64 protein-coding genes and 2 tRNA genes (1 of these 66 running past the window's edge) are annotated in these 54,047 nt (G+C 61.1%); 40 read left to right on the forward strand and 26 right to left on the reverse strand.

Translation table 11 applies throughout. The features are described 5' to 3' along the window. The 8 genes from VLJ37_10775 to VLJ37_10810 all read left to right on the forward strand — a co-directional run. Positions 1-774 (forward strand): alpha/beta fold hydrolase (locus VLJ37_10775; protein HSA60155.1); only part of this gene is annotated, 774 nt, incomplete at its 5' end. An 83-nt stretch (positions 775-857) separates the two neighbouring features. Beyond that, positions 858-1,595, forward strand: a complete 738-nt coding sequence (locus VLJ37_10780) for a hypothetical protein (GenBank protein ID HSA60156.1) — start codon at positions 858-860, stop codon at positions 1,593-1,595. Between the two features lie 13 nt (positions 1,596-1,608). Continuing rightward, positions 1,609-2,745 (forward strand): DUF4382 domain-containing protein, encoded by a 1,137-nt coding sequence (locus VLJ37_10785; protein HSA60157.1) that lies wholly within the window; start codon positions 1,609-1,611, stop codon positions 2,743-2,745. Between the two features lie 24 nt (positions 2,746-2,769). Then, complete coding sequence (locus VLJ37_10790) at positions 2,770-3,009, forward strand: hypothetical protein (protein HSA60158.1); 240 nt, start codon at positions 2,770-2,772, stop codon at positions 3,007-3,009. 52 nt (positions 3,010-3,061) lie between these two features. Beyond that, entirely contained in the window at positions 3,062-3,508 is a 447-nt protein-coding gene (locus VLJ37_10795; GenBank protein HSA60159.1) for a hypothetical protein, read from the forward strand. A gap of 111 nt (positions 3,509-3,619) precedes the next feature. Further along, complete coding sequence (locus VLJ37_10800; GenBank protein HSA60160.1) at positions 3,620-3,790, forward strand: DUF1328 family protein; 171 nt, start codon at positions 3,620-3,622, stop codon at positions 3,788-3,790. Between the two features lie 51 nt (positions 3,791-3,841). Further along, positions 3,842-4,036, forward strand: a complete 195-nt coding sequence (locus tag VLJ37_10805; protein HSA60161.1) for a hypothetical protein — start codon at positions 3,842-3,844, stop codon at positions 4,034-4,036. Between the two features lie 88 nt (positions 4,037-4,124). Then, complete coding sequence (locus tag VLJ37_10810; GenBank protein ID HSA60162.1) at positions 4,125-4,661, forward strand: hypothetical protein; 537 nt, start codon at positions 4,125-4,127, stop codon at positions 4,659-4,661. Positions 4,662-4,752: 91 nt separating this feature from the next. Here the strand turns inward: VLJ37_10810 and VLJ37_10815 are convergent, their stop codons facing one another. After that, positions 4,753-4,911: a CsbD family protein gene (locus VLJ37_10815; protein ID HSA60163.1), complete on the reverse strand. Its 159-nt coding sequence runs from the start codon at positions 4,909-4,911 to the stop codon at positions 4,753-4,755. Positions 4,912-5,081: 170 nt separating this feature from the next. On the opposite strand from VLJ37_10815, the gene VLJ37_10820 reads away from it, so the two are divergent. The 7 genes from VLJ37_10820 (at position 5,082) to VLJ37_10850 (ending at position 8,696) form a co-directional block, all read left to right on the forward strand. Next, complete coding sequence (locus VLJ37_10820) at positions 5,082-6,254, forward strand: hypothetical protein (GenBank protein HSA60164.1); 1,173 nt, start codon at positions 5,082-5,084, stop codon at positions 6,252-6,254. A gap of 133 nt (positions 6,255-6,387) precedes the next feature. Continuing rightward, positions 6,388-6,546 carry a CsbD family protein gene (locus VLJ37_10825; GenBank protein ID HSA60165.1) on the forward strand — a complete coding sequence of 53 codons (159 nt, stop codon included), beginning with the start codon at positions 6,388-6,390 and terminating at the stop codon, positions 6,544-6,546. A gap of 219 nt (positions 6,547-6,765) precedes the next feature. Then, the gene (locus VLJ37_10830; protein ID HSA60166.1) at positions 6,766-7,170 is read left to right on the forward strand and encodes a BON domain-containing protein; all 405 of its coding nucleotides are present in this window, start codon (positions 6,766-6,768) and stop codon (positions 7,168-7,170) included. 48 nt (positions 7,171-7,218) lie between these two features. Then, a complete protein-coding gene (locus tag VLJ37_10835; protein ID HSA60167.1) occupies positions 7,219-7,380 on the forward strand; it encodes a DUF3309 domain-containing protein in 162 nt (53 codons plus the stop codon). A gap of 37 nt (positions 7,381-7,417) precedes the next feature. After that, entirely contained in the window at positions 7,418-7,588 is a 171-nt protein-coding gene (locus VLJ37_10840) for a DUF1328 family protein (GenBank protein ID HSA60168.1), read from the forward strand. Positions 7,589-7,707: 119 nt separating this feature from the next. Continuing rightward, complete coding sequence (locus tag VLJ37_10845) at positions 7,708-7,854, forward strand: hypothetical protein (GenBank protein ID HSA60169.1); 147 nt, start codon at positions 7,708-7,710, stop codon at positions 7,852-7,854. A gap of 119 nt (positions 7,855-7,973) precedes the next feature. After that, positions 7,974-8,696, forward strand: coding sequence for an OmpA family protein (locus tag VLJ37_10850; protein ID HSA60170.1), 723 nt, complete (start codon positions 7,974-7,976; stop codon positions 8,694-8,696). A 93-nt stretch (positions 8,697-8,789) separates the two neighbouring features. Here VLJ37_10850 and VLJ37_10855 read toward each other — a convergent pair whose 3' ends face one another. Continuing rightward, positions 8,790-9,254 (reverse strand): hypothetical protein, encoded by a 465-nt coding sequence (locus VLJ37_10855; protein ID HSA60171.1) that lies wholly within the window; start codon positions 9,252-9,254, stop codon positions 8,790-8,792. 155 nt (positions 9,255-9,409) lie between these two features. Between VLJ37_10855 and VLJ37_10860 the strand changes: the two genes are divergently transcribed. The 5 genes from VLJ37_10860 to msrB all read left to right on the forward strand — a co-directional run bounded on the left by VLJ37_10860 (position 9,410) and on the right by msrB (position 11,438). Further along, positions 9,410-9,754, forward strand: a complete 345-nt coding sequence (locus VLJ37_10860) for a metalloregulator ArsR/SmtB family transcription factor (GenBank protein ID HSA60172.1) — start codon at positions 9,410-9,412, stop codon at positions 9,752-9,754. 25 nt (positions 9,755-9,779) lie between these two features. Further along, complete coding sequence (locus tag VLJ37_10865; protein HSA60173.1) at positions 9,780-9,977, forward strand: hypothetical protein; 198 nt, start codon at positions 9,780-9,782, stop codon at positions 9,975-9,977. Positions 9,978-10,146: 169 nt separating this feature from the next. Next, positions 10,147-10,219, forward strand: a tRNA-Lys gene (locus VLJ37_10870). Position 10,220: 1 nt separating this feature from the next. Continuing rightward, positions 10,221-10,293 (forward strand) — tRNA-Glu (locus tag VLJ37_10875). Between the two features lie 143 nt (positions 10,294-10,436). Continuing rightward, positions 10,437-11,438 (forward strand): peptide-methionine (R)-S-oxide reductase MsrB, encoded by a 1,002-nt coding sequence (gene msrB, locus VLJ37_10880; GenBank protein HSA60174.1) that lies wholly within the window; start codon positions 10,437-10,439, stop codon positions 11,436-11,438. A 6-nt stretch (positions 11,439-11,444) separates the two neighbouring features. Here the strand turns inward: msrB and VLJ37_10885 are convergent, their stop codons facing one another. Next, complete coding sequence (locus VLJ37_10885) at positions 11,445-11,711, reverse strand: GlsB/YeaQ/YmgE family stress response membrane protein (GenBank protein ID HSA60175.1); 267 nt, start codon at positions 11,709-11,711, stop codon at positions 11,445-11,447. A gap of 95 nt (positions 11,712-11,806) precedes the next feature. On the opposite strand from VLJ37_10885, the gene VLJ37_10890 reads away from it, so the two are divergent. From VLJ37_10890 to can, 3 genes are all read left to right on the forward strand, one after another. Continuing rightward, positions 11,807-12,499: a hypothetical protein gene (locus VLJ37_10890; protein HSA60176.1), complete on the forward strand. Its 693-nt coding sequence runs from the start codon at positions 11,807-11,809 to the stop codon at positions 12,497-12,499. 68 nt (positions 12,500-12,567) lie between these two features. Next, a complete protein-coding gene (locus VLJ37_10895) occupies positions 12,568-12,999 on the forward strand; it encodes a VOC family protein (GenBank protein HSA60177.1) in 432 nt (143 codons plus the stop codon). Continuing rightward, positions 12,996-13,625, forward strand: a complete 630-nt coding sequence (can, locus tag VLJ37_10900; protein ID HSA60178.1) for a carbonate dehydratase — start codon at positions 12,996-12,998, stop codon at positions 13,623-13,625. The genes VLJ37_10895 and can overlap by 4 nt, the downstream gene beginning before the upstream one ends. A 3-nt stretch (positions 13,626-13,628) precedes the next feature. Here can and VLJ37_10905 read toward each other — a convergent pair whose 3' ends face one another. Then, positions 13,629-15,005, reverse strand: a complete 1,377-nt coding sequence (locus VLJ37_10905) for a class I SAM-dependent methyltransferase (GenBank protein ID HSA60179.1) — start codon at positions 15,003-15,005, stop codon at positions 13,629-13,631. Positions 15,006-15,151: 146 nt separating this feature from the next. Here VLJ37_10905 and VLJ37_10910 point away from each other — a divergent pair, with 146 nt between their 5' ends. Next, positions 15,152-15,787: a hypothetical protein gene (locus VLJ37_10910; GenBank protein HSA60180.1), complete on the forward strand. Its 636-nt coding sequence runs from the start codon at positions 15,152-15,154 to the stop codon at positions 15,785-15,787. A gap of 119 nt (positions 15,788-15,906) precedes the next feature. Further along, complete coding sequence (locus VLJ37_10915) at positions 15,907-17,859, forward strand: hypothetical protein (GenBank protein HSA60181.1); 1,953 nt, start codon at positions 15,907-15,909, stop codon at positions 17,857-17,859. Positions 17,860-17,886: 27 nt separating this feature from the next. Here the strand turns inward: VLJ37_10915 and VLJ37_10920 are convergent, their stop codons facing one another. Next, on the reverse strand, positions 17,887-18,681 hold the full coding sequence (locus tag VLJ37_10920) for a M48 family metalloprotease (GenBank protein HSA60182.1): 795 nt from the start codon (positions 18,679-18,681) through the stop codon (positions 17,887-17,889). 52 nt (positions 18,682-18,733) lie between these two features. Then, complete coding sequence (locus VLJ37_10925; GenBank protein HSA60183.1) at positions 18,734-19,426, reverse strand: 4'-phosphopantetheinyl transferase superfamily protein; 693 nt, start codon at positions 19,424-19,426, stop codon at positions 18,734-18,736. Between the two features lie 74 nt (positions 19,427-19,500). Here VLJ37_10925 and VLJ37_10930 point away from each other — a divergent pair, with 74 nt between their 5' ends. Further along, complete coding sequence (locus VLJ37_10930; protein HSA60184.1) at positions 19,501-20,664, forward strand: diacylglycerol kinase family protein; 1,164 nt, start codon at positions 19,501-19,503, stop codon at positions 20,662-20,664. Between the two features lie 46 nt (positions 20,665-20,710). Beyond that, a complete protein-coding gene (locus VLJ37_10935; protein HSA60185.1) occupies positions 20,711-21,517 on the forward strand; it encodes a DUF6454 family protein in 807 nt (268 codons plus the stop codon). 6 nt (positions 21,518-21,523) lie between these two features. Here VLJ37_10935 and VLJ37_10940 read toward each other — a convergent pair whose 3' ends face one another. The 3 genes from VLJ37_10940 to VLJ37_10950 are packed head-to-tail and all read right to left on the reverse strand — an operon-like array spanning position 21,524 to position 25,409. Beyond that, positions 21,524-22,000 carry a DUF4442 domain-containing protein gene (locus tag VLJ37_10940; protein ID HSA60186.1) on the reverse strand — a complete coding sequence of 159 codons (477 nt, stop codon included), beginning with the start codon at positions 21,998-22,000 and terminating at the stop codon, positions 21,524-21,526. Beyond that, a complete protein-coding gene (locus VLJ37_10945) occupies positions 21,997-23,346 on the reverse strand; it encodes an FAD-binding oxidoreductase (protein HSA60187.1) in 1,350 nt (449 codons plus the stop codon). Before VLJ37_10945 ends, VLJ37_10940 begins: the two co-directional genes overlap by 4 nt. A 50-nt stretch (positions 23,347-23,396) precedes the next feature. Beyond that, the gene (locus tag VLJ37_10950) at positions 23,397-25,409 is read right to left on the reverse strand and encodes a sensor histidine kinase (GenBank protein HSA60188.1); all 2,013 of its coding nucleotides are present in this window, start codon (positions 25,407-25,409) and stop codon (positions 23,397-23,399) included. Between the two features lie 102 nt (positions 25,410-25,511). On the opposite strand from VLJ37_10950, the gene VLJ37_10955 reads away from it, so the two are divergent. Both VLJ37_10955 and VLJ37_10960 read left to right on the forward strand, forming a co-directional pair. Next, complete coding sequence (locus VLJ37_10955) at positions 25,512-26,342, forward strand: prohibitin family protein (GenBank protein ID HSA60189.1); 831 nt, start codon at positions 25,512-25,514, stop codon at positions 26,340-26,342. Continuing rightward, a complete protein-coding gene (locus tag VLJ37_10960) occupies positions 26,329-27,666 on the forward strand; it encodes an acetyl-CoA hydrolase/transferase C-terminal domain-containing protein (GenBank protein ID HSA60190.1) in 1,338 nt (445 codons plus the stop codon). The genes VLJ37_10955 and VLJ37_10960 overlap by 14 nt, the downstream gene beginning before the upstream one ends. On the opposite strand, the gene VLJ37_10965 is transcribed toward VLJ37_10960, so the two are convergent. Next, positions 27,663-28,733 (reverse strand): tRNA-dihydrouridine synthase, encoded by a 1,071-nt coding sequence (locus tag VLJ37_10965; GenBank protein HSA60191.1) that lies wholly within the window; start codon positions 28,731-28,733, stop codon positions 27,663-27,665. The genes VLJ37_10960 and VLJ37_10965 overlap by 4 nt on opposite strands. A gap of 74 nt (positions 28,734-28,807) precedes the next feature. Here VLJ37_10965 and VLJ37_10970 point away from each other — a divergent pair, with 74 nt between their 5' ends. Genes VLJ37_10970 through VLJ37_10980 form a run of 3 tightly spaced genes read left to right on the forward strand, consistent with a single transcriptional unit; the run spans position 28,808 to position 31,513 of the window. After that, positions 28,808-29,860 (forward strand): endonuclease/exonuclease/phosphatase family protein, encoded by a 1,053-nt coding sequence (locus VLJ37_10970; protein ID HSA60192.1) that lies wholly within the window; start codon positions 28,808-28,810, stop codon positions 29,858-29,860. 32 nt (positions 29,861-29,892) lie between these two features. Next, positions 29,893-30,924: a hypothetical protein gene (locus tag VLJ37_10975; GenBank protein ID HSA60193.1), complete on the forward strand. Its 1,032-nt coding sequence runs from the start codon at positions 29,893-29,895 to the stop codon at positions 30,922-30,924. Between the two features lies 1 nt (position 30,925). Then, positions 30,926-31,513: a Maf family protein gene (locus VLJ37_10980; GenBank protein HSA60194.1), complete on the forward strand. Its 588-nt coding sequence runs from the start codon at positions 30,926-30,928 to the stop codon at positions 31,511-31,513. Here VLJ37_10980 and VLJ37_10985 read toward each other — a convergent pair. The 6 genes from VLJ37_10985 to VLJ37_11010 all read right to left on the reverse strand — a co-directional run bounded on the left by VLJ37_10985 (position 31,510) and on the right by VLJ37_11010 (position 37,698). Beyond that, positions 31,510-32,358: a hypothetical protein gene (locus tag VLJ37_10985; protein ID HSA60195.1), complete on the reverse strand. Its 849-nt coding sequence runs from the start codon at positions 32,356-32,358 to the stop codon at positions 31,510-31,512. The two genes, VLJ37_10980 and VLJ37_10985, sit on opposite strands and share 4 nt — an antisense overlap. Before the next feature lie 61 nt (positions 32,359-32,419). Further along, the gene (locus VLJ37_10990; GenBank protein ID HSA60196.1) at positions 32,420-32,926 is read right to left on the reverse strand and encodes a M15 family metallopeptidase; all 507 of its coding nucleotides are present in this window, start codon (positions 32,924-32,926) and stop codon (positions 32,420-32,422) included. Positions 32,927-33,041: 115 nt separating this feature from the next. Next, positions 33,042-34,847, reverse strand: a complete 1,806-nt coding sequence (typA, locus tag VLJ37_10995) for a translational GTPase TypA (protein HSA60197.1) — start codon at positions 34,845-34,847, stop codon at positions 33,042-33,044. Between the two features lie 68 nt (positions 34,848-34,915). Continuing rightward, positions 34,916-36,727, reverse strand: a complete 1,812-nt coding sequence (locus VLJ37_11000; protein HSA60198.1) for an ABC-F family ATP-binding cassette domain-containing protein — start codon at positions 36,725-36,727, stop codon at positions 34,916-34,918. Positions 36,728-36,742: 15 nt separating this feature from the next. Then, positions 36,743-37,222 (reverse strand): transcription elongation factor GreB, encoded by a 480-nt coding sequence (greB, locus tag VLJ37_11005; protein HSA60199.1) that lies wholly within the window; start codon positions 37,220-37,222, stop codon positions 36,743-36,745. Next, positions 37,219-37,698, reverse strand: coding sequence for a hypothetical protein (locus VLJ37_11010; GenBank protein HSA60200.1), 480 nt, complete (start codon positions 37,696-37,698; stop codon positions 37,219-37,221). Before VLJ37_11010 ends, greB begins: the two co-directional genes overlap by 4 nt. A 67-nt stretch (positions 37,699-37,765) precedes the next feature. On the opposite strand from VLJ37_11010, the gene VLJ37_11015 reads away from it, so the two are divergent. Together VLJ37_11015 and VLJ37_11020 are read left to right on the forward strand one after the other, a co-directional pair. Then, positions 37,766-38,518 (forward strand): lysophospholipid acyltransferase family protein, encoded by a 753-nt coding sequence (locus VLJ37_11015; GenBank protein HSA60201.1) that lies wholly within the window; start codon positions 37,766-37,768, stop codon positions 38,516-38,518. Between the two features lie 51 nt (positions 38,519-38,569). After that, positions 38,570-38,980, forward strand: a complete 411-nt coding sequence (locus VLJ37_11020; GenBank protein HSA60202.1) for a peptide chain release factor-like protein — start codon at positions 38,570-38,572, stop codon at positions 38,978-38,980. On the opposite strand, the gene VLJ37_11025 is transcribed toward VLJ37_11020, so the two are convergent. Both VLJ37_11025 and VLJ37_11030 read right to left on the reverse strand, forming a co-directional pair. After that, entirely contained in the window at positions 38,970-39,899 is a 930-nt protein-coding gene (locus VLJ37_11025) for a stomatin-like protein (GenBank protein ID HSA60203.1), read from the reverse strand. The two genes, VLJ37_11020 and VLJ37_11025, sit on opposite strands and share 11 nt — an antisense overlap. Positions 39,900-39,920: 21 nt before the next feature. After that, positions 39,921-40,361: an NfeD family protein gene (locus VLJ37_11030; GenBank protein ID HSA60204.1), complete on the reverse strand. Its 441-nt coding sequence runs from the start codon at positions 40,359-40,361 to the stop codon at positions 39,921-39,923. Between the two features lie 185 nt (positions 40,362-40,546). On the opposite strand from VLJ37_11030, the gene VLJ37_11035 reads away from it, so the two are divergent. Then, positions 40,547-41,392 (forward strand): TIGR02147 family protein, encoded by an 846-nt coding sequence (locus VLJ37_11035; protein ID HSA60205.1) that lies wholly within the window; start codon positions 40,547-40,549, stop codon positions 41,390-41,392. 7 nt (positions 41,393-41,399) lie between these two features. Continuing rightward, a complete protein-coding gene (locus VLJ37_11040; GenBank protein HSA60206.1) occupies positions 41,400-42,443 on the forward strand; it encodes an Ig-like domain-containing protein in 1,044 nt (347 codons plus the stop codon). A 15-nt stretch (positions 42,444-42,458) separates the two neighbouring features. Here the strand turns inward: VLJ37_11040 and VLJ37_11045 are convergent, their stop codons facing one another. From VLJ37_11045 to VLJ37_11055, 3 genes are read right to left on the reverse strand one after another with little or no spacing between them, the layout of a single operon-like run. Beyond that, entirely contained in the window at positions 42,459-43,130 is a 672-nt protein-coding gene (locus VLJ37_11045) for a hypothetical protein (GenBank protein ID HSA60207.1), read from the reverse strand. 14 nt (positions 43,131-43,144) lie between these two features. Then, positions 43,145-45,127 carry a HAMP domain-containing sensor histidine kinase gene (locus VLJ37_11050; GenBank protein HSA60208.1) on the reverse strand — a complete coding sequence of 661 codons (1,983 nt, stop codon included), beginning with the start codon at positions 45,125-45,127 and terminating at the stop codon, positions 43,145-43,147. After that, positions 45,124-45,816: a response regulator transcription factor gene (locus tag VLJ37_11055; protein ID HSA60209.1), complete on the reverse strand. Its 693-nt coding sequence runs from the start codon at positions 45,814-45,816 to the stop codon at positions 45,124-45,126. The genes VLJ37_11050 and VLJ37_11055 overlap by 4 nt, the downstream gene beginning before the upstream one ends. Positions 45,817-45,949: 133 nt before the next feature. Here VLJ37_11055 and VLJ37_11060 point away from each other — a divergent pair, with 133 nt between their 5' ends. Together VLJ37_11060 and VLJ37_11065 are read left to right on the forward strand one after the other, a co-directional pair. After that, positions 45,950-47,431 carry a VWA domain-containing protein gene (locus tag VLJ37_11060; GenBank protein HSA60210.1) on the forward strand — a complete coding sequence of 494 codons (1,482 nt, stop codon included), beginning with the start codon at positions 45,950-45,952 and terminating at the stop codon, positions 47,429-47,431. Between the two features lie 9 nt (positions 47,432-47,440). Further along, on the forward strand, positions 47,441-48,061 hold the full coding sequence (locus VLJ37_11065; protein HSA60211.1) for a PspA/IM30 family protein: 621 nt from the start codon (positions 47,441-47,443) through the stop codon (positions 48,059-48,061). Between the two features lie 197 nt (positions 48,062-48,258). On the opposite strand, the gene VLJ37_11070 is transcribed toward VLJ37_11065, so the two are convergent. Next, positions 48,259-48,732 carry a hypothetical protein gene (locus VLJ37_11070; GenBank protein ID HSA60212.1) on the reverse strand — a complete coding sequence of 158 codons (474 nt, stop codon included), beginning with the start codon at positions 48,730-48,732 and terminating at the stop codon, positions 48,259-48,261. 51 nt (positions 48,733-48,783) lie between these two features. Continuing rightward, on the reverse strand, positions 48,784-49,992 hold the full coding sequence (locus VLJ37_11075) for a diadenylate cyclase (protein ID HSA60213.1): 1,209 nt from the start codon (positions 49,990-49,992) through the stop codon (positions 48,784-48,786). Between the two features lie 78 nt (positions 49,993-50,070). On the opposite strand from VLJ37_11075, the gene VLJ37_11080 reads away from it, so the two are divergent. Both VLJ37_11080 and VLJ37_11085 read left to right on the forward strand, forming a co-directional pair. Next, positions 50,071-50,673 carry a hypothetical protein gene (locus VLJ37_11080; GenBank protein HSA60214.1) on the forward strand — a complete coding sequence of 201 codons (603 nt, stop codon included), beginning with the start codon at positions 50,071-50,073 and terminating at the stop codon, positions 50,671-50,673. A gap of 40 nt (positions 50,674-50,713) precedes the next feature. Then, on the forward strand, positions 50,714-51,859 hold the full coding sequence (locus VLJ37_11085) for a C45 family peptidase (GenBank protein HSA60215.1): 1,146 nt from the start codon (positions 50,714-50,716) through the stop codon (positions 51,857-51,859). Positions 51,860-51,884: 25 nt separating this feature from the next. Here VLJ37_11085 and VLJ37_11090 read toward each other — a convergent pair whose 3' ends face one another. The 3 genes in view from VLJ37_11090 to VLJ37_11100 are tightly spaced (at most 56 nt apart) and all read right to left on the reverse strand, a layout consistent with a single transcriptional unit that may run on beyond the window. Beyond that, a complete protein-coding gene (locus VLJ37_11090) occupies positions 51,885-53,057 on the reverse strand; it encodes a L,D-transpeptidase family protein (GenBank protein HSA60216.1) in 1,173 nt (390 codons plus the stop codon). Between the two features lie 56 nt (positions 53,058-53,113). After that, positions 53,114-53,959, reverse strand: coding sequence for a 50S ribosomal protein L11 methyltransferase (locus VLJ37_11095; protein ID HSA60217.1), 846 nt, complete (start codon positions 53,957-53,959; stop codon positions 53,114-53,116). A 2-nt stretch (positions 53,960-53,961) separates the two neighbouring features. Continuing rightward, positions 53,962-54,047, reverse strand: partial view of a peptidylprolyl isomerase gene (locus VLJ37_11100; GenBank protein ID HSA60218.1) — the 3' portion only. 334 nt of this gene lie beyond the right edge of the window; the window shows 86 of its 420 coding nt (coding positions 335-420); its start codon lies off the right edge, out of view; the stop codon is at positions 53,962-53,964.

Here is a 54,047-nt window from a genome sequence, read left to right on the forward strand (position 1 = left end):
GCCATTCACTACGAGGATCACGGCCCCAGGGAGGCGGGGCCCCTTGTCCTCATCCACGCCTTTCCCCTCAACCTCACCATGTGGAACGCTCAAATTCAGGCCCTTTCCGCGGAACGCCGTGTGATTGCCTACGACCTCCGAGGGCATGGGGAAAGCGATGTCGGCGATGGGCAGTACACGATCGAGCTCTTTGTGGACGACCTGATCGCCTTGCTGGATCATCTGCGGATCGACACGACGGCGGTCTGCGGCCTCTCCCTCGGGGGCTACATCGCCCTGCGCGCCCTTGAGAGGCATCCGGAGCGTTTTAACGCCCTTGTTCTGTGCGACACGCGAAGCGAGGCGGATTCCGACGAAGCGAAGATCAAGCGCTCGGCGGGCCTAAGACTTCTCAAAGAGAAAGGGGTTCCGTCGTTTGCGGAGGAATTCGTCAAACCGGCCTTTGCGCCGGAGACGTTCAAGACAAATCCCGAGATCGTCCACACGACCAAGGGGATGATCCTGAAGAATTCGCCCCTGGGAATCGGGGGCGCCCTGCTGGCCTTGGCTTCCCGGACCGATACGACGGAATCGTTGAAACGAATCAACATTCCGACCCTCGTCCTGGTCGGCGAGAAGGATCAGATCACCCCGCCCTCAGCGGCTCTCTCCCTGAAAGAGAAAATACCGAACGCGCAGATGCACGTCATTCCGACCGCGGGGCATTTAAGCAATTTGGAAAATCCAGCGGAATTTAATCAAAGGCTCGCCGCATTCTGTAGGGAAATCCCCTAGTCGAAAATCCAGTTTCCCCCGATTGTAGGCCCTTTCCATCTCCTGTAGCCTCATTTTTGAATCACAAATGAGGGAGGCGCATTATGCTTTTGTCTAAACCCATCATGTCCCTTTTTCTGTTCGCCTTGATCCTGTCCCTCTCAGCGGGGATGGCCCATGCGCAAAAGAAAAAAGAAAACATGAAATACCGGGGCATGGATCGGAATAACGACGGCGTGATCACGCGCGAGGAATGGCGAGGGGACAGCGACAAGTCTTTTGACAACCAGGATTGGAATGGTGACGGTGTCCTCTCGGGTGATGAGGTGAGGCCGGGTGCGCGTCGCCCTGAGAAGGCAGATCCATTTCGCGCCTTGGATCGCAACAACAATGGCGTGATTTCCGCCAACGAATGGACGGGTTCGACGCAGGACTTTGACCGTCTGGATCGGGATCATAATGGCAACTTAAGCGTTGAGGAGTTCCATCAACGCTCGGGGATGGATCAATTTGGCGAGCTCGATCACAATAACAACGGGGTCATATCACGGGATGAATGGCATAACACCAGCCGGTCATTTGATGGACTGGATCTCAACCGCGACGGACAATTAAGCCGTGACGAATTTAATAATCGGGAGCAGCGCCCCGTTTCCGTCTTTGGGGAACTCGATCAAAACAACGACGGGAGGATCTCACGCAGCGAATGGCGCAGCACGACCGTGGGCTTTGACCGTCTGGACACCAATGGGGACGACTTCTTGAGCAAGAATGAATTTAACGGCCGTCAAACCAGTAACCTTGTTGAGCAAATCTTTCAGGAGATCTTCAGACCGCGATAAAGAGGTGACGTCTATGAAATGGAACAAACTTGTCAAATCTCTCGTTGTGACGCCGCTCGCGGCGTTCTTTCTATGGGGCTGTGGTAGCAGCGGAGGCAACGGAACCCTGTCCGTCGGCCTGACGGACGCATCGACGGACCAGTATCAGGCCGTCTACGTCACCGTCAAAGCCGTCGAGGTCCACATGTCCGGAGATGCAGAGGACAGCTGGGAGACGGTCGGGACTCCGAACAAGACCTACGACCTCTTGCAACTCGTCAACGGCGTGCGCGAGACGCTGGGGATCGCGGATCTGAAAGCCGGCCATTACACCCAGATGAGACTGATCTTGGGAGACACACCGGAAGGCTCCATCAACATCTTAAGCCTCGCCCATCCGTTCGCTAATTACGTGATCGACCTGGATGGGAATGCCCATGAGCTGAAAGTCCCCAGCGGCATGCAGACGGGAATCAAGATCGTCCATGGCTTTGACATCAACGAAAACTCGACGACGGAGCTTGTCCTCGACTTTAACGCCGGCGCCTCGGTCGTGATCGCGGGCAACAGCGGCAAGTACCTGCTCAAGCCCACGATCAAGGTGTTGGATACCCGGAAAGCCTCGATCATCAGCGGAGAGGTCACACAGTCCCCGGATGACAGCGGGCTGGCTGGCACGACGGTCTCGGCCCAGATCTTCGACGGCGCAGCGGCCGATGCGAAAGACCGAGTGACCGTGCAAGCCGCCACGATATCGGACGATGACGGCCGCTTTTCGCTCTTCCTGTCGCCCGGCACCTATAATCTGGTCTTTTACAAGCAGGGCTTCCAGGCCTTCGTGACCAAGATCACGGTCGCGGCCGGCGAGACCGCCACTCAGGACGCTGCACTCGGTACCGCCGCGACCGGAACGCTCTCGGGAACCACAAGCTTCAGCGGCGGCGATCCAGATGCATTCATCACCTTGAGCTTCCGCCAGGACCAGACGATCGAAGGCAATGCGGAACAAATCGAGATCACATCGCTCAACGTCGCGAATGGAGGTAGCTATTCGGCCACGCTGCCTGAAGGCGCTGTGACTATTGTCGGATCGTCTTTCGGCCAGGAGACAGACACAGAGATCTCGGCGGTCATCGCGGGCTCGAACACGACCATGGATATGAGCCTGTAATCGAATGAAAAGGGAGGGTGTCAAATGAAGAAAATTCTTTTTCTGGCCGTTCTTTTTGCGGCCATACCGTTCCTGGGCCTATCGGAGGAATCGGGAATAAAAGTTCAGACCCCGGAAGGGAGTATTGAGGTCAAGACGGGCACCCCCGCGCCCCCTCCCGACCCTCAGGTGATCGTCGTCCGTCCCTCCAAGACGACCGTCAATCAGCCGCAGGGTTCCGGCGGATGCGGTTGTAGCCTGGATTCCGGGGCAGCTTGCAAATAGCCTGGCATCCGGGCGCCCGCGTCGTGGGCAGGTGATTTCGAAGGAAAGGGCCATGAAAAGGTTCAAGTCATTTCAGTTGTTGGGATTCGCGGCCCTGGCGCTCGGCTTGATCGTTTGGTCCGCCGCCGATGCGCGCAACGGGCGCTCGAAGAACGCGTTGAACTCGGCTTCCGCTAACTTCATCAGTGCGCGCCTTGTCGACAAGACAAAGAACGCGGCCAACAGGACTGCGACCGTTGAGGTGACGGTCCGGGGCGTCCGCCTCGTGGATCCCGCGTTCGCATCCCAGGTTCCGGGCTCGATCCAAGGGCATCTCCTCTTCCAGTTGGACGGGGGGCCGATCATCGCCACCCCGACCTCCAGACTGAGCTTCCGAGAGCTGGCTCCGGGGGAGCACACGATTTCGGTCAACCTGGCCGACGACCATCACATGCCGATGGGGCTGCCGGTTCTGCTAACGGTGAGTGTTCCGGCCCCCAAGACTGTATTAGCGTACTGAGCTCCGTCCGTAGGGAAATCCCCCAGTCAAAAATCCTGTTTGCCCCGATTGTTCTTCCCTTGCTCCTCCCATAATCTCATCGCATCAATCAAACAAAGGGAGGAGGGGGTTATGCTTTACTGGGCGTTAGTGTTTTTCCTATTCGCGGTGGTCGCCGCGGTATTGGGATTCACCGGAATTGCGGCCAGCGCCGCCTACATAGCGAAGATTCTTTTCGTCGTCTTCGTCGTGTTGTTCATTGTCTCGCTTGTATTTCCGAGATTCAGACGGCCAGCGGCCTGAGGCGAATTGGTGAAGTAAGAACGATCACGAATAAACCAAGGAGAAACGAACATGGACCAACAAAAACAACCCACGCCCCCCGGCACCAAGACCGGGGCGGAAGTGAAGCCCTCGCAACCACAACAGCAAAAGGGCAACAGCCCGCAAGAGCAAGGAATCAAGCAGGCAAGCCCCACGAGCGGCAATCAGCCGCCTCTTCCAAAAGAGGCGACGGCACCGACAGGCGCAGCTCCGAAGGCGCTCTAGGTTTTCAACACCCCGCGAGTGCGTCCTGAACAATTATGTTCGGGTCGCTCTCCGCGGGGCACCTGCTCAATGATAAGGAGAGATTCCTATGGGTAGAAAAAGATGGACAGGGATGCTGGTCTTGGCTGGAGTTGCTCTGCTTTTGTCGAACGGCACCCTCCTTGCCGACAATCCGTTGGTGATGAAGGGAAACGCATGGACTTATAATAATGAGATCATGGGAGAGAAGCCGAGCGAGCAGTGGGACACGCAGCAAACCAATGAGATGGCAAGGCCGGTCAAGTGGGTTCTTCACAAGTCGGGCGGCAATCCAGTCATCTGGTTGATCTACGATGATGCCGTTTCCAAGTGGACAACGGCCAGCATCGCCTCGGATCTTCAGAAGGCCTACAAGTCACGGGGAATCAACCCCGATGCCGTGCAGCAGATGACGATCAACAACAATGACGTCTACATCATCGGCGGCACCGATCCGGTCAAGAATGTCCGTTACAACACGGCGGTGTTCTGGAGAGTGGGAACCAAGCGGGCTTATAACATCGAACTGTCGGTTCCGACGAATGAATTCAGCTCTTATGAGCCTGCCTACAAGGGGATGATACAGACGGTCAAATTGTTACCGTAGACTTCTACGGTTCCCCCGCCTCTCTCCCCACCGGGAGAGAGGCGGGTTTTATTTTGAAAGGTTGCGGACGCCCGGCTTCGGGACCATCTTCTTACTTGCCTTGCAGAGCCTTCCTGACCTTTTCGATGCCGGATTTTATCTTCCCAGCCGCCTTGTCGATCCGGCCTTCGTTTGCCAGCTTCTTGTTTCCGGTCAACTCGCCGACCGCCTTTTTGATGCTCCCTTTGGCTTTATCAATCTCGCCCGCCATAGTGGTTCTCCTTTTGATTTTCTTTCAAGCGGTGAGGGAGATTCCCCTTTACCGCAAGAAATATTTTTAGAACGGAATCGACGGGACGCACAATCGGGGGAAACAGGATTATTGACTGGGGGATTCCCCTAGTCGCCCGGAGTCAAAAGTTTCCATCTTCCCTTGTTAAGATGCTCAAGACTGATATTCTCGCCAAGGTGCTCCACCACATTTATTTCGTCCCGGGGCTCTTCGGCTTTGCGCGCCTCGCCTCGTATGACTACTTCGCGCACGTCAGGAGCGCGCTGCAGGCGCGGTTTCGGGACGCCGGCCAGCAAATCGAGACTCACGCCGTGGACGTATTGCCCACGGCCTCGGTGCGCCGGCGGGCGGCGAAGCTCGCGGCGCTGATTGACCGGACATCCGGAGGCAAAGGGCCGATTCACCTCGTGGGGCACTCGACGGGCGGGCTGGACGCCCGCCTGGCGGCATCGCCGAGCACGACGCTCCCGATACCGGCGCGAGTGATGCGCTGGCTCCCGCGGCTGCGAAGCGTTACGACGATGAATACCCCGCACTACGGCACACCGCTGGCAAGCTTCCTGGTGACCTCGAACGGCCAGCGCTTGCTCTCCGCGCTGTCGGCGTTCACGTTGGGCGGGCTCTCCCTTGGTGCGCACCCCCTCGGCGCCGCGGGCGCACTCATCGGGCTCATCGGGCGCGGCGACGACGCGCTCGGGATCAAGCTTCGGATCCTGGACAAATCGGTCGGCCTGCTGCTGGGACTGGTCAAAGACGCTCGACGCCCGGATGTGCTCGCCTACATCAACGCCGTCAAGGAGGATCAGGGTTCGATGCTTCAGATCAGCCCGGAGGCCATGGACCTCACGGTGGCCGGCTTCCGGGACCGTCCGGGCGTCGCCTACCAGTCGACCGCCTCGATGGCGCCGACACCTTCGCCCGGGAAGTGGGTCCGGACGCTTGGGCATCCGTGGCGGGCGGCTTCCTTGGCGCTGTTCACCGCGCTCCACGGCATTACGTCGCGTCATGACGATCGCTACCCATGCGCCGCCGCGCGGGCCGGCCGGCGGACGGAGGTGATGCTCGCGCGGGCGCTCGGCTTCGTGCCCGATCGGAGCGCCAACGACGGCGTCGTCCCCATTCGCTCGCAGCTCTGGGGGACTCTGGTGTGGGCGGGGCTCGGAGATCACCTGGATGTCCTGGGGCATTATCGCGATGACCGGAAGGGGAGGCTCGCGACGTTGCGCCACCGCGATTGGCTGACCAGCGGCTCGTCGTTCGACAGCACGAACTTTGGCGCGCTGATGGACGCGGTTACGAACGGGATGCTGAAGTCCGTCTAAACTAGGGAAATCCCCCAGTCAATAATCCTGTTTCCCCTGATTGTTCCACCTTTCTTTCTCTTGTAGATTCCACTCCAGAGATACAGAGATATTCTGTAAAGTTCGGGGCAGACAAACAAAAGGGAGAACCATCATGGCGGGCGAAATAGACAAAGCCAAAGGCAACATCAAGCAGGTGGTCGGCGAGTTGACCGGAAACAAAAAGCTGAAAAACGAAGGCACGATCGACAAGGCGGCTGGGAAGATAAAATCCGGCGTCGATAAGGTTAAGAAGGCGTTGCAGGGCAAGTAAGAAGGGATCCCGCCGGGCAAAAGCGTCAGCGGCTTCGTGCAATTCCGGAAGGCGGGTGAACTGAGCCCCCTCAGGTTTTTTTTCAAGGTCGCAAAGAGTGCCTTCCGGTTCGAATTTCAATAGGAAAATCCCCCAATCAAAAACCCTGTTTTCCCCGATTGTTCGTCCTTTATTACTCTTGTAATCTCATGACGTCATTCAATGAAGTCAGGACCCATTATGAGCGATGGTGTCGGAATTCTGAAGCTTTTAAGAATAGCCGGTTGCCTTGGAATTTTGGCGGCAATAGCCTGGTTCGTCTCGGACAACCAGGCTTATGCCGGTTCACGAAGAGTTTATGCCCAGATCATTCCCCAGGATGTCTCCCAGAGCACCGAGATTCCCAAGGGGGACGTGTGGCAAACCGAATCCGACAGGATGGTGACGGCTAAAATCCGTGAGGCCTTGGAGGAGGATGTCTCGTTGTTCGAGAAGGTCAGGAACATAAGGATCATCACCATCAATGGAGAGGTAACGCTTCGCGGCCAGGTGAATACCGGCAGCGAACGCCAACGCATCGAAGAAAAAGCCCGCAAACCGATCGGGGTCGGGCGGGTTATCAACCAAATCGATGTTTCGCCTTAGTTCCGATTTTAACAGCAGGGTCGCCCCTGCGAACGGAATGGAGACAATATGTGGACGATAATCCTGGTTGTCGTGTTGGTGCTGGCTCTCGGCGGCGGTGGAGGTTATTACGGTTCTCGCCGCTGGGGTTTCGGAGGCGGTGCAGGCATCGGGTTGGGGACCATATTGGTGATTCTGCTCATCGCCTACCTGTTGGGCGTGTTTCGCTGACGGTAGCGAAGACCGGCGAGCAAAGAGAGAAAGAGTCATGCTTCACTGGGTGTTAATACTTTTCCTATCCGCGGTCCTCTCCGCGGTGTTGGGATTAACCGGAATCGCGGCCGGCGCCGCATACGTGGCGAAGATCCTTTTCGTCGTCTTCTCCCTGTTGTTCCTCATCTCGCTGCTGTTTCCGGCATTCAGACGGCCGGCGGGTTGAGGCGCCGGTCTCCTATTTTTCCCCATCGGTTCCTGGGAAAATCCTCCAGCCGAAAATCCTGTTTCCCCCGATTGTCCGCCCGAGCCCGCTCCTGTACGCTGGTCCATGGAGGGTTTCTTATGATCGACGGCGTCATGCAGCTAAGGCAAGTGCTTCTCCATCCCTGGGGCGTCGTTTGGTCCTATGGGCTTTTGAAGTTCTGCGAAATCCTGGTGAAGGGCGTCTCCAAGCGGCACTACCAGTTTCTTCAGATCGTCTTTTCCTAGGCCGCTTGCCGCTAGGGAAATCCCCCAGTCAACAACCGTGTTTCCCCCGATTGTCCGCCCCCTCCGGTTCTTCTAGACTTGTTGTGTCGGTCAAAAAAGGAAAGAAGGAGGATGTCTCTATGTCAAAGAATAACCGTCTCACCATATGGGGGATCGCCGTTTTGGGGGCGTTTTTAGCCTCAAGCGCGCTCCTCGCGGAAAAAACGGGGCCTCTGGTGGCTCCGACGAATCCCGATTCGCCTGCCTGCGTAACCAACGATCAGGCCGGAACGAAGTGTCCGAACTGGAACGCGATTCCCGAAAAGTTCCATCCGGATGCCTGCATCTCCGACGCCAAGCAGGCCGGCAAAGTGAAGTGCGCCCGTTGGTATTCCTACGGAACACCCACGGAAGTGGTCATCCGGACCAACCTGATCCACTTCGAATTCGACAAGTCGCGCATTTTGGCATCTTCGTATCCGGTCCTGAATCAGATCGTCGCGACGATCCAAGGCGCGAACGTTCAGCATGTCACGATCGAGGGGCATACGGATAGCAAGGGATCGGACGCCTACAACATGTCGCTTTCCGATCGGCGCGCCGCGTCGGTGAGGGAGTATCTCAGCGACCACGGGATTCAGTCGAGCGAGATGAACTCCGTCGGAAAGGGTGAGAGTCAACCGGTCGCCGCCAACGAAATCAACGGCCGGGATAACCCTGCAGGCCGTGACTTGAACCGCCGTGTGGAATTCCGTCTTCAGCTCGCATCGGGTTCCAAGGCGAAGATGACGAAGGGCGACTCGGGCCCGACCTTCCCGGATTCCAAGAGGCAGGCCGGGTCGGGAGAAGTCTCCAGTCGATGAGGAACAGTGGCGGCCGCGAACAGGTCGCAGCAAAAATGGACGAAGCCCAGGCTCCTCTGGCGAGGAACCTGGGCTTCATGCGCCCCACTGGTGTTACTTGACAGGCGTCTTGAAGGTCAGGTCGACCGCCCACTTCTCCCCGAACGTGTCGATCTCCCCGCCCGTCGTGACCTTGGCGGAGATCACGCCCTGGTCGAGCTTGTAGTTCTCGGTCTTGATCCGCCCGAGCGAGCTGAATCCCTGCTTTTGATGGGCGGAATGGACGACCTGGCAGCCGATGATGTCGCCCGCGCTATCGATCTTGAGGATGAGGGCGCTGCCGAAGTCCCCGAACATGGCCTTGAAGGGATTGCCGCCCGTGTCTTTCTCGGTCAACGTGACCTCGACGGTCTCCTTGCCGCCGAAGGGATCGCTCTTTTTGGCGATGGCGAAGGCCAGCTTTCCGTCCTTGCCGTTGCCCATGAAGGTGCCGCTGACGGCCGGATCGGCCGCGCACGCAACGGACGCGGCGATGAGGAAGGCGGCGAGCGCGAGGGTGCGGGACAGGGTCTTTCTCATGATTTTCTCCTTGATGAAAAGGGGATGTTAGATGCCTGAGCCGCGAATGAAAAGTGTTTTCAGAGTGAACACGAATTTCCGCCCTTGATCCTGCCAACGTAAAAGGGTTATATGAATATAAAGTCATATAGAGAACATGAGCCGGAGGGTTCCTCATGAAAACGCTCACCAACGAGACGCTCGTCCAGGTCGCGAAGTTCCTCAAGGCGATGGGCGAGCCGACCCGGCTCAAGATTCTGCGCACGCTGCACGACGGAGAGTTGACGGTGACGGACATCATCGCGGAGACGGCTGCGACCCAGTCGAACGTCTCCAAACACTTGGCCGTCCTGACCGTGGAGGGGATCGTCGCGGCGCGGAAGGATGGGACCTCCACGTATTACTCGATCGCCGATCCGAACATCACGGCCATCTGCGACACGGTCTGCCGGAGCATCGCCGACCGGATCCGCCACGCGCGGACCACGCTGAAGAATATCGAGAAGGGGGTGGCCCTGTGATCGCGCTCAAAAAAGAGGAGGAATCGTGTTGCACGCACTCATGACAGGCCTGTTGCCCGAAATAAGCGAACATCTTCGGGCCCGCTTTAAGCGGCGCTCGCAGGATGTTCTCCGTGTTCTCGGCATTCCCACCAAACGGGACTTTGTTCGCTTCGAGGAGAGGGTCCTGCAGGTGGAGCGGGTGCTCGATTCGCTCGGACGGCGGAAACCGCTCAAGCAATAAACGTCCCTCGCCTGTCTCCTGGCCGCTCAAGGCATCGCCCTCCTTGGCCAGGGCACAGACGAGCTTTCCATTCATCCCGTTGTCCATCAAGGTGCCGGCGACCGCCGCTGCGGCGTGACAACAGCTTGCGCTTGAGGGGGGCCTTTGCTAGTGTCCGCAAACTTTTTCGGAGCCCTTAGCTCAGTCGGTAGAGCACATCCCTTTTAAGGATGGTGTCCCGGGTTCGAATCCCGGAGGGCTCACGTCCCCATCGTCTAGAGGCCTAGGACACCACCCTTTCACGGTGGTGACGCGGGTTCGAATCCCGCTGGGGACGCATTCTCCGAGACTTTTGTCTTCGGCACGCATCTCATCCGGCATATGGGAAAGAAACTGAACATCCTTGGAAGCTTGGCCCTGGCGGCCGTTCTTGGGGCCTGCCTGGGGCTGGAGGGCCGGGACAAGGGAGGGAAAACAACAATGAACGACCAAACCCGTCTGGAAAAGGCGACCTTCGCGGGGGGCTGCTTCTGGTGCATGGAGCCGCCCTTCGAAAAGATGGCCGGAGTCGTCGAGGTCGTCTCCGGTTACACGGGGGGCCGGAAGGAAAACCCGACCTATGAAGAGGTCTCGTCGGGGCGCACGGGCCACGTCGAGGCGATCCAGATCCTCTTTGATCCGGCCAAGACGGGCTACGCCGAGCTCCTCGAGGAGTTTTGGAAAAACATCGACCCGACCGACGCCGGCGGCCAGTTCGTCGACCGGGGTTCGCAATACGCCACGGGCATCTTCTACCACAATGAGGAGCAGAAACGGCTGGCGGAGGAGTCCAAGAATCAACTGCAGGCCTCGGGGCGTTTCAAGAAACCGATCGTGACGGAGATCCGGCCCTATGAAAAGTTCTACGCAGCCGATGACTACCACCAGGACTTTTACAAGAAGAGCCCGGCTCGTTACCAGTCCTACAAGATGTTTTCGGGCCGCGAACAGTTCATCGAATCGGCCTGGAAGGATCAGGAGACGGACGCCTTGAAAACAACTCAGTACAACAAGCCTTCCGACGAGGAACTCAAGAAGAGACTCACGCCCCTGCAGTACCGGGTGACCCGGCAGGAGGGGACGGAGCCGGCGTTCCAGAACGAATACTGGGACAATCACCGCGAAGGGATCTACGTCGACGTCACGACCGGCGAGCCCCTCTTCAGCTCCAAGGACAAGTTCGACTCGGGCACGGGCTGGCCGAGCTTCACCAAGCCCATCGACGACGGGATGGTGAAGGAGAAGACGGACACGAACTTTGGAATGACCCGCGTCGAGGTCCGCAGCAAGACGGGCGACGCCCACCTGGGCCACGTCTTCCCGGACGGTCCCGGACCGGAAGGCATGCGCTACTGCATCAACTCGGCCTCGCTCCGGTTCATCCCCAAAGAAGACCTGGAAAAGGAAGGTTACGGGCAATTCAAAAAGCTTTTTGCGAAATAGGGCGGGTCAGCGAAGCAGATTCAGGATCTTGAGGATGGCGATCAGGAGGATCGCCCCGAGGACTCCCCACAGGATTCCATAGAGGCTGAGGCCTCCGGCCGTGTGGGCGCCGCCGATATGGAGAATGCCGCCAAAGAGCCACCGTCCGAGCCAGGCCCCGGCGATGCCGATGATAACGTTTAACAGCGCGCCTTGCTGGGCGTTCGTCTTCATGACCAGGCTGGCGAGCCAGCCAATCACACCGCCGACGAGGATTGTGATCAGGATACCCATAAGGAACCTCCTTGCCCCTGCGTAACCCAAGAGCGGAAAAAAGACGACAAAAAGCAACAGGCAACCTTCTGGAAGCAGGGGACGATAGGCAGACCGTGTCGGGACTTCACATTGCACCCCTGACGACCATCCCGGCGGCCCTCATTCAGGCCCTTGCGGACTCGCCCGCCTATCGGAGCGCGGGGAGCTTGCTCCTGGGGGACGTCTGCGCATTCGACGCCCATCTGGGCCATGCCGGCATCGCCAGGCCCGCCGAGGGTCGGACGGACTATTTTCTGGACTGCCGTCAAATGGATCTACCCGCGGTCAGGGAGATTTTCCTGGCCATCCGCGCCCGGAAGGACGAGATCGAGGCCGGATCGCCCCTCCTCGCCCCCGTCGCAAGCCTCGTCGACTATTTTTGCCACATGACCGCCAACGTCCTCCCCCTGACCGACCGGGAACCGCGCCTCTTCGCCTCAGTCGCCGAGGGGGACGCGGAGATCACCTTCCCATGGGAGTCAAATGAAACGAGGGCCTTCGAGTGGTCCGTCGCCGTCTACCTCGGTCTCTCGCCGCTTCCCGTGTTCGGCTACGGCCTTCAGTATTCCGACCCCAGGGTCATCCGTTCTCTGTCCACCTTCGGTTTGGGCGTCTTCAGCTATCTCCATTACGCGATCGTTCCGGCCTTGGCGGCGCACCAGGGCATGATCCCCCACGATATCGCCGTCACCGTGGCCAACCGTCCGATCGCCCCCGCCCTGATCCAGCGCCAGGGCGACGGCTCCTACGTCCTGACCCCTCCATGAGCCCGGTGGTCACGGCTCCGGTCCGCGTAACGGTGGACTTCCGGAGAACCTTGCGTAGAATGCCGCGCGTGCCCAAGATCCTTTTTCATCTCGCATTTCCCGTCCGCGACCTGAAGGCTGCGAAACGCTTCTACGTGGACGGCTTGGGTTGCCGGGAGGGACGGGCCTCCGAACATTCGCTCATCCTCAATCTCAAGGGCCACCAGATCGTCGCCCAACGGACGGAGGCCCCCTGGCCCGCCCAGAAGGGGATCTACCCACGGCATTTTGGACTGGTCTTTGAGGACCTCAAGGAGTGGAAGGCCCTGGTCCGACGGGCAGTAAAGAAAAACTTGAAGTTTTATCAACAACCACGCGTCCGGTATCAAGGAACACCCCTCGAACACCACACGACGTTTCTCCAGGACCCGTCCGGAAATCTCCTGGAGTTCAAGCATTACGCGAAGGTTTCGGCCATATTCGGCCAGAAATCGTACCGGAAGGTCGGTGACCGCCCATGAACGCGCTGAAACATCTCTTTCGAAACAACCGGTCTTGGGCGGAGCGGCGCGAGGAGAAGGAGCCTGGCTATTTTCGCCGCCTCGCCAGAATCCAACGCCCGGATTACCTCTGGATCGGCTGTTCGGACAGCCGCGTGCCCGCCAACGAGATCGTCGGGCTCGACCCCGGCGAGTTGTTCGTGCACCGGAACGTGGCCAACGTCGTCGTCCATACGGACTTGAACTGCCTTTCCGTCATCGAGTTCGCCGTGCGCCAGCTGAAGGTGAGGCACATCATCGTCTGCGGTCATTACGGCTGCGGGGGGGTCCAGGCGGCGATGGAGAGCCGATCGCACGGGGTGATCGACAACTGGCTCCGCCACGTCAAGGACGTCTACAGCGACAACGCCCGTGAGCTCGACCGGCTGCGGAACAAGCGGGAGAGGTCCAATCGTCTCTGCCGGCTGAATGTCCGTGCCCAGATGATCAACGTTTGCGCGACGAGCACGGTGCAGGACGCTTGGAAGAGGGGGCAGAAGCTCTCCGTGCACGGATGGATCTACGACATTCATGACGGCCTTCTGGACGACTTGTGCCGCCCGATTGAATCGAAACTCCAGATCGACCGGATCTTCCGCCGGCGCTAGGTTTCAGAACTCCCTCTCGAAGACCGTTCCCTTCGCCATGTAGGCGTATTGCCACGGGGCCTTTCGCTTCAGGCCGGCGCCGCCGAAAAGGGCGTCCAGGTTCTCGCGCGCGTAGCCGGGGATATAAGGCTCGTGAAAGACGCCGGCGCGTTCCGCCTTTCCGTGCCCGCTCTCGCCGAAGGCGCGGAGGAGGCTGTCCATGCCGTCGCCCGCCTGGACGGAGTCGAAAAATACGAACCTCCCGCCGGGCCGGAGGGCGCGGGAGATCTCCCGGGCCGCCTCCCGACGCACGTCCGGAGGCAGTTCGTGGAAAAGGTTGACGGCGACGATGACGTCAACGTTCGCGTCCTTGTAAGGCAATGCCTCCGCGGCGGCCCGGTCATGCTCCCAATCAAAGTACTTGACGCGATCGCCCCAGCGCTCGAGACGGTCCCGGGCAAGCTTCATGTTGGAGGGACTCATTTCGACGAACCCGTACTCCACACCCTCCAGCCTCCCGAGCCAGCGCGCCGTCTCCAGGAAATAGTTCGCATAGGTCCCTGTGCCCGCCCCGATCTCGACCACGCGGACCGGCCCCCGCTTCGGGTTCGAACGTCTTTGGTTGTCCGCCCTGAGAAAACCTTCCAGGGCGCCTTGCAGGGCGTCGCGCTGCATGGCGCCGTAAAGTCCCGCGAAGAGCAGCTCCGTCTTTGAATCCCAGCTGAAGGCCGATTCGTCGTCGAACCAATCCCGCCAATGGTAGCGGTGAAGGAAGTAATCCGGCCACAGCGAGGCGTCGTACCCCCGGCGCTCCCGGACGTAGCCGACGCGCGAACGGATGGCCTCCATCATCTGGCGGCGTGTCCGGTAAGTGGACTGGAGGACCCGCTCCCCGTCCAAGTCCCCGAAGGCGACGTTCAGGATGTGCCGGGGATACAGCCGCCCCGCGTTCCGGGCGTCGCGTTCGACCAACTCGAAATACCTCTCTCTCATCACCGCCAGGTCCCTGCGGGTGAAACGGACGCCCGCGGGGTTCGCGCCGTAGAGGAAGCCTCCCAAGAGCGGGGCGATCATGGCGGACAGGGCCAGGTGCCGCGCCACGTACTCGCGCCTCTGCCAGGTGGAAAGAGGCCGGCGCGAGAGATCGGCCGGAAACCCGGCCCAGCCGCTCAGCCGGGAGACCATCCGGCCGGGAATCGACGTGATCAGGCGATCGGGATGCGTGCGCTGGGCGAGGCCGTAGAAAACCTGGCCGACGCGGGGCTCCACGCGGGGATCGGCGACAAGGCGGTCGACGACCGTCATCATGCCGGAGACCGCCCCGTTAACATAGGCGGCCGTGCGTTCCGCGGCGGCCTGGGCTTGGGCCTGATACGGAGCGATGAGAGCGGACCAGATCATGGATGTCCTCCCGGGCGTGGTCCCCCGTCCATTTCATTAGACAGTCTTGACGTGTCCGGCGGCGAATTTAGGAAACGATTCTCCGTCGGGCCCCGATAACCGAAACGCGCGGCCGACCGATGGCCGCCAGGAGAAAGGAATCCGCCATGACCAAGGCCATTGTCAACCGGGACCTCTTCCGGAGAGTCTCCGTCGCCGACTACAACGCCCGCCAGGGGGAACGGGGTTCGCCGACCCGGGTCAGGGACGTCAACGGCAACCGCATCGTCGATCATGAGGACATTTTTTCGCCCCGGAACGACGTTTACGGAAACCTGAGAAACCCGTCCTACCTCCTGCATGAGATGTGCATGGAGAGGCGTCCCGTCGGCTCCGCGTGGAGTCTGAGCGAAAAGGCGATCGCCTTGATCCAGCGTTTTCACCGTACCATGCTTTGGACCGTTGACCCGGATCGCGGGAACCGGTACCGGGGCCTGCCAACGGGTTCCTACGAGGTCGTTTCGGGAGAGGACATCGGGGCCCTGGTCATCTTGGGTCGAGGCTACGATGTGAGCGGCCTCCTCACAGGCGAGGCGGACTTGGTCCTGGGCCCGGACGGGGCCTTATCCGTCTACGGCTCCTACGACCCGGAACTCCAAGGCTGCAATTACAACCGGACCCTCGAGGTCCATCCGGGTCGCGGCCTCCGCCGTGACTCGCTGCGATTGGACTTTGAGAACGCCACAGGCCGCCACGTCGCCTTTTGGGACCTCCGCGACCGGACGATTGACGTCCGGCGCTGAAGTCACCCGAAAACATTGATAAAGTTTAGCAACTCGCGCATCTGCGCTCCGAAGAAAGCCGCACACCGAGGCCCTCCGGCTTCGGTGCGATCGGATTTCAAGTTTGCTAAGGAGCTCATGTGTTTCGCATCCCCCCCGCGGCCGCCTCGGCCGGCTTTCAGGTCTTAGGCCTCGCCGCGGCGACGGCCGATGGCGTTTCCGCCCGGATTGACGCCTTCACCGGCGGAACGTCGATACGCGGTCTCTTGGAAAATGCGGCCCCGCAACTCGCGATGGGCGTTGAGAGGGTCTTGGGAGGTCTCTCCGGGCTCCAGCGGCAGATCCAGACCAGCCGTCCGTATCTCTCCGCGTATTTTTCGCAGTTTCCAGAGCTTTTCAAAACCCCGTCCGGCGAACGCCTTCTTGAACTCGCCTTAAGGCCCGCCACGCAAGGGCCGGACGGGTTTCCCCTCATCGAAGAATCGGTCTTTCGTTCCTTTGTCGACGGCGTCCCGCATCTCTTCTCGCGGGGGGGAGAGGTCCTGCGGTGGGTCGAGGTCCTCAGGCGATCGGTCGAGAAGCCGCGCGGACTTTCCTCCGCGACCGTGACCTCGATCCGGCGGGCCGCGGAGGCGTTTCACACCCTGGCCAACACGGCCGCCGTGACGGCCCCTCCCGACCTCTGGCTCATGCGCCAGATCCTCGCCACGCACGCGCGGTCGGGGCTCTTGGATCTCCTCGATCAGAGACGCGAGGTGATCACCCGCGAGGACGCCGAACTCTTGGACCTGGAACCCGAACAGCTCTCGTTCGACCTTCAGTTTCTCTGGACCCGCGGCGTCTTGGAGCGCTTCGCCGACGGCTATGCCAAGTCGCCGACGCTCCCGTACCGCTTGGACAGGCGCCTGGACCTGCCCGACGAGTTTCGGACCGACATGGCCGGCGAGCTCAGCGTTTGGCTCGGGGGACAAAGAGGCCCGGAGCGCGAGTCGCTCCTCCGCCGGTGGCTGACGCTGCCCGCCGAATCCCAACGGACGGCCGACTGGACGGCGAGCCGCCGTGACCTGGAGATCGGCTACCGGCTCCTGCCGGCGGTCCTCGCCCTCAAGGCTTCGGGTCTCTTGCAAGGATTGCGCGCCGGCGACGAGTTTCCGGACGACCGCGTCCTCCCGGGCCTTCGCAACCTCCTCGTCGCGGCGGGTCTGGTCGCAGGAAGCCGCGTCACGACTCTCGGGGCCCGCGTCTTCGAAAGGGGACCTGGGGTCTACGGCATCATCGGGGCCTACCATCCGTATTTGAACCGCCACGCCGATCTGCTCAGCGCCTCGGGCGCTCGCCCGTCGGTGGAGCGAGGGAGGAACATCGCCGCCAGCCGGGACGCCAACCGCAAGAGCTTCAAGGACGCCGTCCAGATCCTGTGGGATTACGCGCGGGCGACGGACACCCGCTACTGCATCGTGATCGAGCACGCCATGGGGCTTTGCGTGGGCGTCCAGGAGTTTAGGCGAAAATTCGGAGACGAAGGGGTGCGCTACTTTGGAGCGGACTTCGAGGACGCGGCGATCGAAGGGGCCAAGCGCGAGCTGGAGGCAAGGCGCCTGCCGCCGGGCATGAAATTTCTTCAGGCCGACATCGCCAAGCCGGCGCCCCTCGTGGAATTCCTCCGCGCAAACGACGCCCTGGGCGACTCTTCCGGCGGCAGCACCGTCATGATCGTCGGCAACGGGTTCCACGAGGCCCGCGGAAAATCCGACGACGAGATGATCTCGGTCCTCCGGCAATACCGGGAGGCGGGGATTACGATCGCCTTTTCCGAAGAATCGGGCCTCACCGACCGCCAGATCCGGGACTCCGGGTGGAATTCCTACCACGCGGGTTTCCGGTGGACCCACCAGGTCTCCGGCCAAAGGCTCCGCACCCCTTGGCCGATGGACCCGCCGACCGAACGGCTTTCGTGGACCGAGGTCTTCGAACGCGCGGGCTATCGCGTCCCGCGCGAATTCCGCCGCGGCACACGTCCGGTCTTTCCCTGCGATCTGCCGGGAGAGAGAAACCCGCCGATTAGCGTGACCTTTCTCTGCCTTCCCTCGTAGGGACGGGGCAACCCCGCCCCTGCAGAATCACGGCAGCATATCCTTGAATGCCTGATAGTCGCGCCCCGAAGGCGTCGTATCGCAGCCCAGGTTGGCGGCCTTGTCGTGGATCGCCTCGACGCGATTGTCCGGGTTGGGGTGGGTGCTTAAGAATTCCGGTGGGCTTCCGGCGTCGCCCTCGGCGATTAGTTTTTCGAAGAAACCGGCCGCGCCGTCGCAGGCATAGCGGGTCTTGGCGAGATATTCCACCGAGTGTGCGTCGGCGTCGGCTTCGTTGTCGCGGCTGAAGGCGAGAGCGCTCAATCCGCTTGCGATGTCCTGAACAATTCCCAAGTCATCTCCCAGAGCCGCACTCAGGAGCAGATCCACCCCGTAAACCTCCGTCAGCGCCTCCGTCGAGTGGCGCTCGGCCGCATGCGTGATCTCGTGGCCCATGACGCCCGCAAAATGATCTTCGCTGTCGAGATACTTGATGAGGCCCGTGTAGAAATAGAGGTATCCGCCGGGCGTCGCAAAGGCGTTCAAGACCGAGTCGTCATGAATGATATTCACCTCCCAAACAAAATCGTCCCGGTGGGCGACCTCTCCCGAGTCAAGAATTTCATCACGGATGTCTCTCAAATAGGCGTATGCCGCGGGATAGTCGCTTTCGTCCAAGAGAGGGTAGTCCGACGGGCTCGATTTGATCTCGTCGTCGACCTGCGCCCCCAAGTCCTTGTCGTCCTGGACGCTGAAGAGATTGATGCCGCTGCACGAAGAGGCGCCCCAAAGCAGGGTGAGACCCATCAAGGCTCCGGCGAAAAGGGCGAGGGATCGTTTCATAACTCTCCTTGTATCGGATTGGACACCCGACAGGGTATTGCGTTGACCGTCTTCATAACAACTTAATTTCCTTAACGAAAGCAGGACCCCCCGCATAGGCGAGGGTCCCGATGCAATCCTCGGCCGGCCAGAAGCGGTGGAATGACCACCGGGCCGGCTCCCGGTCGTCCCATCCGACCCAGGTGAGCCGGGGCGGATTCTCCCAGGGGTCCGAGAAAGAATGGCTCTTGAGCCCGCGCGACAGGCCGTCGCCGCGCGCCTTGAGATAGGCCTCCTTCGCGGTCCAAAAGTGGAAGAAGGCGAGCCCCTGTTTTTCCGGCAGGGTGGCGCGGTAGAGGATGGCCTCCGGGGCGGAAAAATATCGCTCGACCAGGGCGTCGTTTTCGGGGCGGATCCTTTCCAGGTCGATGCCGACATCGCGGTCTTTGGCGACGGCGATCGCCACCCTGTCCGCCGAATGCGCGAGGTTGAAGCTCAGGTTCTTCCCCTCCAACCTGGGCTTCCCCTTCGGGCCGTATGAAAACCTCAGGGAGGCGGGATCTTCGCCCAAAATCCCGCCCAACGCCCGGCGAAGGAGGCCTCGCGCGAGAAGGAAGCGCTCCTCGGCCCCCCGTGCCTTGAAGCGGTCCGCACGTTCGCGCTCGTCGGGGCTCAAGAGGGCGGCGGCCTCGCCGCGAAAGGCGCCAAAATCCTTCAAATTCATCAGAATGAGCTGGATTTCGTCGTCTGGAAGGGGGCTTGCCATGGAAGGTTCCGGGAGAAATACCAGGTCGTAAACAACCCGCAACCCATTTTTCCAAGGGGCGATGAGGCCTTATCATGACCGCACCCTGGTCTCATTTGGGCGTTCTCCGGCCCGCTCTGATCACCCCCATCCAGCCCAACACGCAGTGGATCGCCGTCGTGAATCCACAGGCCGGGAACTTCGAGGCGGTGGACATCGCGTCCGCGGTCCAGCACGAGGTCGGTTCCCGAATGACCATCTACGAAACCGATCCGGACCCGGACCAACGGCTCCGGGAGATCACGGCCCTCGTCGCGGAAAAGGAGCCTTCGCTCCGCAATCCCCTGGGCGTCATCGCCCTGGGAGGGGACAGGACCGGAAGCGACGCCGTTATGGGCGTCCTGCGGTACGCCTTTCCCCGGCTCCACGATCTCTGGGAGGGCGCTCCCGAGCTCGTCTACGAGCGGATGCTGCAAAGCGGCATTCAGGTGGGGATCCTGCCCCTGGGTGGGGCCAACGACAACGGCAGCATCTATGGCGCGCCGAAAATCCGGGCCTCCGACAAGTCGGCCGCCAAGAAGGCGCTCAAGTTCATGGACGAGGCCCTGGTCACCACCCTGAATCTCGGCGTCGCCTTTCTCGGGGAGGAACGGATCCCTCAGGTCTTTTGCCACAGCTTGAGCGCCGGAGAGACCATCGCGCCGGTCTACGAGAGCACGGTGGAGGAACGGGGAAGAAAGGCCAAGCGTCACCGCGAACGGCTTTTTCTCGGAAACGCGTGGGCGCAACGCTCTTTTCACGCCCTCTGGAACGCGCCCGGCGGCGCGGGAACGTCACAGGAGATTCTTGAGGTCCTCTTCCATTCCGTCGTCCGCGCCGACGAAAAGATGGGACTTCCCGGAACGCCGCGACCCGGCCTAGGCGTCAAGATATTCCCAGCCAAGGGACGCTGGAACACCGTGAAGATGTTCCAGGAAGTGCTCTGGGCGGGGATCAAGTCACGCAACGGGAATCCGGCCGGCCTCGGGCCGGAAGACCGTCTGAAATCGTTTTCGGAAACGAACCAGCCCCGTCTCCAGGTGGGGGAGGAGATGGAGTTCACTTTCCGGAGCGACGACGGTTCGCCTTTCGCGGCGGCCGTCCAGTCGGAGGGTGACTTCGTTGACCGCGCGAGCGTCCTGCGAGTCCGGGCACTCCCGCCGTTTCCCCGCATGATGGTCGCGGACGGATCCCTCGCCGCCAATCTCCGCAAGAAATAGATTCCGCTTCGTTTTCTCGATCGTTCCGATATGATAATAATTCTTCATGAAACGCGCCTCGTTGACCCTTCTCGTCATTGACTTGGTCCTGTCCATAGCGGCGGTCCGCGCCGATGCCAAACCCGCCGTCTGGCACTTGATCGAGAGAGTCAGACCCAAGTTCGATACGCATCATCCGCAGGGACTGGTCAAGATCGGAAACCGGTTTTACCTTTCGTCCGTCGAGGTGCAGGAAAAGGGCGAGGGGAAGGGGATCGGCCACTTTTTCGAGTTCGACCTCGAAGGCAATCTCCTCCGCCAAACGACGCTGGGGGAGGGGCAGATGTACCACCCCGGCGGCATCGACTTCGATGGCCAGTCCATCTGGGTGCCCGTGGCCGAATACCGTCCCCGCAGCCGGTCCATCATCTACAAGATCAATCCAGCGACGCTCAAGGCCGTCGAGGCCTTCCGCGTGGAGGACCATATCGGCGCCGTGGTCTTTAACCGGGAGGTCGGAACCCTCGTCGGCATGAACTGGGATGCGCAGGCCTTTTACGAATGGACCCCGAACGGCAGGCTCATCCGGAAGGTCCTGAACGAGGTTGACGAGTATTCCTACCAGGACTGCAAATATCTGCGCGGGCCCGCCATGCTCTGCTCGGGAACGCGGGCGAACGCGAACGGGGGACTCGCCGTGGTGGACCTGCTGGACTTCGACCTGATCCAGGATGTGAGCTTCATTCCGCGCACCCTGAAAAAAATCCTCATGACCCGGAATCCCATGGCCCTCGAACAGACCGGCGACCAGCTTCGCTATTATTTTCTGCCCGAGGACCACGACGGGGATCTGTACGTGTTTGAAATCCAGTAGGGGCCCCTACGCGGCCTTTTTTAGGGACAGCGTCAGTTCGAAGGTCGCCACCGGCTCCAAGCCGGAGACCTTGGGCGTCGTTGCGGTGATGACGATGGACCGGTTCGTGCGTTTTCCGGCCTTGAGGGTCTCCCGGATCTGCTTTCGTATCCTCGCCCCGTCCCGGCAGGTGAAATGGACCTCCCCCGTCGGTCTCTTGTGGAAATCCGCGCGGAACGACTTGAAGACCACTGAGATCTTCGCCTTCGCTTTTTTGATCAAATGAAACGCCAGCAGGCCTCCCGCGCAGTCCGCGCCCACGGCAAGCGTTCCGAAGTACATCGATTTGAGGTGATTCCGGGTCCGGTAACCCAGCGGGATCCTGACGACGGCCTCGTCGTCGCTCAGCCGCACCACCGATGGGCGCACGTAATAGATGAGAGGGACCTGCAACAGCCCGAAGGCCCGGAGGGCGAGGGTTTGCCCGAGCGTTTCGAGGTTCACGGGGAGGCCTCCCTCAGATTGAAATGAAACTTGTCGTACAGATCGCGGAAGAAATTGTCCGGGTCCGTCCGCTTCTTGATTCTTTCATATTCCGGACGGTTGTAGATCGTCCAAAACCTCCCGCGGTCGTAGAAATTGTGCGAGATCAGAGTCTTGATGCCGCGGCATTCGTACGTCATCTCCTCCAGAATCTCGTAATAGTTGGCCTTCCGGTCCCTGTTCGAAAGTCCATAGACGGCCAGGTCGAAGAACATCCGGTCGCCGATCGCCTTGTCGTAGTCGGGATGAATCCAGGGGTAGGGCTGGACGCGGCGGTAGGGGACCACCCAAAGCGGGTAGTAGCCGATCTTCTCCCGGTATTGCCGCATGAAGGTTTCCAACCGGTTCACGGGAATAAAGACATCCACGACGACGTCCGGGCGCTTGTCGAACTTCAGCAGGGGCGCCAGACGCTTGGACCAGGTGAGGAGGTTCGTCGAACCGAGAAGGAACTTGCCGAGGAGGAACCTCAGAAGCTTGGTCTCCAGGCCGGGCACCGTGCGAGAGAGCCAGTGGCACTCCGTGTCGTAGCGAAAGAAATAATCGTAGGTCGTGAGGTAGTCCCGGGTCTTTTCCCGCGTGCTCTTGTAAAAGACGTTCAACCAGGTGTAGTCGCTCGGCCTGACCCCGGTGGGCGGGGCCTCCATGAAGGTTCCCGCGCAGAGAACGTTCCTGTCCGGGGAGTGGACGATCGCGTCGATGAAGTCGGCGTCCGTTTGCTCCAATACCCCCTTCGTCAGGTCCCCGAAGGTCTTGTACGTCACGTAGTCCATCCGGACGAAGGGTTTGGCGTCGATCAGGCGGAACTTCAGCTTCGAGATGATCCCCAGCGTTCCATAAGAGCCGTGGATCATGTGGAAGACATCCGCGTTCGCCGAAGGGGAGCAGGAGAGCACGTCGCCCGCGGCCGTGATGACCTCGTATTCCAGGCAGGAATCGTGGAAGCCGCCGTACTTGTGGGACATGGACTCGACGGAGCAGCCGGAGACGGCTCCGCCGATCGTGATGGTCTTGAGCTCCGGCACGAGCATCGGGGCCAAACCCCGCTTCAGAGTCTCCCGAACCAGCCTTTCAAAGGTGACGCCGGGTTCGGCCGTGCAGGTCTTCGCCCCCGGATCGATCTCGAGAATTTCATTCAGGTCGCGGACGTTGATCTTCCGGTCCCTGTGTTTCGGGTCGTTGGGATTGGGGACGAAGTGGGAAACGCCGCCCTTCTGAAGCGACAGGGGACCGGCCTTGGCGTCGCGCGAGCGTAGCTCGTTCGCGATGCGGTCAATCTTCACGACGTGGGTCGCGTTCGCATCCATGGCGTATGCGATGACTGTTGCATCACGACGGCGTTGAAGACAAGGCGATTTCAGAGCGCGGGAAACCCGGAGGAGGAAAGGCGCTTCCTCTGCCCCTCCTGATCCTGGAGGACGGCCTTGAGGAGGAAGAGGCTGCCGACCCCCACCTGCGATTGAACTGAAAGCTCCCAGCCGGGATGGCTCTTCAAATGACGGGTGACGGAGGCCAGCCCTCCGCCGTAGCCCTCGGTCTCCTCCGGGTGTTCGCGGAAGCCCTCCAAGACCCGTTCCACGTCCCCAATCCCCATTCCGTTGTCCTCCACCCGAAAGACGATCGCTCCTTCGCCCTCGGTGACCTCGACCCTCACCTCGGGGATCCCGTTTGATCTGCGGTATTTCACCGCGTTGGTGATGAGCTCGGTCAGGATGTCGTCCAGGGACTCGCGCTCCAGCTCGGAAAGATCCGAAAGCTCGAGGGAGGGAACGCTCGCATCCTTTGAATAGGTGAACTTCAGGTCGACGCCGAATTCCTTCGCGTGCCGAAGCTGCCTCCTGACCATCCATTGCGCCCACCCGTGGACCGTCTTGACGGTCAGCATCGACTCCTTCCACATCTGCTTGTCGCCGATGTTCAACGTGAGGGTGGCCGCCCGGTTCTTGGCGCCGTGGTGGCGCGGAAAGAGCTTGGGTCTGGGTTGGCCCTCTTCGAACGACCGGACCATCATTTCCAATTCCATGACGGTGAGGATCAGGTCGTCGACCAATCGCTCCTTGACCAGGCGGCGGACGGCCTTCGCATCCTCTTTTCTTGCCGCCATTTCTCGGAAGGCCCGCTCGGTGTCGACGATCCATTTCTCATACCGCCGGTCCAGAGCGTCATGGTCGACGAGAAAGATATCCGCCAACTCGAACCATTCGTCTTCATGGAAGACCCTCGCCTCGTCGACGTAAAGCCTCCGGTTCAGGGTGATGTGGGTCCGCAGGCGCCTTTCGATCTCCTGGACGATGCCGGTGGCCAGAAAAGAGGCATCCGTGATCTTGCAGAGGGACGCGACCTCCTTGATCAAGTCGACGACGGCCGACCGGGCCAGTTCCGGGATGCGTCTCTCCACCTGGGCGAGGTAGCCGTCGGCCAAATCCAAGATGTCCCGGCCGATGGCTTCCGCGGATTTGAAGTGCGGAGGCGGCGGAATCCCCTCCAGAATGCCCGTCAATCCGCCTTCGGCGTGCATCCTCTGATCGACCAGGAAGCAATGGACGTCGGAAACGATCGCGCCGCAAGCGGAGTCTCTTTTCATGATCTCCTCGCGGACAAAGCGGACATCGTCCTGGAAGGGGTGGTTTTTCGGCAGGGACCGGACCTTGCGGTCAACTTCGGGGTCGTTCACGCAGTCGTTCATCGCCCTCATGAAAGCCACCGGGTCGTGGATGGGGCCTCCCAAGTACGTGGCCAGGGAGGCAAGGAGGGAGGGAGCGGGCGCGGCCCCATCGAAAGGCCTCAAGAGAAGCGAGGCCGCCCCGCAGCGAAGGGCGTAGTCCCTCTGGCCGGGGTTGGCCGTCACGATCAACAGTTCATCCAACGTCACTCCCAGCCTCTCGAGGACCAGTTCCAAAAACTCCCGCTGGCCCAAGGGCATGCGATAGCTGGTCGAGAGGAAACGGCGCGATCTTGGAAAAAGACCCCCGTAATGATGGTCGATCAAGTGATGGATCCGGGAGGTGGTTCCGGACAGGCAATTGTCCCAAACTGCGAGGAGCACGCCCGCCTTCGACATCTCCTCCAGATCCGCACGGAGAAAAGCTGAGCCCTCGTAGTCCTTAAGGATCGAGGCCTTCACCGTCACGGGCGTCGGCTCGACGCCGCCGAAAAAGGGGGCCAATATCCCCGGCGCTTGCGCGGCCACACCGTCCCGGCTCGCAAAAAGGGGCGAGAGGGGGTCGTTCTTGGGGTCCAGAACCATTCGATGGAAGATTTGGGCGCGAAAGAAGGGCAGCTCGGAAGGGGAGGCGGACGATGCCCCCAGGAGAAGGTTGTCCACGCCGAGCGCAACGGCTCTGATTCCGCATCCCGCGAGGGCCAGCACGATTCACTCCTTGGTATAGGCCCTTCATCGACGTCGGCTCGAACTCGTTGCGTTTTTTGTCGATTGCCCCTATTTTCCCCCCACGAAACTCAAGGAGGGGTCATGGCGGACGGAACCGGCAGCGCCAGCGGTGCATTCAAGGTCATCAAGTGGGTCGTCGGGGTCTTTCTCGTTCTCATCATCGTCACGTGGCTGAATCCCTTCGTGACCATCGGCCCCGGCGAGCGAGGCGTGGTCACGCGGTTCGGCGCCGTCCAGGACCGTATCCTGGACGAGGGGCTTTCCTTCCGGATGCCGATCGTCGAAAAGGTCATCGTCGTGGATGTCAAGACGCACAAGATCGAGGTGAACGCTCCTTCGTACTCGAAGGATCTTCAGAACGTCGACACGAAGATCGCCCTCAACTACCACCTCGATCCGAAGAACGTTCACCGGCTCTTGCAAGAAATCGGGGTTGATTACGAGATCCGGATCATTTCGCCGGCGATCCAGGAATCCGTGAAAGCCGCCACCGCCAAGTTTACGGCCGCGGAACTCGTCTCCGAACGGCCCAAGGTGAAGGAGGAGATCAAGGCAACGCTCGTGGCGCGCCTGCACCCCAGCTTCATGGCGGTGGACGACTTCTCCATCGTCGATTTCGAGTTCTCCGAAACCTTCGAGCGCGCCATCGACGAAAAGCAGATCGCCGAGCAGAATGCCTTGAAGGCCCAGAACGACCTGCGCCGCATCCAGGTCGAGGCCGAGCAGCGGATCGCCCAGGCTACGGCGGAGGCCGAGGCCATCCGCATCCAATCCGAGGCCTTGAAACAGAATCAGGGCCTGGTCCAGCTCGAGGCCGTCAAGAAGTGGAACGGGGCCCTGCCGGGAATCATGATGGGGAACACCTTGCCCTTCATGGACATGGGACGATTCGTCAACAGTGGGCAACAATAAAAAGTCCCTTTCCGAAGTCTTGAGCCTTTTCCGGACTCGGGACCGCCTCGCCGTTCCCCTGGCGACGGGTCAACCCATGGGGCTCCTCTCCGCGCTTTCCAACCGGACGGATTGGGAGAGGCTGGAGATCTTCACCGGGCTTCTAGCCTTTCCATACCCCGTCCTGAAGGACCCGCACGTCTATACCACCAGCGGTTACTATGGGCCCGTCGAGCGTTTCCTGAACGAGCAGGGGGCGCACGTGGATTACTTGCCCGCCGACTTCATAGGGTTCGAGATCATCGAAAAGAAGCGCCCCTCGCGCGTTGTCGCCACGACGGTTTCCGTCCCCGACTCGGAGGGCCACGTCACGTTCGGGACACACGGCGCGGCCGCCGACGTCCCGTTTCGGCTCGCCTGCCGCGACAAGGACCGGCTCGGGATCGCCGAGGTGAATCCCACGATGCCGGTCGTCTATGGCGCGCCGGGACACGGCGACAACAAGATCCGCCTGGACGAGATCGATGTCTATTTCGAGTCCGATCAGGCCCAGATTGAGGTGCCGCCGTCCGAGGCCACCGACGTCGAGAAAAAGATCTCCGACAACGTCCTGAGCCTCATCCGCTCGGGAGACACCCTTCAATTCGGGATCGGCGGGATTCCTAACCACGTGGCGACGCTTCTGGCGGCCGGCCCCTTGGGAGACTTTGGGGTCCATTCGGAACTCGTCTCGGATGGATTTCTGAAGCTCGTCGAATCGGGAAAGGTTTCGAACCGAGGCAAGGGGACTTTTCAGGGACAAAGCGTCTTTACCTTCGCCCTCGGCTCCCAATCCCTCTACGATTTCCTGGACGAAAGAAAAGGCCGGAACCGCCGTCAGGCGATTTGCCTCCCGGTCTCCGTCGTGAACGATCCCCACGTGATCGCGAAGAACCGCAACATGACCAGCATCAATTCGGGCTTCATGATCGACTTCAACGGGCAGGTCACCTCCGAAGCGATCGGTCTCAAGCAATACAGCGGCGTCGGAGGACAATTGCTTTTCGTGCAGGGGGCCTACGCCTCGGAGGGCGGACGCAGCATCCTCTGCATCAAATCGACAGCGAACGTGGATGGGAAGAATATCTCGAACATCGTACCCGCGCTTCCTCCGGGAAGCATCGTCAGCACGCCCCGGCATTACGTCCAGTACATCGTCACCGAATACGGCATCGCCGACCTCTACGGCGTTCCCGATGAGCTCCGCGCCGAAAGGCTGATCGCCGTAGCCCATCCCGATTTCCGGGCCGAGCTGAAGGCCAAGGCCGACGAGATGAACCGGCTCTATTACAAGCGTTCCTCCTAGCCGGCCTGGTCCAGGACTTGGGAAAGCTGTTCCAAGGTGAGCGTGTTGAGGGCCTTCATGCGAAGCGCAGCCGCATCCGGAAACCCCTTGAGATAGCCCACCATGTGCTTGCGAACCGCCTTGAACTCGCGCTCTCCACGCCCGTCGACAAAGTAGCGTGCATGCTCCAGGGCCACGGAAATCCGCTCCGGCTTGGCCGCTTCCCGGCCAGCGAAAATCCACGGATTGCCCATGCTCGCGCGGCCGATCAGGACCCCGTCCACGCCGGTCTCCGCGATCCTGCGAAGGGCTTCCGCGCGCGAAGAAACGTCCCCGTTGCCCAGGATCAGGGTGCCGCTGCCGCGCGCGATGCCGGCGACCCGGGCGATGGCGTCCCATCGAGCGGGTCCACGGTACATCTGCTTGAGCGTCCGGCCGTGGATCGAAATGGCCGCGGGGCTCTCCGTCAAGAGGGTCTCCACCCAACGCTCGATGACGATCTCGTCGTAGCCCAGGCGGGTCTTGACGGAGTACGGGATCAAACGGCGGCGGCCTTCGCCTCCCTCCTGGCGACCGCTTCGTCTGTGGTTCATGTGTCGGACGACGGTGATCACCTTTTCGGGAACCTTCAGGTCCTCCAACGACTGCCCTCGGGACCAGTCCTGGAGTCCCGCCCGCGTCGCGCGGATGATTTCAAGCGCCAGATCCGGCACACGGATGAGGGCGGCCCCGCAGTTTTTTTGAGTCACCTGCTTGGCGGGGCAACCCATGTTGATGTCGAGGCCGTCAAAACCCAACTCCGCGACGACATGAGCCGACCGGTAAAAGTCGTCCGGATGGTTTCCGTACACCTGGGCGACGATCGGCCGCTCGGCCTCCGAATACTCAAAATCCCGCAGGACCTTTTCCGGCGCGTAAAACATGCCGACGGCCGTGGTGAATTCGGTAAAAATCACGTCCGGCCGTCCATGCCGCGCGGCGATGGCCCGGCAGGCGAAGTCCGTCACGCCATCCATGGGGGAGAGGGCGATGATGGGCCGCGAAAGCGTGTTCCAGAAGCCGCTCAAGCGGCCGGAGTGCTGCGTCATAAAACACTTATACTGCGTCATTGCGCGTTGTGGCAAGGGAGCAACTTTTCGCCATTTTCGACGATAGCGAGGCCGTGGTAGAAGCGTCAGTCACAATTACGGCGCTCACTTACAATGCCCACCTCTTCGGGCAGACGGCCCGATTTTTCGTGAACGGCTCGTTGAGGGAGACCGATTTTTATTTTCATGACGCGGAGAGGGTTCCGCAAATCGGCTCCTCCGTGCTTGGAACGGGCGCGGATATCGTCGGGTTGACGGAGATTTGGGACGACGACACCCGCGAGCGCCTCCTGAGGGAACTCTCCGGCCGCTACCCCTACGCGGCGACCTCCCCTTCGGCGCCCGGGATCGGCCGTTTGCTGGAGAGGACCTACGAAGGCTGGCCGCGCCTGGCGCCGCGCATCGACGGGGCGGTCGGCCACTTCACGCGGCGGCATTACAGCGTCGCCAAGACCGGTCTCGCGACGGGGCTCGCCGAGTATCTTTCACCCTACCTGACGGAAGACCGGATTGGGCGCGCCTTGTCGGCGATCCTCCGGTCGGGTCCTGTCTGGGGGGCGGGGCTCCTCTTCCTGAGCCGGTATCCGATCGTTTCTTCGCTCTTCCTGCCGCACCCGGTCCGGGCGGATTGGGAGCACCTGGCCGGCAAGGGGGTTCTGTGGTCACTCGTCGAACTGCCGAACGGCAGCCGGGTACGCGTCTCCCTGGGGCATTACCAGGAAGGGGAGTCGGCCAAGGCGCGCGAGGCGCGGGGCAACCAGATCGACAAGACGCGCAAGGCCCTGGAGTTCTTCGCCCGGCCCACCCTTTGCCTCGGTGATTTCAACGTCATCGGCGGAACCCCGGAATACGACTCTATGTTGTCCTCGCTCGGGCTTGCCGATTCCGGAAAGGGCCCGACCTACCGCGATCCGAACCCCTATCAGGAGAAATTGGGCGCGCCCCGCCCGGAGCGTCCCCAGGCCCGGCAGCTGGATTACATCCTGCACGGCCCCGAGTGGACTGCCTTGGAATCTTCAGTCCCTCGGGATGACTTCTGGTCCTCGGAGGGCGGGTTTCATCTGTCCGACCACGATCCCGTCCTCACCCGGGTCCGGTTGGATGACACAGCTCGTCGCGGAAGCTAGCAACCTCTCCCGCGGCGCGTCGATGACGCCCCGTGTTTCGGATTCCGCTCTCGCTGCCTCCCTATGCGCTCTCCGGCACGCCGCGGGTGTTCGTAAACCCCCTCGTGCCGGTCTGGATCGATCCGGCCGGGGGCATCCAACTTCCGCTCACGATGGACGCATCGACGACCGACATCGGCGTCCGGGCGGGGAATCCCGAGGGGCTGGCCACTTGGATCGCCGGCAGACGCCCGTATTTTGCCTCCCGGGACCCCGAATTCCGCTTCTTCGCCTCCGAGGGCGAGTATCGCGCGGCGGTCCATCCGGCTTGGCTCGACCAGGCGACCGGCAAGATTGACGAAATCGTCCGTTCCTACGCCGGCACCGCCGCGCGCTTGCTCCACGACCGCTGGAGCCGGATACATCCGCTCCTCGCCGCCACGCTCTATGCGGGTCAGGGAACGCTGTCTCCGGGCGATTTTTTCCTGATTCCCCAGGACTTGAGCCTCTTCGGGGCGCCGTTCGATCCGGCGAATGATCTCTTCGGCCTCCTGCATCTCCTGGAGACCTTCGCGATGGTAGACGGCCTTTTTGCCGCTGGCCTCACGGATCGGATCCAGATCGCAGGAGAGACGGGACTCCGAGAGCTCCATGACGCGCCGCCAAAATCGGAGGATCCTTGGCTGGAGGTGATCGACGGTTTCGGCGCGAGCATCCGCGTGCCAAAGAGCGAGATCCGTCCCTTTTGCATCTTGGAAGAAGACGCGGACGGCCGTGTCGATTCGATGACGACGGGCAGTGCCACGGTCCATGTGGCTTATGATCGATTTCAAATCGAACTCGTCCAGCTGAACGCCTTGTTGATCGGGGCGTACCTCTTTGCCCACTTTGGCTTGACCGACGACGAGCTCAAGAGCCTGGCGGCGCGGATTTCGCACGACGAAGGCATGGGCTTGTTCGCTGCCAGGGACGATGATATCGTCCTTCAGGAACTCAAACGGAGGGGTTGGAACCCATCCCCCCGGGATGCCGCTGCCGTGGGTTTTATCACGGCGGCCGTCCGGCGCCTCCGGACCACCGCATGAGATGATTCCTTCTTTTTACCTCGCCTCCACGTCGCCGCGCCGCAAGGACCTCTTGAGCCGCCTGAAGATTCCTTTCGTCGTCGTCGCGCCGCCGTTCGAGGAGACACCCACGTCGCTGCCTCCCCGCGATGAATGCCTCCTATTCGCCGAGGGAAAGGCCAAGTCCGCCGGCGAGGTTCTCCGGAAGACGGTGGGGGAGGGCTGGGTCCTCGCCGCCGACACCCTGATCTCCTGCGAGGGGGAGATTTTGGGCAAGCCCAGGGATGCTGAGGACGCCTTCCGCATCCTCAAAAGACTGGCGGGCCGCACGCATGAAGTCCATACCGCCGTCGCGCTTCTCGACCTCAAGACGCAAAGGATCCGCCGGCATGACGTGGAGACGGCGCGCGTGACGTTTCGGCCCATGTCCGAGGGGGAAATCAGGGCCTACGTCGATACGGGAGAGCCTCTCGGCAAGGCCGGGGCGTACGCGGTACAGGGGGCGGCGCGGCGGCTCTTTATCGAAAATATCGAGGGCGACGAAGAAGCCGTCATCGGCCTCCCCGTCGCCCTCGTGGCAAAGTGGTTGAAGGAAGTGGGGCTGATCTAACGCTGCTGCCAGGTGTGATTGATCACCTGCCAGCGCCCGGAATCCCTCTTGAGGCGAACCTCCAGAACCGGCAGCGTGCCCTTGGCTTTGCAGACCCCGCGGTAATAACCGCTCTTCTCCGCATTCTGAATGAAGTCCCCCAACATCTGGCCCTTGCAGGCCTCCTGTCCTTCCTTGGCGAGGAGACCGTCGACGGAGCGGTGGATACCGGCCGCCTCGACGCTGTTGATCTTCTTTTCGGGGGTCTTGTTGCCGCTCACGAGGTCGTAGCGCTGGCATTCATCCAGGCAATAGACGAGGGCGCTCTCCCGGTCGGAGAACCCGACAAACTTGAAGAGGCCGGAGATGTTCGGTTCGAGAGACCCTAAAACGACGCGTTTTTCGATTTGCTGGGGTTCCCTTTTCCCGGCGCGGATCCAGACGTCTCCGTCCATCGATTTTTCCGTGCGCAGCAGGGGAAGCTTGAAGACGGCCACGCCGCGCTTTTCGGAGACGGCGACGGGCTGCACCCGAATCTCCAAGACCTTGCCCTTGCCCGGGATCTCCTCGGCGAGTTTCTCGGCCGCGGCGCGGTCGGTCTCGTAGCTCGCCAGGATCACGTCCCCCGTCCCCTCATAATCCACGAAGGGTGACTTGGAGACGACGAAGTTGGCCTGCCCGTGTGAGCGGGCGAATTTCTCGAACTCCTTGAGCGAGATTTCTCCGTCCCGTTTCATTTCAACCCCGTAGAACGTCAGGGGCTCGGCGGACTTGACCTCCACGGCCCGAAGGTCCCTTGCGAGTCCTGTCAGTCCGGCGAGACCGAAGACCACTCCCGCCAAGACCCTCAGTGTTTGTTTTCCCATAGCGATCCTCCCTCCTTTGAGATGATCGCGAATCTTACCCCTTCGCCCCCTCAATTTCAACTCAGTATGCGTTCCAAACCTTCGGCATTCCCCCTTCTTCATGGAGACGTCTCACTTCCCCGATTTCGCGGCTCGGCACGTACTGGAAGTGGGGGCGATCCACGATCCGGCTCCAGTCCCCGCCCCACTCGAGCCCCAGCTCCTTGCCGAGACGGCCGAGAGCCTGCCAGTCATGGCGCTCGCTCCACGACGGACGCCCGCGCTCGTCGGCGAAGACGACGTCGGCCGCGAGACCGTAGTTGTGAAACGAATACCCCGGCTTGGCGCGCGTGTTGCCGGCGGGGATCCTCGCTTGCGCCTCGGGACTCCGGTAACCCTCGTGGACCAGAACCTGAAGCCCGTTTTGGGCGGCCCTTTCGATGAGTTTCTCCAATTTGTTCCGGAAGCCGGGATGGAGATTCCCCGAGGCGAGAATGCCTTTCGGATCCGCCTTTCGAACCGCCTCCGAGGGACCTTCCTCCCGGATGCGGGGCGCGAGTTGATAGAAGATGGGCGACAATGCGTTCATAAATCCTCCTGCGGGGGGATGAGCAAACGGCATGCCTGACAATTCATGAGGAAAATCGGGCCGAGTCGTTTGAAAACGACCGAAGAATCGGACCCCTCCGTCCGGATTTGGCGGTCTAGCGTTGGTTGGCCTGAAGAATATTTTTGCGAATGCGGATGGACTTGGGCGTCACTTCCACCTGCTCGTCGTCGCGGATGAACTCGATCGCCCGCTCAAGGGTCATCGGGAGAACGGGAGTCAGCGTGAGCGCCTCATCCTTGCCACTGGCGCGCATGTTGGAGAGTTTCTTTTCCTTGCAGGGGTTGACGTCCAAGTCCTGTTCCCGGTTGTTCTCCCCGATGATCATGCCCTCGTAGACGGGCACGCCCGCCTCGACGAAAAGAGTGCCACGAGGCTCCAGGTGGAAGAGGCCGTAAATGACCGTTTCCCCCTGCCGGTCCGAGACCAAGGAACCCGTCACGCGGCTCTTGATGTCGCCGCGGTAAGGCTCGTAGCCCATGACGTACGAGTTCATGAGGCCGGTCCCCTTGGTATCCGTCAGAAACTCGTTCCGGTAACCGATGAGACCGCGGGACGGAACGGAGAACTCCAGCCGAACGCGCCCGGAGCCGTGGTTCACCATGTTGATCATCCGGCCGAGCCGCCGGGACAGCTTTTCAGTGACCACGCCGGTGAAGTCCTCCTGGATGTCCACGAAGAGGTGCTCGATCGGCTCGGTGGCGACCCCGTTCTGTTCCTTCATGATGACCTCGGGACGGCTGACCGCGAGCTCAAATCCCTCGCGGCGCATGGTTTCGATCAGGATCGCCATCTGAAATTCGCCGCGGCCCTTGACGAGAAAGGTATCGGAGCTCTCTCCTTCCTCGACTTTAAGGGCGACATTGTGGAGGGTTTCTTTCTGGAGACGTTCGAGGATCTTCCGGGATTGAACGAGTTTGCCCTCCTTGCCCGAGAAGGGCGAGGTATTGATCATGAACTTCATGGAGACGGTGGGCTCGTCCACGGTGATGCGCTTCAAGGCCTTGGGGGACTCGGAGGTGCAAATGGTGTCTCCGATCTCCACGTTTTCTATTCCCGAGAGGATGACGACGTCGCCGGGCTCGAAGGCCTCGACGTCCCGGTACCGGACGCCATCGTAGACCTGGAGGCTGGTGACTTTCAGCGTGCGCGGCGCGCCGTCCCGGCCGATGCAGACGAGCGTCTCGTTCTTCTTCGCGCCTCCGTTGACGGCGCGGCCGATGGCGAGCCGGCCCACGTAGTCGGAGTAGGCGAGATTCGTGACCAGCATCTGGAAGGGCTCCGCCGGGTCATAAGTCGGCGCCGGGACTTCGTCCAGGATAAGATCGAAGAGAGGCACCAGATTCACGCCTTTTTCTTCCAGCGTCTTCTGCGCAATGCCTTCGCGGCCGATCGCATAGAGGACCGGGAAGTCGATCTGCTCGTCGTTGGCGTCCAGGTCGATGAAGAGGCTGTAGACCTCGTCCAAGACCTCCTTGGGACGGGCGTCCTTCCGGTCGATCTTGTTCACGACGACCAGGATCTTGAGCTTCGCTTCAAGGGCCTTCTTGAGGACGAACCGCGTCTGGGGGAGGGGGCCTTCCGAGGAGTCGACGAGAAGAATGGCCCCGTCCACCATCTTCAGCCCCCTCTCAACCTCGCCGCCGAAGTCCGCGTGGCCGGGGGTATCGATGATGTTGATCTTCGTGCCCTTCCAGAAAATCGAGCAATTCTTGGCGGCGATGGTGATCCCGCGCTCGCGCTCCAGGTCCATGCTGTCCATGACGCGGTCGTCGACGGCCTGGTTTTCGCGGAATGTCCCGCTCTGTTTGAGCATGAAGTCCACGAGCGTCGTCTTGCCGTGGTCGACGTGGGCGATGATGGCGATATTGCGGAGCCCCGGGTTGGTGGCGGTCGGTTTCATGGCGATCCTCTAAAAAGGTCCGGCAAACTGGCTGATTGTACCAGGAAAGGCAAGGGTTTACTCGCCGGTCATTCCAGCTCCGCCCAGCGGGCGTAGAGCCGGTCGATCTCGGACCTGGTTTCTTCAATTTGACGCGTAAGATCCACGAGGCGGGCGGCGTTCGAGGCGTTTTCTTCCGCCTCGGCGGTCAGGCGCTCCAGGGCCGACTCCGCCTCGTGGATGCGGGACTCCATGGAATCGAATTCAAGCTGGTCTTTGTAGCTTCGTTTCTTGGATTTTTGGGGCTTCGCCGGCGGGGGCGGAGTGGGGCGCGGGGACGAATCGACCTGGGGCTTGGACACGCCTCTCTGCGCCTCCCTCCATTCCTCCCACTGCGCGAGGTCTGCGAAGGCGAGGAGGGTCCGCGGCCCTTCGTCACTCAAGGGAAAGGCCAAGATCTTGTTCGAAACGGCGTCCAGAAAGTACCGGTCGTGCGTGACGAGCAGGACGGAGCCGCTGAACTCCTCGAGGCATCCCTGAAGGATGTCCAAGGTCGCCAGGTCCAGGTCGTTCGTGGGTTCATCCAGGACCAGGACGCTGGCCTCCGTCAGCATGAGCTTGGCGATGAGCAACCGGCTCTGCTCGCCGCCGGAGAGTTTGGCCACCGGCATGTCGGCCTGGATCCTGGTGAAGAGGAAACGGTCCAAATAGCTTCGGATGTGCAGGGCGTTGCCGCGGTAGACGACCTGGTCTCCCGCCGGGGCCAGGGTCTTGGCGACCGTCGCGTTGGGATCCAGGGATTCCCGGTTCTGCTCAAAGTACGCGACGAAGAACTGCTCGGATCGGAAGATGTCTCCGGAATCCGGCTTTTCCTGGCCCAGCAAGACGCGGATCAAGGTGGACTTGCCGCAACCGTTCCGGCCCAGCAGACCGATCCGCGATCCAGGCGAAAGGGTGAGGTCGAATCCCTCGAAGAGGACCCGTCCCCCGTAGGATTTCGAGATGCACTTTGCTTCCAACAGCTTCTTGGGCAAACGGCGGCTCTGCTGAAAATCGATCCCCGCGGTGCGTGATTGATTGCGCGCTTCAAGGTCCGCGACGTCCCTTTGAAGCCCTTCGGCCCGTTGGATACGGGCCTGTTGTTTGGTGGTGCGTGCCTTGGGGCCGCGCCGGAGCCATTCAGTCTCCCGTCGAAGCGTGTTCCTGAGGGCCTGCTCCTGGCGCTCCCGGGAGGCGAGAAGCTGCTCCTTGGTCTCCAGGTAATCGGCATACGTCCCACGCACGCTCAAGAGCCCCTTGGGGTTCCGCCGGTCGAGTTCCAAGATGCGCGTCGCCACTCGCTGAAGAAACAGGCGGTCGTGGGTGACGGTCAAGGTGGCAAAGTCCGAGCGGGCGAGCAGCTCCTCAAGCCAGTAGATGCTCTCGACGTCCAGGTGGTTGGTGGGTTCGTCCAACAGGAGGATCTCGGGCCGCCGGATCAGCTCGCGCGCCAGGGCGACCCGCTTCCGCCACCCTCCGGAAAGAAGGATGACAGGCTGCCCGGGTGAAAAGGACGAAAGGGAGAGCTTCGCGATCTGCTCCGCGACCAGGGCGTGCGATTCGTCGCCGCCGGACAGATGATCGCCCTCCAGCCCGTCGCGGATCGCCGATTCGACCGTCGCCCCGTCGCGGAACGAGGGGACCTGTTCCAAGAAACCGATCCTCAGGCCCTTGCGCGGAATGACCCGCCCATCGTCCGCCGTCTCGCGGCCAGCGAGGATCCTAAGGAGCGTGGATTTGCCCGCCCCGTTGGGGCCGATGAGGCCCACGTGCTCTCCGTCCTCGATCGAAAACGAGATGTCCTCGAAGAGCGCGCGGTGCGCGTAAGACTTGCTGGCGTTTTGTAGGCTGATGAGGGCCATGACGGGACCGGCGGGTCAGACCACCGCCTCATACCGGATGTCGACGATCTCCAACTCCCGAAGCCCCTTGGGCGAGCGGAACTCGACGACATCGCCGGCCTTTTTTTTCAAGAGGGCAGAAGCGAGGGGGGAGACCCAGCTGACGCGGTTCCTCCCCAGGTCGATCTCGTCGGCGCCGACGATGGTGTAGGTTTTCTCCTCGCCGTCCTCGTCCCGCACCGTCACCGTCGCCCCGAAGAAGACCCGTTCCGAGGGGTTTTGGGCCGGATCGACGACCTCCGCCGCATCGATCCGCTTGGTCAGAAAACGCACGCGGCTGTCGATTTGACGAAGGCGCCGCTTGCCGTAGGTGTAGTCGGCGTTCTCGGAGCGGTCCCCGTTGCCGGCCGCCCAGGCGATCACCTCGCAGAGTTTCGGGCGTTCGTCGTTCAGGAGGCGGTTCAGCTCGTCTTGAAGCTTCTTGAAGCCGGCGGGCGTGATGTAGTTCTTGCTCAATCTTTTTTCTTGTCCTTTTCGGCCATGATCTTGAACTTGCCGAAGGAGAATCCCAGGTCCCAGCCCTTGCCGGTCCCGGAGAGGGTGAGGAGGATGTCGCCGTTCCAAAGGGCCTTGGCGTTCGCCGAACTCGAGGCGCCGGCGTGGGCCTCGCTCTCCGCGTAACCGCCGAAAAGCTCTTTGATGTCCTTGACCTTGGAGAAAGTGCCGTCGCCTTCGATCTGGCTCTCCCCAAAGGTCACACCGCCGCCGTGGGTGCGAATCTTGACGCGCGAAGACTGGCCGTTATCGCAGGTAATGGTCCCCTGTCCCTTGCCCGACTTATAAAAGACCGACCAGCTCTTGAGGCTGAATGACAGACGGCAAGCGGTTTTGCCGTCGTCGGACCCTTTCTTTTCAGCGGCCAATTCATGGAAGGGGACCACGGCGCAGAATACCGCCGCCAGTCCCGCTGCGAAAAAAACTCTTGTTTTCATATCGTCTCCCCAATCGAGAAAGTACTGGAAATGACAAAACGGGGCAAGTAAAACGCTGACTCCGGAAATGCTTCGAATCCTCGCTCAGGTGGGAGTCGTCACGATCAACGTCCTGTTATGGGCCTGGTTCATCCTCTCGTCCGCCGTCTTCTTCCTGGGGGCCGTCCTCCTCCGGATCGTCACGTGGCCCTTTGATCCGAACCTCAGGATTCTCCACCAATATTCGTGTTTCTGGGCCGCCATGTACATTTGGACCAATCCCTTTTGGTCCGTAACCCGCAGGGGCCTCCGGAACGCGGACCCGAAGAAGGCCTACGTGATCGTTTCCAACCACCAGTCGATAGCGGACATCGTCGTCGTCTTCGCCACCTTCCTGCACTTCAAGTGGGTCTCAAAAAAATCTCTCTTCAACGCGCCTTTCATCGGCTGGAACATGCGCCTGAACGGCTACGTCCCCATCGACCGCGGCAACGACGAAAGCCGCGAAAAGTGCCTCTCCCGATGCCGGGAATGGCTCGCCAAGGGGTCCTCGATGCTTTTCTTCCCGGAAGGGACGCGTTCCCCGGACGGCAAGAAGATGCTCCCCTTCAAGATCGGCGCCTTTCGCCTGGCGGTCGAGTCGGGACATGACGTCCTGCCCCTCGTTATCAGAGGGTCGGTCAACGCCATCCCGAAGAACTCGCGCCTCCTGCACCGGAAGGCCCGCATGAGCGTGGAGGTCCTCCCTCCGGTCTCCGTCGACTCGTTCCGGGGCAATCCCTCGGGCGTCGAATCGCTCATGAATCACGTCCGCATTCAGATGGCGCGGAAACTGGGTTGACCATCCAGCTTCCCGCTGGACAGCGCTCGCTTCGGCTCGTAAAGGAAGCTAGTGCCGCTCTTCCCCGTTTCTTCGGAAAAGCAAAGGCAGCTCGAGGAGCGGATGGCCCGCCTGGGCATCCGCGAGGCCGATCTTCTGGAAGACTTCGTGAAGGGGAGCGGGGCGGGGGGGCAGAAGATCAACAAAACGTCCATGGCCGTTTCGATCCGCCACACGCCGTCCGGGATCATCGTTCGGTGCCAGGAATCCCGCAGCCAGGCGTTGAACCGTTTCTTCGCGCGCCGGCTCCTTTGCGAAAAGCTCGAGCGGAAGGTCCTGGGCCTTCAGTCGGAAGAAAAGCAGCGGATCGAGAAGGCACGCCGTCAAAAGCGGAAGCGCTCAAGGCGAGCCAAAGAGAAGATGCGCGCCAACAAGAAGCACCACTCCGAGAAGAAGGCCATGCGGGGACGCATCATTCTTTAGCCACCTTACCCACCCTGGCGTTATCGAACACCGAAAACGCCGTGGCCAGCATCCCGCTCATCTCGCTCGCGTTGGCGGGAACGATCATGGTCGTGGTCTGGCGTGCGAGCTGGCCGAATTGTTTCACGTACTCTTCGGCCACGCGAAGCTTCGCGGCGTCGGAGCCTCCGGGAGCCTTGAGGACGTCGGAAACCATCTTGAGCCCGTCGGCGGTCGCCTTGGCGACGGCCAGGATCGCAGCCGCCCGCCCTTCGGCCTCGTTGATCTGCTGCTGCCGGTTGGCCTCGGAATTCTTGATCGTTTCCTGCTTCACACCCTCGGCGCGGTTGATCTTCGAGTCGCGCTCTCCTTCGGAGGTCAGAATGACGGCGCGCTTCTCCCGTTCCGCCCGCATCTGCTTTTCCATCGCGGCCAATACGTCCTGCGGAGGGGTGATCGACTTGATCTCGTAGCGGAGGACCTTCACGCCCCAAGGGTCGGTGGCCTTGTCCAGGGCCATGATGACCTGGGTGTTGATGTGTTCTCTTTCTTCGAACGTGCGGTCCAGGTCGATCTTGCCGATCTCGGAGCGAAGCGTGGTCTGGGAGAGCTGGATGATGGCGATCGCGTAATTGTGGACACCATAGGAGGCCTTCGCCGGGTCCATCACGCGATAGAAAAGAACTCCATCGACGCCCACCTGAACGTTGTCCCGCGTGATGCAGATCTGTTCCGGGATGTCCAAGACGATTTCCTTCAGGTTGTGCTTGTAGCGGACGCTCTCGATGAAAGGGAGCACGATGTGGAGACCCGCGTCCAAGGTCCGGCTGTACTTGCCCAGCCGTTCGACCACGTAAGCCGTCTGCTGGGGGACAATCCGGACCGTCCGTAGGAACATGACGACGGCGAAGATCAGGAATACGATCGCAGTAATGGTCATAGCTCTTCTCCTTAGGTGTTCTTAATGCCCTTGGGCAGGTTCGGGAAGGACGACGAGTTTAACCCCATCGGTCCTCTGTACGTATACTTTGTTTCCTTTTTTGAAATCTGAATCGGTTTCGTTCACCGCCGTCCAGGCCACGCCTTGATAGGTAACGGAGGCCGTTCCGTGCGCGGGGATATCGTCCGTGAGTATGATCACGGCGTTCTGGTCGATGGATATCCCGCTTTGGGTATGAAGGCTCTGCTTCAGTTTGTTGCGGAAAAGGAGCATGCTGCCAATGCCCAGCACGGCGAAGAGGACGATTTCCCAAGGGAGGTTGTTCAGGCCCAGGAACTTGGCGAGTGCGACCAAGAGGGCGGCGACGCCGAAGAAAAGCAGGACGAGGCTCAAGCTGAACATCTCGGCGATAATGAGCACCAGACCGGTCGCAACCCAAAAGAACGTCGGCGTCAGGTTCATCTCTCCCCCAAAGCGGGTTTTCTTATACCCAATCCCCCGCCAAGAGGAAACCAAATTCCATTCCCGTATTCATGTGTATTCGAAACTTGACCGCTGGAATTGTGCTTTTTCCCAAAAACATCTAGAAGTTAAGACACACGCTACGGGTGCGATGAAGGGCATAGGACTTTCGGAGGAGCTTAAACGTGAAAGAGAGGGGAAAGTCCGTCAATCTCTACGCCTATCTCGATTATCGGGCGTATCTCCGTGATTGGTACGAGGCGGCCAAGCGTTCGGGAAGGCCGTTCTCCTTCCGCGCCTTCTCCAAAAGGGCCGGCTTTCAGTCGCCCAATTTCTTCAAGCTCGTCATGGACGGGTCCCGGAACCTCACCGAGGACTCGCTGGCCAAGTTTGTCGTGGGCCTCAAGCTCGCCAAACCCGAGGCGGAGTTTCTTCGGAATCTTGTCTTTTTCACCCAGGCCAAGAGCCACGACGAAAAGAACCTGTTCTACAAACGCCTCCTGCAGTCGCGAGAGTTCAGCCACCTGAAATCGCTGGAAAAAAACCAATACGAGTATTATTCGACATGGTATCATCCCGTGATTCGGGAGTTGATCGCGTCCCCGGATTTTGACGGATCGGTGGAGTGGCTGGCGCGCAAGGTCCATCCGCCCATTCTGCCGGAGCAGGCCGAGCAGTCTCTCAAGCTCTTGGAAAATTTGAAGCTGATCCGCCGCGTGGGACCGCGACGTTGGAAACAAACCAGCGTGCTGGTCACGACCGGGCCGGAAGTGGCCTCGCTGATCCTGATGAACTATCACCAGACGGTGTTGGGATTGGCGCGGGAAGTCCTGCCGGTCATTCCGGCGGCGCAGCGGGACATCAGCGCGGTGACTTTGGGAATTTCAAAAGATAAGCTACCCGAACTCAAAAAAAGGATACAAGCCTTTCGCCAGGAGGTTCTAAAGTTTGTGTCCTTGGAGGAGAAGCCGGAATCGGTTGTCCTGATGAGCATTCAGCTCTTTCCGCTCACGCAACCGATCCTAAAATAGGGGCTTGATGATTAAGGCCTTCACCATCTTGGGGCGTAGCCTGATGGCTGCAGCCCTCGCCGCATTTTTGGGGGCGGGGATCGCGGGGGCGGGGGGTTGCGGCTCGGCCACCGGCGGTTCGGAGGCGGGGAATCCGAGCCGGAGCATCGTGGGCAGCCTCGCGGCCTCTCCGAACGCCGCCTTGACCGTCGGTTCGACTTCCCTGTCAAGCCAAGCCGCCTGTCCGGCGGACACGATCGTCGCCGTCGACTCCCGGAAACAAGAATGGGTTTTTCCCGTCGCCTCCGACTGTTCGTTCGAACTCGAACTTTTCTTCAACAAGGCCTATTCGATCCGGTTCCGGCTCGGGGACATCGATGTCGGATCGATGATCTTTCACAATTCGCCCGACCGCTTTCCCTCGCCCGTCATGGAGATCGCCGAGGAGAGCGTGGGCATCTCGCTCGGAACCGTCGTGGTCGACGACGGCCAATCGCTACCGGAGAATGAGCCGGCCGCCCAAAACGACGCCGATCTGGACGGGCTGCCCGACCTGGAGGACCCGGACGACGACAACGACGGCATTCTCGACATCGACGAGCCTGACTGCGACCTGGACGGCATCACCGACGATTTCGACGCCCGCAACACCGACTGCCTTCCCGTCAGCACACTGCCCGACAACACGGTGCTGGAGGTCCTGCCGCGCAATGGGTCGGGCATCACGACGCCGGAGGATGCCGTGCCCCTGGACCGGGCCGTCCAGGCGCGATTTTCCTGCAGTGTGGACGCGGCGAGCGTCAACGGCGAGACCTTCTTCGTAACGGCCAAGGATGCGCCGGACAGCGTCCTCCAATGCGGATTCGTGATCTCGGAGGAGGGGACGACGGCCACGTGCGAACCCGTTGGTCTCGTTCCCGACACCGCCTACCAGGCCACGATCCGAAGCCTCCGCTGCAAGAACGGCGCCGCCATCGCAGAGACCACCTGGGAGTGGAGGACGACGACCGTCAGCACAGCAACCCTTCCCGTCGCCGTCCCGACGGCTCCCGTCGAAAAGATCCCCGAATGATTCCTTGAAACGGGTTCAGCGCGGATCAATGCCGAAGGCGCCTATCACGAGGGTGTGGGACTCCTGGTGGAGACGGTGAGGGACAAGATCCGTCCTCTCCGGCCCGAGTTTTTCCTGCCCGAGGTAGACCCGGAGAGCGGTGACGACACCCGCACCGAGGCGGTCATCGGCATCGGCTCCAAAAACGAAATCCTCCGGGATGCCTTGGGCTGCTTCGCGCGAAAGAATGGATCGTAGCGCCTTCTTGGTCTCCAGGCCCAAAAACTGAGGAATCGCCGTCCCCCCCATGATGACGATGTTTGCTCCGGTCATCATGGCCCAACCTGCGGTCGCGGCTTGCGATTTTCCGGGTTCCCGCAGCTCCGTGACCGTCTGGCTCGCGATCTCCTCGATCCGTCCGATAAACCGGGACTCATCGGCGTTGTAGGGGGGCCCTAGCTTCCGGCTCGATCCTCGCTCCGTCGCCCGGGACTGGCGGATGAGGGTCGCATTGACCTTGTCCGGATCAACGACAAACTCCAGGGCGCCGGAAGAATCCCGCGAAACTCGGGTGATTTCAGCGAGGTGCTCACCGAACCTGACGTACGAATCGAGGCGACCGCGCGCCCATTCGACGCCCACGTAGGTCGTCGCCGTCGGGATCATGAAAACGCGGGTGATCTGGGGAAACAAAGCCGGAAGATTCATCGCCCCTCTCTACATCAAGCCGCTGGAAATTCAAGCACCACCTCAAGCCCGCCTCCCTCGCGGTTCCGGGCTCGAATCTCGGCGCCCATCGCATGGGCCAGCATCCGGCTCATCGCGAGCCCGATGCCCGTACCTTGGGTCTTGCGCGTCATCTCGTTCTCGACCCGGTAAAAATTCTCAAAAACACGCGACAGCTCCTTGTCAGGAATGCCGGGCCCGCGATCCCTCCAGAGCCAAACAACACGGTCGCCCTTCCGCTCCAGAGAGGCCTCCAGCGACTTGTCGGCTGAGCCGGAACCGAATTTGAGGCTGTTATCCAGGAGAGACAGGAAGATCTGTTTGATCGCCTCGGGGTCGTAGAGAAGGGGAGGAAGGTCCTCGTCCGCCTTCCATGACAGGGCGAAGCCTGGCCGTTCGGCGATACCTTTCAGTTCACCACACAGCTCTTTAAAATCAGCCGTTGGAACATCCTTCTTGAGATTCAACTTGTAGGTTTTCTTTTCCAGACGGGCCAATTGAAGCACATTCTCGATCAGGCGAGACAACCGCCCGCTTTCCTTGCTGATCTGGCGGTAATATTCCGATATCTTGTCCTCGTCCTTGGCCCAGCCGTCCTCCAACATTTCCGCGTACATCCGAATGGACGTCAAAGGCGTCTTGAGCTCATGGGTGACCGCCGAGACGAAGTCCTGCCGCTTTTGCGAATAAGCCACCTGGGAGGCGGCCGTGCGGTAAATAAGGTAGAGGCCGATCGTCGCGAGCAGGACAACCGCCGCGGAGAGAGCGTTCAGGAACCACCGCGTGCCGATGCGCGGCAGCACCGACGCATAAACGCCCCAGTCGAAAAGATTGAGGGGGTAACCGAGGGAACGCTTGAAAAAGGGCGGCAGGCCATACAGCGCCAAATCCACGATGCCGTATTGGGCCAAGGTCCGGTCTCCCAGCTCCAGCCGGGCCAGGGCGAATTCGGGGAGCTCGGAGTTGGCGAAACTCTGGTCCATCAGCCATGAATAGAATTTCTCGAGATCCACCGCGAACCCTTGCAGGTACTGACGGTGATCCACCCAGACCTTTCGATAGAAGAGGAGATACTGCTCGTCGACCAGACGGGCCTGAAACGGATCCGCGAGGACGGATTGGGGGAGCGTGACTTCCGGACGCCGCTCGGGCTCGGCCGGTTTCGAGGTCGCGGCTCCGGCGTAACCTTCCTGAGCGGGGGCCGAGGCTGAAACGGCGGGAGGGGAGGCCGGCGCCGGGGGAGGCGCTTCCTCCTTTTTGGGCGCCAGGGCGACCTTGGCCGATGACATCTTTCGTTTCTCCAATTGGACCGCCTGTTCCTGGATGGGATTGGGGTACACGTTCTTGGAGCGGGCGACCGACGCCTTGCCGACGCCCTGGGCCAACTCGGCCTCTGCGACGTCGCGAACGTCCTTCTGAACGTTCCCGCGATCGAAGTCGTCCATGGCCCCGGCGAGGCTCTTTTTGAGATCTCCCAATTCGACGTATCCGGGCACCCGAAACATGGCACCCTTCGGCTCCTTGCCCGCCCGCAGGGAAGAGGTCATGTCTTGCAGCTTCTGAAAGATCTCGCGCCGCCCTTGAGGCCGATGAATGAGGGAGTCCATCCCGGTGGGCCATCCTTCGGGAAGATAGGGCGTCGAAAACTCGCCGTCCGGGTCGATCTGAAAATAACCGATCAAGCCGCGCGCGTCGTCCTGGGGAAGGCGGGAGAGGGGGGAAAATCCAACGAGCTGCTTGGGGTACTTGTCGGGGGTCAAGGTGCCCCAAAAACGGTAATCGCTCCAGCGACGCCCGTCCTCGGCGGTCAGAAAATCGCTCACCGCCGCCTGCATCTGGTTGTAGACCTTCTCCGCCTGCCCCCGCCAAAGCTCCCGCTCTTCGCGACCCAGCTGGCGGTAGGAATTCCAGACGAAAAAACCCAAACTTCCCGCCAGGAGGATGAAGAAGAGGATGAATTGGAGGCGGAGACGTGTCACACGCGTCCAATTTTGTATCCTTCACCGCGGATGGTGAGGATCATCGCCGGCTCTTCGGCATTTCTTTCAACCTTACGGCGCAGTTTGGTGATGTGGATGTCGACGGTCCGCGTCTCCATGTGGGCGTTGCCGTAGCCCCAAACCTCCTTCAAAAGTTCCTGACGGCTGACGGGACGGTCGCAGCACTGGATGAGGTACCGGAGGATGTCCACCTCGCGGCGGGTCAGCTCGATCGAGCGCCCGTCGATCGTGGCCACGAGGTTTCTCGGATCAATCTCCAGCCCCTTCCAGACGACCTTTTCCTTCTCTTCCGTCAGTTTGCGGCTCCGGCGCAGGACGGCCTCCACGCGCGCCACGAGCTCGCGAACCGAGAAGGGCTTTGGGATATAATCGTCGGCGCCGAGCTTCAACCCCCGAATCACGTCCTCCTCGTCTCCCTTCGCCGTCAACATGATGATGGGCTGGGCCCGGTCGAGTTTGCGGATCTCGTTGCAAACCGCAAGCCCGTCGAGCCCCGGAAGCATAATGTCGAGGATGACCAGGTGATAGCGGCCCGACTGGGCTTTCTTCAGGCCTTCCTTGCCGTCGGAGGCCGCGTCGACGTCGTAACCGTTGTAGATGAAGACGTCGCAGAGACCTTTGCGAATCGACTCCTCATCCTCCACGATCAAAATCGAAGGTTTCGGCATGGTTAGGAAGTTACCTTAATTCCATCTCTTGAGGTTGTAAAAGGTTTGTAAAGCGATCCTTCAAGTTTTTACCGGCCTGGGCCTACCGTCCCGCGGGGATCACCGTAAGATGGCCGTCAAAAGGAGACCTCTTATGAACCCCAAATTCAATCTTCACCCCCGCCGGATCGGCCAAGCCCTTGTGGCCGTTCTTTTGGCGGGGCTCATCGTCTACGGGGCGGTCGGCCGGGCGTCGTCACATCGGGCGGCGCCGGCCGGCCCTGCGGACACCGGCTGGAAGACCCAGGGCGCGGCCGGAGGCCACGTCAAGGTCCGCTCGAACCTCTCGCAGACCAAGGTGGTCCAGGGCTCGGACGGACTGGTCTATCTCGAGGTTGATCTGGAGGCCCCGGAGGCGTCCGATCTTTCCCGCGCGCGCCGCCCAACCGACTTCGTGATCGTCCTCGACCGCAGCGGCAGCATGGCGGACTACCGCAAGATGGAGTTCGCCCAAAAGGCGATCGGGTCGCTCATCAACCAACTGAAGACGGGCGACCGGTTCGCGCTCGTGGACTTCGACAGTGTCGTCGAAACGCCGATTCCGCTGACCGAAGTCTCCGAATCCGCCAAGGACCGCTTTCGGGGCGAAGTCCTGCGGATCACGCCCAGGGACGGCACCAACCTGGGCGGCGGGCTCATCGCCGGCATCGACGCGATCCAGTCCGCCGGCCGGAGGACGGGCCATCCCGAAGGGACCGCTTCGCGAGCCCAGCGAATGATACTTCTCTCGGACGGTTTGGCCAACGAAGGCATCACGGACACGGCGGAGTTGGGACGCATCGCGGCGCGAGCGGTGAGCGGCGAGTTCGCCCTCTCCACCATCGGCGTCGGATTGGACTTCAACGAAGACCTCATGGCCTCGATCGCCGACCACGGGACCGGCAACTACACCTTCCTGGAGGACCTTTCCTCCCTCGACAAGGTCCTGGCCCAGGAGTTCTACGGGGCAAGCCGCATCTATGCGAGCCAGATCAAGGTGAAGCTGGACTTGAGTTCCGGCATCGAGGCCGTCGAGGCCTCCGGTTACCCGATTGAAAAGGAGGCGGGGGTGGCCGTCATCCGGCCAGGCCACCTTTACGCAGGACAGAAAAAGACCCTCTTCGTCACGCTCAAGCTCCCGACCGACGCCCTTTACACGAAGCCACTCGGGTCGGCGACGGTTTCCTATGCCGTGAAGGAGCAGGGCTATACCGTCCCTCTTTTCGGATCGGACCTGAAGGTCGCCTGCCTGCCGCAGGAAAAGAGGGAGGAAGCGACGGCGTCGATTGTCCCCGGCGTCTACAAGGAGGCCTGGACCAAAAACAATTACGGAAGGCTCCTGAAGGACAACGCGGACAAGGTCCGTTCCGGCGACCGGGAAGGGGCCCTGGGGACCATCAGCGCCCACCGCGCCAAGCTTGAGGAGGCCTACGCCGCGGCGCCCGTTCCGGAAATGAAGGCCCAATTGGACGACCTGAAGAAGATGGAGGACGAGGTGAGGGACGCCTTCAACGGGCCGGACGCGTCGGTGAAATCGAAACGTCTCTCGAAGGGCTACCAGTACCAGGGGATTCAACAACAGAGACAGTCAAACTAGGGAGGAATTATGTCACTTGCCTACCGAATCAAACGTCTCGTCAAGTCCGACGCCCACGCCCTCGTGGAGGGGCTCGAGGCCCCCAAGTGGGTCCTCGCCCAGGCCTTGCGCGACATGGAGGAAGAACTGGAAAAAATGGAGGCGGACCTGGGCATCCGCCGATCGCAGATCGCGAAGATGAAGGACCACCTGATCGCCAGCGAGGCGATTCTGTCGGCCCTCGAAAACGACATTGAGTTCGCCATGAGCGAGAAGAGGGAGGACATCGCCAAGAACCTCATCCGCAAACTTCTGACGGCCAAGAGCGCCCTCGAGGATCTGTCCCGGAGATCGAAGGCCTGCGAGGAGGAGCTCGTCTCCGTGGAAGAGGACTACCGGGTCAAAAAAGGGGCCTACGAAGATATCAGGGGCCGGTGCGAAATCCTCAACTTGAGCCGCATCGACGACGACGCCTTCCAAGCGGCCGCCCGCCTTGTCTCCCAGGAAGGAGGCCCGGACGTGTCGCTCGATCACCAGGTGGAGATCGAGTTCCTGCGCAGGCTTCAAAGACACAAGGAGGCCGCTTCCCGCGGCACGTCATCCAGCACGCTGGATCATGGAAGACAGGGAGGGGACCATGAGCCGTCTTAGCCTTTTCCATTTGGGAGTCTCGCTGGTGTTGGGGGCGGCGGCGGCGGCCTTTGTTCTCCCCGTCAGCCTCCCCGGGGCCATTACGGCCTTCGGCTCGGTGCAGATCCTCTTTGCACTCCGTGCTCATCGAAAATCCCGCGGAAACAGATTCCGGGAGGCTCATAAAACGGCGGAGCGCATCCTCGAGGAATGGAAATTTACTTGATGGGCAGGCCCGTGCGGACATTGAAGAGGAGCCATTGCCCGCCGGCAAGCTCCACGACGTAATGATCCTCGGGGTTCAGTCCGAGATATTGGCCCCACTGGTAGTGGGAGACGGTTTTCTTGAGCTTTGAAAAGTCGGGGATCATCTCGTTCAACCGCACCTGACGGATCAGCCTCCCCCGGTCGTAAAAGGAAAGCATGACCTGGTCCTTTTTGAAGTCGAGCGGGAGAAGATTCACGCCGTCGAAGCCGGTCACCAGGTATTCGCCGTCGTTGGAGAGGGAGGCCACACGGAACCAGCCGGGCATCGACCACAAGGGCTCCTGGATGCCCCCGGCGCGTCGGCGGTAGACGGTCGTGACGCGCTGTTCCGGATTCATTCCGGCGCAGAAAAAACCGTTCTGGGAACACACGGTCTTGAACTCGGGCGCAGGGAGGGGCTCGTCGGCACAAACCGTCGGCGCCAAAAACACGCATAAGGTTGCCAGAAGAGCCGATGTCCTCACCAAATTATTTTACTACTTGGCCTCGATTTCGACCAGAACCATCGTCGGATCGATGTCCTCCAGGATCGTCCCGGGTGGTACGGTCATGTTCGCATCGGAGAGAGACACCGACCATTCGCCGCGGCCATAATTGTAGAGCTTGAGGACGGCGCGTATCTCATTGGGATCCATAAACTGGAAGGCATGGCGGGGCCCGGAGAAGGTCACCGAGACGACTTTGGGCTCGACCGACTCGACGTACAGTTCCGGAGAGGGATCGGTGTACTCGACGGGGAGGACGAAGGTCCGGTGGATGATGCGGGTCTCGTGCACGACGGCGTACCAAAGCGCCAGCGTGATGAGGAGTGAGAACGCCTTTTCTCGGAAATTCCGGACGAAGAGATTCGCCAGGAAGCTCCGCTTCTTGGACGGAGCGAGATCGGCGTAGAATTTTTCCAGGACGGCGCGAAGGCGGCGCGCTTCGCCCGGAGCGCCCAAATCCTCCAGGCGCCCCCCAACCGCGGCCGAAACCCGTCCCGTCTCCTCCGACACGACCAGGCACAGGGCGTCGCTCACCTCCGAGATGCCCACCGCCGCCGCATGCCTCATGCCGCCGCGGCCCGAGCGCGAGAAATCCTTCGCCAGAGGCAGTTGGCAACCGAAGCGGACCACGCGCTCGCCGTCGACCAACACCGCCCCGTCGTGTCCCACGGAATGCGGATCAAAAATGCTCTTGAGGAGGGGTTCGCTCAGGTCGCCGTTCAACCCGAACCCGCCGGTAATGTGACGGTCGATGGTCCCCATGCCCTTGAGGACGACCAAGGCGCCGATCCTCTGGCCGGACAGGTCCGTCAGCGTGTTGGTGAGAATGTCGACGACCCGGGGCGTCTGGGACGACGGCGCGCTCGACCCCCTGAACTTGCGGTTCAGGCTCCACACGGCCACCTGCTCAAAGAAATACTTCAGCTCCTCCTGAAAGATAATGATGACCGCGATCAGGATCACGGCGAAGAACGACTGGAGGACGAAGGAGGTCAGGATCAGTCCGAACTCGTGGGCCAAGAGGTAGACCAGGCCGACGATCGCGATGCCCGCCAACACGAAGAAGGCCCGTCTCCGTTTGAACCAGACGAAGACGGCGTAGAGGATCATCGACATGAACGCGATGTCGACGAATCCGGCGACGCCGATCTCGCGGGTCAGGGACCAAAGATCCAACGGATGAATGTCGAAGTGGGCCACCCGCCGCCGCTTAGCAAAGGACGCAAAGTCTGTCCATCCCGTGTCAAAAAGTATAGACTTCATGATTGGAGGTTAGAGATGAAATCGAGACGTTTGACCTTCTTCCTGGCCATGACCCTCTTTCCGGCCCTGGCCTCCGCAGGCGCGGAGGGTCCGCTCTCCCTGGACGTGATCAAGGTGAATTCCAAGGGAAGCTGGACCGAGGTCCAGATCGCCATCCAGAACAACGGCGACACGGACGCCCAGTTTGAGTGCTGTACGGTCTTTCTCGAAAACTCGGACGGATACGCCGTCGCCTCGCTCAATCAGGGGGAGGTCCGCTCGCAGATCCACAACAAAGCCAAGACGGGAGCGATCCTCGGGGGCATCGCGGCCGGCGGCCTGGGATTGGGCGGGCTCATCAGCGGCCACGAAGAGCTGGGTTACGCCGCCGTGGGCGTGGGCGCCGGCAGCGCCATCGCGGGCACGGTCGGGGAGGCGGGCGCCGAAGGCGCCGCCCGGGACATCGTCATCGACGACATCATGCGGAACCATCTCTTTCCGGCGGGTTTGAAAGTCGCCGGAATCGCCTATTTTCCCCCTAAGAAGAAATGGCCGGGCTCCAAGCGCGCCGAAGAGATCCATCTGACCTACAAGATGGGGAATCAGACCTATCGCGCCTCCTCACCCGTGCCGAACTAGCAGCTTGTTGAATTCGCGCCGTTCGCGTTAAGATCCGTTGATGCGCGAAAAACCCTTCGTTGAGATCGAATGCGCGGGTTCGCCCTATGAGATGGGTCTCGCGCAAGGCCGATGGCTGAAACCGCACGCGGAAGGCGTTCTGAGGGCCTTGGTCGACAACCGCTACGTCCCTCGATGGTTCAAATTCGCCGGGATCCCGACGCTCAAGACGCTGCTCACGCTGAAGGGGATCCATGTGCGGAGCCGGCATTTCGCCAGTCTCTGGAAGCATTCCGCCGACCAGTTCGAGCGGCTCCGGGGCATCTCCGAGGGTTCAGGCCTCCGCCTGACGCTTCTCCTGGGGATGATGAGCGTCGAAACGATGATGGCGACCTTCCAGTACGTGATGGGTTGCACATCCCTCGGCATGGGGAAGACGCGGTCCAAGACCGGCTCGCCGTTGATCGGCTACAACCACGACTTTCCCGACTTTCTGAAGGGTCACCTGCTCGTCCGCCGATCCGAGCCCCGGAACGGCCACCGTTCCGTCCAGCTCACGTACCCCTCGATCGCAGGCTCGATCGCCGGGGTGAACGACGCCGGGCTCGCGATCTCCCTGAACCACGCCTTTTCGGTCGAGCCCGCGAACGACGGGGTTCCTCCGACCCTCATGGTCCAGCAAGCCCTGGATCGCTGCGCGGACGCCGAGGCCGCTGCCCGCCTCTTCGAGCAAACCAAGTTCTCGAACGGATCGATGGCGACGGTGGTCGACGCGCAGGGCGGCGTGTTCGCGCTTGAACTCGCCTGCGGCCGTTTCGGCGTGCGGAGGCCCGAAAACGGCGTGAGCCTGACGCTCAACGAGTATCAGATCCCGGAACTCAAGGAGATCGAGGTCCCGCAGGACGCGGTCTTCAATCCGAGGAAGTACCCGAAGTTTTTCGCCGGAGTCGCCATCCACCAGGCCAATTGGGAACGCCGACGACGTTTCGATAAACTCCTCGCTTCGGGGAAAAGAATGGGCGTCGAGGACGTCAAAAAGTTCCTGGCCGACCACAACGGAAACGGAAAAGGCGCCCTGGGCACGATCTGCCGGCACCATCCCACCAGCGACACCATCGCCTCCGCCGTCCTCCATCCCAAGGAGGGCGTCTTGGAGGCCAGCCGCGGCTTCGCCTGCGAGGCGCGGTATCAGAGATTCGAATTGTAACCACCGAATGGGAGTCCGTGGCTGGTTAGAGGCCCAGTTCGGAGGCGAGCTCGGCGTCCTTGCCATAGACGTCGTCTCGGAAGTTGACGCGGCCCTGATCGTCCACCCAAGTGGTGATGTAGATGATATGGACGTCGACCGGCTTCGGCAACGGGACGTCCCGATTCCTGCGCGAGGCGATGGCTTTTTCGATCTTTTCGCGCGGCCATTCCGGATCGTCCTTGAGAAGATATTCGGCAAGTTCCATCGGCTTCTCGACACGCACGCATCCGTGGCTCAAGGCCCGCATTTGCCGCTTGAAGAAGCCCTTCTGCGGGGTGTCGTGCAGATAGACGGCGTAGGGATTCGGAAACATGAACTTGACCCGGCCCAGCGAATTGCCGGCTCCCTCGCGCTGGACGATCCGGTAGCCCGGGTTTCTGGCGCTGACCTTCGTCCAGTCGATGGTCGCGGCGTCGACCGCCTGGGTCTTCCCGTCCACATTTCCCAAAACCACCATGTTGTTCTTAGCCAGATAGTCCGGATTCTTCCGCAGGTGGTGGATCATTTCCTTCTCAAAGATACCGTCGGGGACGTTCCACTTGGGATTGAAAATCAGGTACTTGATCTGGCTGTCCAAGAGGGGGGTTTGCCACTCCTTGCGTTGCCCCAAGACGACTTTCATCTCGAGGGCCTTCTTGCCTCCATCGATCACCTTCAAGCGGTAGTCCGGGACGTTGACGATGACGGCGGGGTCTCCCAAATCCTTGGGCAGACGCTCCCGCGCGGCGAGGCCGACTTGGAGCTGCCGGACGCGGTCCTCGACGGGGACGTTCAAGGCCGCCAAGGTCTCTTTGCCGGCGACGCCGTCCGGGTCGAAGCCGTGCCGTTCCTGAAATCGCATCAGCGCCTGTTCGACGTCGTCGTCAAAGACGTTTCCGTCCTGTTTTCCCTTTGGAAGATCTCCGGTCACCGCGAGACGCTTTCTCAGAGAGAGGACCCCCGCTCCCGTATCACCCTTCTGAAGCTTGGTTGCGGAAACCGTCGGCCAGCCCCCGTTGGAGGCGATTCTCTTGTAAACCTCGAGGGCCTGCTGGAGTCCGGTCAGGGAAGGTTTCGCGGCCTCCGGCGCCTTGGCCCTTGTCGGGGGCTGTTTGGAGGCGCAGCCGGCGGCCATCACGAGCGCAAAAACCGACAGGCAACGGAAAAAATGACGCATGCTCCCTTAACTTGCGTTTCGACGGGTCGAAGTCAAGGGATCTCGCAATGCCAAGATCAATCCGGGCGCGCGAGCGTCAGGCAACACCAATCCTCGGCGTCGTTCCGCTCCAGGAGCCGGAAACCGCGGAAGGCTTCCTCGACTTGACCGGCTTCATCGTGCGTGATTCCGGAGAGGATCATCCGGCCCTTCGGCGCGAGAACCCGGAGCAACTCGGCCTTGAGATGCAGGATCGTCGGCGTGAGCAGGTTGCCCAAAACGGCCTCATAAGGCCCGGACGCCTCCGTCACGGAGCGCAGGAGCGGGATCGTCGCGCAGCCGTTTCTGAGAAAATTCCCCCGGGCATTCTCGATGGCTTCCTCCGAGATCTCGACGGCCTCAACCCTGGGAATTCCCATTTTCTTGGCCAGGATCGCGAGGATGCCGCTGCCGGTCCCCACATCCAGCGCCGAGGCGGGCGGCGGAACCAAGTGCCAGAGGGCCCGCGCAACGAGCCTCGTGGTCTCATGCCTCCCCGTCCCGAAGGCCGGACCTGGCATGAGGACGATGTCGTTCGCCGAGCGTACCGCGTCGGGGGAACTTCCTTGTAGTTCCTTCGGCGGAACGACCCGGACGCTGGAGACGAGCGGAAACGGCTCGAAAGGGGCGGGGAGAAACGTCGCGTCGGTCAGACCGATGGTCGTCGCGTCCAGGATGGAGGCGTCCGGCAACCGGCGTTGTAAAATTTCCAAGAATTCGGCGAGGGGGACCCGGGCGTCAAAATAGGCCTTGAGAACGACCCTGCCGTCCTTTTCGGACTCCTCGAGCCCCAGACAACCCAAATCGTAAAGACGCCCTTGCAGGAGGTCCGTTTCTTCCAGGGATGCGCCGACGCGCACGGCATGGTACGACGGCGGGGCCATCGTCAGGCGGTGACATCGACCACTTCGACCGCGAAACGAAGCACCTTGCCCGCCAGCGGGTGATTAAAGTCGAGCGTGATCTCTTCCA

The sequence above is a fragment of the bacterium genome, from assembly GCA_035454885.1.
Classification (GTDB): Bacteria; UBA10199; UBA10199; order JACPAL01.

What these genes read in the sequence shown, in the direction of transcription:
- VLJ37_10840 (HSA60168.1), top strand. Translation starts at nt 7,418, where the DNA reads ATGCTTCACTGGGTGTTAATACTTTTCCTATCCGCGGTCCTCTCCGCG.
- VLJ37_10955 (HSA60189.1), top strand. Translation starts at nt 25,512, where the DNA reads ATGGCGGACGGAACCGGCAGCGCCAGCGGTGCATTCAAGGTCATCAAG.
- VLJ37_10835 (HSA60167.1), top strand. Translation starts at nt 7,219, where the DNA reads ATGTGGACGATAATCCTGGTTGTCGTGTTGGTGCTGGCTCTCGGCGGC.
- VLJ37_10905 (HSA60179.1), bottom strand. Translation starts at nt 15,005, where the DNA reads ATGATCTGGTCCGCTCTCATCGCTCCGTATCAGGCCCAAGCCCAGGCC.
- VLJ37_11000 (HSA60198.1), bottom strand. Translation starts at nt 36,727, where the DNA reads ATGGCCCTCATCAGCCTACAAAACGCCAGCAAGTCTTACGCGCACCGC.
- VLJ37_10860 (HSA60172.1), top strand. Translation starts at nt 9,410, where the DNA reads ATGAAAACGCTCACCAACGAGACGCTCGTCCAGGTCGCGAAGTTCCTC.
- VLJ37_10885 (HSA60175.1), bottom strand. Translation starts at nt 11,711, where the DNA reads ATGGGTATCCTGATCACAATCCTCGTCGGCGGTGTGATTGGCTGGCTC.
- VLJ37_10800 (HSA60160.1), top strand. Translation starts at nt 3,620, where the DNA reads ATGCTTTACTGGGCGTTAGTGTTTTTCCTATTCGCGGTGGTCGCCGCG.
- VLJ37_11030 (HSA60204.1), bottom strand. Translation starts at nt 40,361, where the DNA reads ATGAACCTGACGCCGACGTTCTTTTGGGTTGCGACCGGTCTGGTGCTC.
- VLJ37_11090 (HSA60216.1), bottom strand. Translation starts at nt 53,057, where the DNA reads ATGCGTCATTTTTTCCGTTGCCTGTCGGTTTTTGCGCTCGTGATGGCC.
- VLJ37_10985 (HSA60195.1), bottom strand. Translation starts at nt 32,358, where the DNA reads ATGGGAAAACAAACACTGAGGGTCTTGGCGGGAGTGGTCTTCGGTCTC.
- VLJ37_10850 (HSA60170.1), top strand. Translation starts at nt 7,974, where the DNA reads ATGTCAAAGAATAACCGTCTCACCATATGGGGGATCGCCGTTTTGGGG.
- VLJ37_10925 (HSA60183.1), bottom strand. Translation starts at nt 19,426, where the DNA reads ATGGCAAGCCCCCTTCCAGACGACGAAATCCAGCTCATTCTGATGAAT.
- typA (HSA60197.1), bottom strand. Translation starts at nt 34,847, where the DNA reads ATGAAACCGACCGCCACCAACCCGGGGCTCCGCAATATCGCCATCATC.
- VLJ37_10965 (HSA60191.1), bottom strand. Translation starts at nt 28,733, where the DNA reads ATGACGCAGCACTCCGGCCGCTTGAGCGGCTTCTGGAACACGCTTTCG.
- VLJ37_11040 (HSA60206.1), top strand. Translation starts at nt 41,400, where the DNA reads ATGATTAAGGCCTTCACCATCTTGGGGCGTAGCCTGATGGCTGCAGCC.
- can (HSA60178.1), top strand. Translation starts at nt 12,996, where the DNA reads ATGAACGCGCTGAAACATCTCTTTCGAAACAACCGGTCTTGGGCGGAG.
- VLJ37_10935 (HSA60185.1), top strand. Translation starts at nt 20,711, where the DNA reads ATGAAACGCGCCTCGTTGACCCTTCTCGTCATTGACTTGGTCCTGTCC.
- VLJ37_10910 (HSA60180.1), top strand. Translation starts at nt 15,152, where the DNA reads ATGACCAAGGCCATTGTCAACCGGGACCTCTTCCGGAGAGTCTCCGTC.
- VLJ37_10805 (HSA60161.1), top strand. Translation starts at nt 3,842, where the DNA reads ATGGACCAACAAAAACAACCCACGCCCCCCGGCACCAAGACCGGGGCG.
- VLJ37_11060 (HSA60210.1), top strand. Translation starts at nt 45,950, where the DNA reads ATGAACCCCAAATTCAATCTTCACCCCCGCCGGATCGGCCAAGCCCTT.
- VLJ37_10845 (HSA60169.1), top strand. Translation starts at nt 7,708, where the DNA reads ATGATCGACGGCGTCATGCAGCTAAGGCAAGTGCTTCTCCATCCCTGG.
- VLJ37_10830 (HSA60166.1), top strand. Translation starts at nt 6,766, where the DNA reads ATGAGCGATGGTGTCGGAATTCTGAAGCTTTTAAGAATAGCCGGTTGC.
- VLJ37_10785 (HSA60157.1), top strand. Translation starts at nt 1,609, where the DNA reads ATGAAATGGAACAAACTTGTCAAATCTCTCGTTGTGACGCCGCTCGCG.
- VLJ37_11045 (HSA60207.1), bottom strand. Translation starts at nt 43,130, where the DNA reads ATGAATCTTCCGGCTTTGTTTCCCCAGATCACCCGCGTTTTCATGATC.
- VLJ37_10825 (HSA60165.1), top strand. Translation starts at nt 6,388, where the DNA reads ATGGCGGGCGAAATAGACAAAGCCAAAGGCAACATCAAGCAGGTGGTC.
- VLJ37_10810 (HSA60162.1), top strand. Translation starts at nt 4,125, where the DNA reads ATGGGTAGAAAAAGATGGACAGGGATGCTGGTCTTGGCTGGAGTTGCT.
- msrB (HSA60174.1), top strand. Translation starts at nt 10,437, where the DNA reads ATGAACGACCAAACCCGTCTGGAAAAGGCGACCTTCGCGGGGGGCTGC.
- VLJ37_10780 (HSA60156.1), top strand. Translation starts at nt 858, where the DNA reads ATGCTTTTGTCTAAACCCATCATGTCCCTTTTTCTGTTCGCCTTGATC.
- VLJ37_11065 (HSA60211.1), top strand. Translation starts at nt 47,441, where the DNA reads ATGTCACTTGCCTACCGAATCAAACGTCTCGTCAAGTCCGACGCCCAC.
- VLJ37_10945 (HSA60187.1), bottom strand. Translation starts at nt 23,346, where the DNA reads ATGGATGCGAACGCGACCCACGTCGTGAAGATTGACCGCATCGCGAAC.
- VLJ37_10980 (HSA60194.1), top strand. Translation starts at nt 30,926, where the DNA reads ATGATTCCTTCTTTTTACCTCGCCTCCACGTCGCCGCGCCGCAAGGAC.
- VLJ37_10930 (HSA60184.1), top strand. Translation starts at nt 19,501, where the DNA reads ATGACCGCACCCTGGTCTCATTTGGGCGTTCTCCGGCCCGCTCTGATC.
- VLJ37_10990 (HSA60196.1), bottom strand. Translation starts at nt 32,926, where the DNA reads ATGAACGCATTGTCGCCCATCTTCTATCAACTCGCGCCCCGCATCCGG.
- VLJ37_11025 (HSA60203.1), bottom strand. Translation starts at nt 39,899, where the DNA reads ATGACCATTACTGCGATCGTATTCCTGATCTTCGCCGTCGTCATGTTC.
- VLJ37_11015 (HSA60201.1), top strand. Translation starts at nt 37,766, where the DNA reads ATGCTTCGAATCCTCGCTCAGGTGGGAGTCGTCACGATCAACGTCCTG.
- VLJ37_10795 (HSA60159.1), top strand. Translation starts at nt 3,062, where the DNA reads ATGAAAAGGTTCAAGTCATTTCAGTTGTTGGGATTCGCGGCCCTGGCG.
- VLJ37_11010 (HSA60200.1), bottom strand. Translation starts at nt 37,698, where the DNA reads ATGAAAACAAGAGTTTTTTTCGCAGCGGGACTGGCGGCGGTATTCTGC.
- VLJ37_11055 (HSA60209.1), bottom strand. Translation starts at nt 45,816, where the DNA reads ATGCCGAAACCTTCGATTTTGATCGTGGAGGATGAGGAGTCGATTCGC.
- VLJ37_10790 (HSA60158.1), top strand. Translation starts at nt 2,770, where the DNA reads ATGAAGAAAATTCTTTTTCTGGCCGTTCTTTTTGCGGCCATACCGTTC.
- VLJ37_10815 (HSA60163.1), bottom strand. Translation starts at nt 4,911, where the DNA reads ATGGCGGGCGAGATTGATAAAGCCAAAGGGAGCATCAAAAAGGCGGTC.
- VLJ37_10920 (HSA60182.1), bottom strand. Translation starts at nt 18,681, where the DNA reads ATGAAACGATCCCTCGCCCTTTTCGCCGGAGCCTTGATGGGTCTCACC.
- VLJ37_10855 (HSA60171.1), bottom strand. Translation starts at nt 9,254, where the DNA reads ATGAGAAAGACCCTGTCCCGCACCCTCGCGCTCGCCGCCTTCCTCATC.
- VLJ37_11095 (HSA60217.1), bottom strand. Translation starts at nt 53,959, where the DNA reads ATGGCCCCGCCGTCGTACCATGCCGTGCGCGTCGGCGCATCCCTGGAA.
- VLJ37_11085 (HSA60215.1), top strand. Translation starts at nt 50,714, where the DNA reads ATGCGCGAAAAACCCTTCGTTGAGATCGAATGCGCGGGTTCGCCCTAT.
- VLJ37_10820 (HSA60164.1), top strand. Translation starts at nt 5,082, where the DNA reads ATGCTCAAGACTGATATTCTCGCCAAGGTGCTCCACCACATTTATTTC.
- VLJ37_11080 (HSA60214.1), top strand. Translation starts at nt 50,071, where the DNA reads ATGAAATCGAGACGTTTGACCTTCTTCCTGGCCATGACCCTCTTTCCG.